This is a genomic window from Galbitalea sp. SE-J8, assembly GCF_030345695.1.
Taxonomy (GTDB): domain Bacteria; phylum Actinomycetota; class Actinomycetes; order Actinomycetales; family Microbacteriaceae; genus JAUASV01.
In genome coordinates, this window is sequence record NZ_JAUASV010000009.1 from 56139 (window position 1) to 113809 (window position 57671).

The following is a 57671-nucleotide window of genomic DNA, read 5'->3' on the forward strand; positions in this document are numbered from 1 at the left end:
GACGGTCTGGTCCCACTCGTCCTGGTTGATCATGCCGATGCCCGAGGTCGAGGGCCAGATCAGCTTGTTGACCTCGTTGGTCTGCCAGAGCTGGTGGCTCGCGCCGAGCTGCGAGCCGTCCTTGACGACGAGGTCCGCGGTCTCCTGCGGGTGGTCCCGGGCGTACAGCCAGCCCTTGATCGAGGCCTTGATGAACTTGACCGTCTGGTCGGCGTAGGCGCTGTCGTTCGCGAGCTTGTCGGCATCCGCCCAGATCGCGTCCTGGAGCATCGCGGTGCCCTCGTCGTTCCAGTCGATGACGTTGAGGTCGTCGGGCGTGTAGAGCTTGCCCGTCGCGGGGTTGATCGACTCGAGCACCTGCGCGTACTCGTTGTACGTCATCGCCTGGGCCGCGTCGATGTCACCGGCCAGGAAGCCGTTCATGTCGAACGCCTGCTGCACGAGCGAGATGTCCTTGTCGGTGTCGATGCCCGCCTTCTGCATGCCGGCGAACAGCTCCCACTGGTTGCCGTAGCCCCAGCTGCCGACCTTCTTGCCCTTGAGGTCCGCGGCGGTCGTGATGTCCTTGTCCTTGAACGAGATCTGCGTCGTGCCGCTGCGCTCGTAGATCTGCGCGACATCCGTCACGTTCGTGCCCTGCTCGATCGACCCGAGCACCTTCGGCACCCACGAGATCGCATAGTCGGCGTTGCCGGCGGCGAGCTCGTCGATCGGCACCGTGTCCGTGCCGGCCTCGTTGATCGTGACGTCGAGTCCCTCGTCCTGGTAGTAGCCGAGGTCACGGGCCGCGTAGTAGCCGGCGAACTGCGCCTGGGCCACCCACTGCAGCTGCAGGGTGACCGGGGTGAGCTCGCCGTCGCCGCCCGCGCTGGGCGACGAGCCGGGGGTCGACCCCGAGCAGCCGGTGAGCGCGAGCGCGGTGGCGATGCCCACCGCCCCCACGCTCGCGGCGATGCGGATGCTGTGTCTCATCAGTGCTTCCTCCTGTTGATGTGCGCTGGTTGGTGGTGCGGGTGGTGCTCGTCGCGCCGCGGGCCGGGGCCCGGGAGCGGACGGTGAGCGCCTACCGACGGCGATGTCGGAGGACTATGAGCTCGATCGCGTAGGTCACGAGGTAGAACGCGAGTCCCGTGACGATGGCGCCGATGACGAAGGCCCAGGCCAGCGGATAGTCGCTCGACGAGACCGCGCTCGTCACGGCCTTGCCGAGTCCGGTGACGGGTCCGCCGAAGTACTCCGCGACGAGCGAGGAGATCACCGCGAGCGAGGAGGCGATGCGCAGGCCCGTGAACAGGAACGGGAGGGCGCCCGGCAGCGTCACGGTGCGCGTGGTCTGCCATCCGGTCGCGGCGTACGCGCGCATGAGGTCGCGGTGCACGGGCAGCGACGTGAGCAGCCCGCGCAGCGTGTTGAAGTAGACCGGCACGAACACCGCGATGGCGGCGACGATGACGCGCGTGGTGTCGGTGCTCGAGTCGAACATCGTGTAGAACACGGGCGCGAGCGACACGATCGGGATGACGGACAGCGCCGTCGCGATCGGCGCGCCGAGCTGCTCGATGGGCCGCACGGCCGCCGCGAGGGCCGCGATCAGGATGCCGACGACCGCTCCGACGACGAGGCCGAGCAGAGCGTTCCACCCGGTCGCGAGCGCCGCCGGGACGATGAACTCGATGCGGTCGGCGAACCGCGCGCCGATCGCGAACGGTGCCGGCAGCACGAACGGCTTGATCGCGAGCACGACCGTCGCGGCCTGCCAGAGCAGCACGATCGCGACGCCGAGCACGAGCGGCGCGACGACGGTGCGCACGCGCCCGCGGGCGGCGCTGCCGGCGAGCGCGCCCTGGGCCTGTCCGAGCGCCTGGCTCATCGGTTGTCGACCCCCAGCGCCGTGGGCGTGCCGCCGTGCAGCGCCTCGCGCACCGCCGAGACCCCCGCGAAGAACGCGGCGTCCTCGCGCAGCCCCTCGGTGCGCTCCTGGGCGCCGCCGAGCGTGATCGGCACGATCTCGCGGATGCGGCCGGGCCGCGGCGACATGACGACGACCCGGTCGGAGAGGAACACCGCCTCGGGGATCGAGTGGGTGACGAAGACGACCGCGGCGCCGGTGTCGGCGCAGATGCGCGCGAGCTCGGTCTGCATCCGCTCCCGCGTCATCTCGTCGAGCGCGCCGAACGGCTCGTCCATGAGCAGCAGCTTCGGGCTCTCCGCGAGCGCGCGGGCGATCGCGACGCGCTGCTGCATGCCGCCGGAGAGCTGGTCCGGGTAGCGATCGCCGAACTCGCCGAGGCCGATGAGCGCGAGCAGCTCGTCGCCGCGGGCGCGCCGAGCGGATGCCGCGACGCGGTGCAGCTGCAACGGCAGCTCGATGTTCTCGCGCACGGTCCGCCACGGCAGCAGTCCCGCCTGCTGGAACGCGATGCCGTAGTCCTGGTCGAGGCGCGCCTGCTTCGCGCTCTTGCCGAACACCTGCACGGTGCCCGAGGTCGGCGCGTCGAGATCGGCGATGAGGCGCAGCAGCGTCGACTTGCCGCATCCGCTCGGTCCGATGAGCGAGACGAACTCGCCGGCCGCGACCTCGAGGTCGACCGCCTCGAGTGCGATCGTGGTCTGCTTCTTCGAGGCGAACGTCTTGTTCACGCCCGTGACGGTGACGGCGGCGCTCACGCCGTCACCTCCGCGCGGCGGTAGCGGCGCAGCACTGTGCCGAGCAGCACGATGACGCCGGCCGCGACGAGCCCGATGAGCACGGCGCCGGCGATGGGCGACCACTGCTTCGCGGGATCCGCGGAGCCGGACTGGCCGAAGACGATGATCATGCGTCCGATGCCGCCGTTGAGGCCGATCGAGACCTCCGCGACGACCGTGCCGACGACGGCGTTCGCGGCGGCGAGGCGCAGCGCCGGCACGAGGTACGGCACGCTCGCCGGCAGCCGGAGCCGCACGAACGAGCGCCACCAGCCGACGCCGTAGGAGCGGAACAGGTCGCGGTGGGCGGCGTCCGGGGCCTCGAATCCGCGCAGCGCGCCGATCGCGACCGGGAAGAACGCGAGATAGCTCGCGATGACGGCGACGCTCATCCAGTCCTCCCAGCGGAACGACTCGGTGTGCAGCGTCGCCCCCCAGCGCTTGACGAGCGGCGCGATGGCGATGAGCGGCACGGTCTGGCTGAGCACGATCCACGGCAGCAGGGCCGACTCCGCGGTGCGGAAGCGCTGCATGAGCATCGCGAGGCCGACGCCGACCACGACCCCGACGAGCAGGCCGACACCCGCGACGCCGAGCGAGAACGCGGCGGCCTGCAGCGTCGCGACGACGAGCAGCGGGGACCCCGCGGCGCCCGAGACCGGCTCGAGCGCGCGGCCGAGCATCGTCCAGAGGTGGGGCATCGCCGCATCGCTCGTGCGCGGCAGCACGGTGAGGCCGCCGATGACGAGGCCGTCCGCCGGCGCCAGGGCCTTGTAGAGCTCCCAGGCCACGGCGAGCAGGATGACTCCCGCGACGCCGAGGACGATGCGGCGCGCGGTCACGACTTCGCCGTCACGTGGTCGGACAGGGCGGGGATGACGTGCTCGCCGTACTGGCGCAGCGTCTCCTCCTTGTTGTCGTGCTGCAGGTAGCCCGCGAACTGGTCCACGCCGAGCTCGCGCAGCGCCTCGAGCTTCGCGATGTGCTCGTCGGCCGTGCCGAGCACGCAGAACCGGTCGACGATCGCGTCGGGCACGAAGTCGACGTGGTCGTTCTCGGCCCGGCCGTGCGAGTTGTAGTCGTAGCCGGTGCGCCCGGCGATGTAGTCGGTGAGCGCCTGCGGCACCGCGCCGCCCGTGCCGTACTTCGACACGATGTCCGCCACGTGGTTGCCGACCATGCCGCCGAACCAGCGCGACTGCTCGCGGGCGTGGGCGAGGCCCGCATCCGTGCCGTCGGTGATGTACATCGGAGCGGCGACGCAGAACGTGACCGCGTACGGGTCGCGGCCGGCGTTCGACGCGGCCGTGCGCACCGTCTCGATCATCCACTTCGCGATGTCGAGGTCGGCGAGCTGCAGGATGAAGCCGTCGCCGACCTCGCCCGTGAGCTTGAGCGCGAGGGGGCCGTAGGCCGCCACCCAGACGTCGAGCTCGGAGCCGTGCGACCACGGGAACCGCAGCGTCGCGCCGTGGTAGTCGACGCTGCGCGAGTTCGCGAGCTCCCGGATGACGTGGATCGCCTCGCGCAGCTCCTTCAGGGTCGTCGGCTTGCCGTTCGTGACGCGCACCGCCGAGTCGCCGCGGCCGATGCCGCAGATCGTGCGGTTGCCGTACATCTCGTTGAGGGTCGCGAAGACGGATGCCGTCACCGTCCAGTCGCGCGTCGCCGGGTTGGTGACGAACGGGCCCACGGTCACGCGCCGGGTCGCCGCGAGGATCGCCGAGTAGATGACGTACGGCTCCTGCCACAGCAGGTGCGAGTCGAAGGTCCAGACGTGGCTGAAGCCGTACTGCTCGGCGAGCGTGGCGAGGTGCACCGTGCGCGACGCCGGCGGGTTGGTCTGGAGGACGGCTCCGAAGTCCATGGTGCTGCTTTCTGTGTCGTCGGGTGGTGGTCTCGAGACGCGGTCAGGAGAGGTACTGGGTGAGTCCCCGCCTGATGTACTGGCCGTGGCCCTTCGTGCCGACGTAGCCGGTCTCGTCGACGACGACCGTGCCGCGCGAGATGACCGTGTCGACGTGCCCGTCGATCTCGTAGCCCTCCCACGCGGAGTAGTCCATGTTCATGTGGTGCGCCGCCCTGCCGGTCGCTTCGCCGCTCGCGTCGAACGGCAGACCGATCGACGTGTGCCCGTTCGGGTCGTAGACGACGATGTCGCCGTCGGCGCCGGGCTGGATGACGCCCTTCCTCCCGTACATGCCGAACATGCGAGCGGGAGTCGTCGAGGTGATCTCCACCCAGCGCGGCAGGGTGATCTGGCCGGTGACGACGCCCTGGTACATCAGGTCCATCCGGTTCTCGACGCTGCCGATGCCGTTAGGGATCTTCGAGAAGTCGCCGAGGCCCATGTCCTTCTGGCCCTTCATGCAGAACGGGCAGTGGTCGGTCGAGACCATCTGCACGTCGTTCGTGCGCAGGCTCTGCCACATGTAGTGCTGGTGGCCCTCGTGCTTCGAGCGCAGCGGCGTCGAGCACACCCACTTCGCGCCCTCGAAGTCGCCCCACTCCTCGCTCGTCGCGCCGAGCTGGTCCTCGAGCGACAGGTACAGGTACTGCGGGCAGGTCTCGGCGAACACGTTGAGGCCGCGGTCGCGGGCGGCGGCGATCTGCTCGACCGCCTGCTTCGCGCTGACGTGCACGATGTAGAGCGGCGTTCCCGTGAGGTCGGCGATCATGATCGCGCGGTGAGTGGCCTCCTCCTCGGCCTGCCAGGGGCGGGAGGTGCCGTGGAAGTACGGGCTGGTCTTGCCCGCGGCGATCGACTGCTTCACGATCTCGTCGATGATGGCGCCGTTCTCGGCGTGCATCATCATCATCGCGCCGTTCTCGGCGCCCTTCTGGAAGGCGCGGAAGATCTGTCCGTCGTCCGACAGGAACACGCCCTTGTAGGCCATGAACAGCTTGAAGCTCGTCACGCCCTCCTCGATGAGCTCGTCCATCGCGGTGAGCGACGAGTCCTGCACGTCGGACAGGATCTGGTGGAAGCCGTAGTCGATCGCGCACTGGCCGGCGGCCTTCTCCTGCCACAGCTGGTACTGGTCGAGGATGTTCTGCTCGGGGTACTGCACGACGAAGTCGACGATCGACGTGGTGCCGCCCCAGGCCGCGGCGCGCGTGCCGGTCTCGAACGTGTCCGAGGCGAACGTGCCGCCGAACGGCATCTCCATGTGCGTGTGCGCGTCGATGCCGCCCGGGATGACGTACTTGCCCGTCGCGTCGACCACGCGGTCGACGGATGCGGCCAGATCGTGTCCGAGCAGCGTCGAGCCCGGCGCGAGCACGGCGGCGATCGTCTCGCCGTCGATGAGCACGTCGGCCTGCGCGGTGCCGGTCGCGTTGACGACCGTGCCGTTGCTGATGAGGGTTGTCGCCATCCGTCTGTCCTTTCGAGCGGGTGTGGTGGTCTCGAGACGCGACGCTCGCTTCGCTCGCGCGCTCCTCGGCCAGCGGGGTGTCAGGGTGCGACGATGTCGCCGTAGGTCTCCGGCCGGCGGTCGCGGTAGAACTGCCAGTCGTCGCGCATCTGCTGCACGAGGTCGAGGTCGAGGTCGCGCACGAGCAGCTCCTCCGCGGTGCCCGAGCCGCGCTCGCCGACGAAGTTGCCGCGCGGGTCGATGATCTGGCTCGTGCCGTAGAAGTCGACGGCGAGGTCGCCGTACTCGTTGTCCTCGAGGCCGACGCGGTTCGGCTGCAGCACGAAGTAGCCGTTGGCGACCGCCGCGGCGGGCCCCTCGATCTCCCAGAGCCGGTTCGACAGCCCGGGCTTCGTGGCGTTCGGGTTGACGACGATGTGCGCGTCGTTCAGGCCGAGCTCGCGCCAGCCCTCGGGGAAGTGCCGGTCGTAGCAGATGTAGGTGCCGACCCGGCCGACCGCGGTCTCGAACACCGGGTAGCCGAGGTTGCCCGGACGGAAGTAGAACTTCTCCCAGAACCGGTCGACGTGCGGGATGTGGTGCTTGCGGTACTTGCCGAGGATGGTGCCGTCGGCGTCGACGACGACGGCCGTGTTGTAGTACACGCCGGTGTGGTCCTCCTCGTAGATCGGCAGCACGCTCACCACGCCGAGCTCCTTGGCGAGGGCGGCGAAGCGCTGCACGATCGGCCCGTCGGCCGGCTCCGCGTAGCGGTAGTACTTCTTCTCCTGCGTGATGCCGAAGTAGGGGCCGTAGAACAGCTCCTGGAACGCGACGAGCTGGGCGCCCTGTGCCGCCGCATCCCGCGCGAAGCCCTCGTGCTTGTCGAGCATCGACTCCTTGTCGCCCGTCCAGGTGGTCTGGGTTATCGCCGCGCGCACGACCGTCATGGCCTTGGCCCCTTCCTCGTTCCGGTTTTGTTATTGTTCGCGCTAAACATTTCTCTGACGTTACCTACTGTGACGCGAACGTTAAACCCGCAGCCCGGGAGAGGAGAAGCGGATGCGCGACATCCGTTCGGCGATCCAGGAGCCGACCCCGCACGGCATCGCCGGCGCCATCTCGCGGCTCATCACGTCCGGCGAGCTCGCGCCGGGCGATCGGCTGCCGACCGTGCGGGAGCTCGCGTCCGCGCTCGGCGTGAGCCCCGCGACGGTGAGCCACGCCTGGCGCACGCTCGCCTCCGCGGGCCTCATCGTGAGCCGCGGCCGCAGCGGCAGCTTCGTGCGCTCCGTGCCGCGCGAGTGGCTGCCACGCCGGTACCGCGGACTCGAGGGCGCCCTCGAGGGCGCGCTCGACCTGTCCCGCGGCTCGCCCGACCCGGCGCTGCTGCCAGACCTGGCGGCCGCGTTCGCCCGCGCCTCGCGCCGGGCCGAGGTGGTCAGCTACCAGGCCAAGCCCGACATCCCGGAGCTGCACGACCTGCTGCGCGAGACCTGGCCGTCAGCCGTCGAGTCGATCACCGTGACGAACGGCGCGCTCGACGCGATCGATCGCGTGCTCGCCGCGCTCGCGCGCTACGGGGACCGGGTCGTCGTCGAGAGCCCGACGTTCCCGCCGTTCATCGACCTCATGGACAGCTACGGCCTGGAGCCGATCCGCGTGCCGCTCGACGAGCATGGCCCGCGCGTCGACGCGTTCGCCGCGGCGCTCGCGCAGGCGCCGTCGTTCCTGCTGCTGCAGCCGCGCGCCCAGAACCCGACGGGCGTCTCGACCACGCCGGCGCGCCTCGCCGAGCTCGCCGGGATGCTCGCGCGCTCCCGCAGCGCGGCCGACGCGATCGTCATCGAGGACGACCACTCCGCCGAGATCAGCGTCGCGCCCGCGGTCACGTTCGCGACGGTGCTGCCCGAGCGCACGCTGCACGTGCGCAGCCTGAGCAAATCGCACGGCCCCGACCTCCGCGTCGGCGCGCTCGGCGGCCCCCGCCCGCTCGTCGACCGCGTCGTCGCCCGCCGCCTGCTCGGTCCCGGCTGGACCTCGCGGATGATCCAGGTGATCGTCTACGAGCTCATGACCGAGCCCCAGCCCGTCGCCGAGGTCGCGCTCGCCCGGGAGACCTACGCCGCCCGGCAGCGCACGATGAGCGCGGCGCTCGCAGTCCGGGGGGTGCGGATGCCGACGGCCGACGGCATCAACCTGTGGCTGCCCGTCGCCGACGAGCGCAGCGCCGCCGTGCAGCTCGCGGCCACGGGCATCCGGGTCGCCCCCGGCGCCCCCTTCCAGCTCGGCGACGACGGACCGCACGTGCGCGTCACGGTCGGCGCGATCTCCGGCGAGCTCGACCCGATCGCCGACGCCCTCGCGGCGGCGACGCGCGCCTGAACCCGGGCCGGGCGAGCGGGTCGGGCCGGCGAGCCGGTCACTCGGCCGGGCGGTCGCGCACGAGGGAGCGCGGGGCGAACGACGCCCGCAGCCGCCGGGCGCGCGTGGCCGACGCCCGGAGCCCGGCGATGACGCCGCGCACGTCGGCGGGCTCGACCGCGGCGCCCGACTCGGCGTAGGCGGCGCGCTCGACGGCGCCCCGCACGCGCACGAGCGCCTCGACGGCCGCCGCGTCGAGCGACGGGGCGATGCGCTCGCCGAACGCGCGCGGCGTCTCCCCCGCGACGCGGTCCACGCCGAGGTCGAACGCCGAGTCGCCGAGCTCGCGCCACGCGCCGAGCGGATCGTCGGGGTGCGCCAGGCGCCGGCCGCGGCGCACGCGGCGGACGCCCCACGGCACGAGCAGCACGAGGATCGCGGCGAGCACGATGCCGAGCACCGCGAGCACCCGGCCGAGCGTGCGCAGCGCCGCCGCGGCGGCATCCGCGTTCGCGCGCTCCTCGGGCGTGCCGTCCGTGGGGCGGCTCGCGGTCGGCCGTGGCGACGCGGTCGACGAGGAGGTCGGCGTGCTCGTCGGCGCGCTCGTCGAACCGGGCGTCGACGCGATCGGGAAGCTCGGCAGCACGCCGCGACCGGGCGTCGGCTCGAAGCGCACCCAGCCCACGCCCGCGAAGTACAGCTCGGGCCAGGCGTGCATGTCGTCCGTGCTCACGGTGTAGGTGTCCGTGCCGCCGCTCGTGCCGGACACCGTGCCCGGCAGGAACCCCACGGCGATGCGGGCCGGGATGCCCAGGGTGCGCGCCATGATCGCCATCGCGGACGCGAAGTGCACGCAGTAACCGGCCTTCTGCGCGAGGAACGCGGCGACGTAGTTCGCCTGCGACCCGTCGTAGCCCCCGGAGCTCGGCGCGTCGATCGAGTAGCGGAACGTTCCGCCGCGGAACCAGGACTGCAGCGCGAGCGCCTTGTCGAAGCGGGTGTCGGCGTCCGCCGTGACCTCGCGCGCCGTGTCGGCGACGACGGCGGGCAGCCCGTCGGGCAGCGCGAGCTGCTCGTCGAACCCGGAGCCCGCCGCGGGGGCGGCCTCGAGCGACTCGCGCGTGGGCCGCGCGATGTCGCTCTTGACGACGTACTTCTGCCCGCTGATGCTCGAGCCGGTCCCCCGCACGCCGAGCGTGTCCGGGTCGAAGCCCCAGGTGCCGGTGAGTCCCTGCACCGACCACGGCGCCCACGGCGAGGGCGCCCAGATGTCCCGGATGGCGCCCATCCGCACCGAGGTGCGCACGCTCGAGACCGCCGCGTCGGCCGGGCGGCCGGGCACGGGCCCGATCCGGCTCAGGTCGCCGTCCAGGTCGGCGCCGTCGTCGATCGCCCACTGCTGCCCGTCCAGGTCGTCGAGCACGGTGAGGGTGAAGTAGAGCGGCCGGTCCGCGTCCGTCGTGTACGTGAACGCGGTCGTCGGATCCGGGCGCCGCAGGTCGGCGCCGAGGTCGACGATCGGGTTCGCGCTGAGGCCGGTCTGCGCGCCAATCGGCGGAGTGTCCGGTGCGACCGGCGGCAGCACGAGCGCGAGCACGAGCGCGGCCACCACGGCGGACGCGCCGACCGCGACCGCGACGGCGCGCGTCCGCCGCCCGCGGCGCGTCACGAGCACGGCGAGGTAGGCCGCCGCGAGCAGGGCGAACAGCACCGGGTCGTCGAGCGAAGGCTGGATGAGGCTCGGCACCGCCGCGACGACGAGCAGCGGGATGCCCGTGAGCGCCGGCACGGCGAGCGCCACGCCGATCAGGTCGACGACGATCGCGACGGCGCCGAGCCCCGCCGCCAGCAGGAAGACGATGCCGGGCGTCGCCTCCGCCGGCGTGCCCTGGGCGCGGATCGACTCCACGCCGTGCTGCCCGAGCACGACGAGCGCGTCGACGCTGCCGAACGTCGGGATGATGCCGAACAGGGCCGGACCGGACGCGAAGAACAGCGTGACCACGAGCACGAGCGCGGCGATCTGGGCCGCCACCGCCCAGCCGGCGCGGCGCACGAGCGCGCCCACGACCGCGCCGACGCTCGCGACGAGAAGCAGCGCGGCGCCCACGACGAACAGCCAGCCGATGCCCTGCAGCAGACCGTGGAACGAGCCCGCGACGACGAGCATCGCCCCGAGCAGGAGGCCGCGGCGCACGAGCGCGTTCACGCGGCGTCCCCCGCGAGCGCGACCGCGGCCCACACCGCGGCGAGGTCGTCGTCGGGGCGGAACAGCACGACCGTGAAGCCCGCGCCGAGCAGGGCGTCGCGCGCCGTCGTCGAGCGCTCCGGCAGGAACACGACGGCCCGCTCGCGCGGCCGGCGCAGCGCGAGCAGCCAGTCGAGCGTCTCGGGCGCCGGGTCAGCGACGACCGCGAACACCGCGCCGCCCGCTTCCGGGGCGCGATCCGGCCGCCGGGCCTCGCCGAGACGGATGGTGGCGAGGCTCGTGAGGAACGGCTCGTCGGCCGCGCCCGCGGCGCCGAGCGGCTCGATCTGCCGGTCCGCGGACTCGAGCACCGAGACGGCGTAGCCGGTCTGGCGCAGGTGCACGCCGATCGACGCCACCATCCGCACGACCCACTCGAACGTCTCGCTCTCGGCCTCGCCCGCGGCGAGCGTGCCGGGCGCGGCATCCGCGTAGCCGTCCCGGCGCGTGTCGACCGCGAGCCGCACCTCGGGCTTGGAGCGCTGCTCCTCCTGCCGCACCATGAGCTCGCCCTGGCGCGCCGAGACGCGCCAGTGCACGCGCCGCATGGCGTCGCCGCGGCGGTACTCGCGCGTCATGAGGTCGTCGCCGCCGGCGAGCACGGCGCGCTGCACGAGGCGCGCCTCTCCCTCGCTCGACGACTCGCCGAGGCCCGCGTCCACGAGGTCGACGAGCTGCGGCGTCACGACGACGGACTGCGCCGCGCCCGCGACGACGGTGTGCCGCACGAGACCGAACGGGTCCTCGAGCTCGACCTCGAGCGGTCCGATCTCGACGACGCCGCGGCGCGGCGGACGGGTCGTGTAGCCGAGGGTCGTCGCGTCGGTGCGCGCGCCGGCGCGCACTCCGCCGCTCGCGAGCGGAGCGAGCGGAGCGTCGGCGGTCGCGCCGGGCGGGAACGACAGCCGGTCGCGCCACAGCGCCGCCCCCGAGCCGCGCGGGGAGCGGTTGCGCGCGGCGATCGTGACCCGCACGGGCGCGCCGGCGGCCGCGAGCGGCGGCACGAGGGTGCGGGCCACGGCGAGCCGCGGCCGGCGCAGCCGCACGGCGATCAGCCCGGCGGCGAGCAGGGCCGCGCCGAGGGCCGCCGCGAGCTGGAACACCGGGTTGCCCGCCGCGTAGGCGAGCACGACGAGCACGACGACGGATGCCGCGAACACCCGCCCGCGGGCGGTGAGCACGAGCCGGTGCGAGCGGCGGCGTGCGGCCACGGCGATCGTCAGCGCCCGGCGCCGAGGGGCACGGGCGTCGCGGCGACGATGCGGGCGAGCACGTCGGGCACGCTCGCGCGCGAGCTCGCGCCGCCCGAGGCCACCCGGCCGGTGGCGATGAGCCGGTGGGCGAGCACGGGCACGGCGAGCGCGTCGACGTCGTCGGGCAGCACGAAGTCGCGGCCGTCGAGCGCCGCGCGGGCGCGCGCCGCTCGGGCGAGCTGCAGCGTCGCGCGCGGGCTCGCGCCGAGCCGCAGGTCGGGGTCGCGACGGGTCGCCTGCACGAGGTCGACGGCGTACTGCTCGACCGCGGGGCTCACGAACACGCCGTGCACGTACGCGATCATCGCCTGCAGTCCGTCGACGCCGACGACCGGCTCGATGTCGTCGAGCGGGCTGCGCTGCTCGCGGTCGCGCAGCATCGCCACCTCGGACGCGGCATCCGGATATCCCATCGAGATGCGCGCCATGAACCGGTCGCGCTGGGCCTCGGGCAGCGTGTAGGTGCCCTCCATCTCGATCGGGTTCTGCGTCGCGATCACGGTGAACGGGCTCGCGAGCCGGTAGGTCGCGCCGTCGACGGTGACCTGGTGCTCCTCCATGCACTCGAGCAGGGCGGACTGCGTCTTCGGGCTCGCGCGGTTGATCTCGTCGCCGACGACGACGTTCGCGAAGATCGGGCCCGGCTTGAACTCGAACTCGCGCGTGGTCTGGTCGTAGATGCTCACGCCGGTGATGTCGGCGGGCAGCAGGTCGGGCGTGAACTGGATGCGGCTGACCGAGCAGTCCAGGCTCTTGGCGAGCGCGCGGGCGAGCTGGGTCTTGCCGACGCCCGGCACGTCCTCGATGAGCAGGTGTCCCTCGGCGAGCAGCACGGTGAGCGCCATCGCGACCGCCTCGGGCTTGCCGTCGATGACGCGCTGCATGGCGTTGAGCACGAGGCCGCTGAGTCGGTAGAACTCCTCGGCGGAGAGAGTGGTCGTGGTGTCCGTCACGCGTTCGAGTCTGCCAGGGGGTTGCTCGATTTTCCCTCGGAATCACCCGTGTCGAGCCAATCGGCGGTGCGCGGCCCGACCCGGCCGGCGATCGCGTCGAGCGCGGCGCGGTCGTCGACGTCGCGACGCAGCCCCGACCCGGGATCGACCTCGAGCGGGGAGTACCCGGCCGCCGCGTGCGCCGCGGCGGAGCCCGCCCCGAACGCCGCCGCGTGCGCGACACCGTCGGCCGCGGTGATGAGGCTCGTGCCGGTCCCGGACGCGTCCGGCACGAACGCGCGATCGTGCTCGCGGGCCGCCGCGAGGGCCGCCGCGAGCTCCCCGGGCCGCAGCGCGGGCAGGTCGCCGAGCAGCACGGCGATGCCGCGCCCGGGCGCGCCCATCGCGGCCGCCGTCTCGACGCCGAGCTCGACGGCGGCACCGAGCCCCGCGGGCTCGTCCTCGACGAGCACGAGCGCGTCGGAGTCGTCGAGCGCCGCCGCACCCTCCGGGCTCGTCACGACGAGCACCGCGACGACGCCCTCCGTGCGGCTCACGGCGTCGAGCGTGTCGAGCGCGACGGCCGCGGCGAGCGCCTCCCGCCGCGCGGGATCGCCGCCGAACCGCGACTTGGCGCCCGTCGTGCCCTTGACCGGCACCACGACGATCCACTCCGTCGTCGGCGCGGGCTCGTGCGCCTCGAGCGCGCGTCCGGTGCGGCGGATGCCGGTGTCCGCGGGCCGCGCCTTGAACCGGGCCACGGCATCCGCCTCGATCCGGCGGCGCGCGGTGGCGCGGTCGACGGGGCGCGGCTCGGGTGCGGGTCGCTCGCCGGGCCCGGCCCGGCCCGGCGCAGCCCCGCCCGGCGCGTCGCGCTCGTCAGCCACGCGACGCCCGCCCCGCCTCGAGTCCCGCGGCGTAGCCCTCCGCCCACCCCGCGGCACGGCCCTGCTCGACACCCTCGGCGAGCGCCTCGTCGGTGCCGAGCCGGAACATGTCCGTCGGGCCCGTGCGCGGCAGGCTGCGCGCGCCGGGCGCCGCGGCGTCGAGCAGCCGGGCGAGGCCCCGCACCACGGCGACCGGCCGCTGCGCGCTCTTGCCCTTCACGAGGTCCGCGGCCGCGGCGATCTCGTCGCCGACCGCGGGCGCGGTCACGTCCAGCGTGCGGCCGGCGGCATCCGTCGTGCCGCGCAGGTCGTCGAGCACGCGCACGCCGCTCGCGCCGATCGCGGCATCCGTCTGCCCCTCGCGCCAGGCCCGGCCGAGCGTGTCCGTGACGATGACGCCGAGACGGATGCCGAACCGCGCCTCGAGCGCGGCCCGCAGCGCCGCGGCGCTCGCGTCCGGATCGACGGGCAGCAGCAGCACGGTGCCCTCGGGCGTGTTGGAGGCGTCGACGCCCGCCGCCGCCGCGACGATGCCGAGCCGGTTCTCGACGATGCGCGTCGCGCCCCGGGTCGCGACCACGCGCACGGTCTCGTCGGTGATGGCCTGCTCCCGGTCGGCGGCGCGGACGACGCGGCCCTCGGCCTTGCTCACGACCTTGCTCGTGACGACGACGATATCGCCGTTCTCGAGGCGGTGCTCGCCGTGCTCGGCGGCGAGGGCGTCGCCGATCACCTCGCCGAGGTCGAACCCCGGCTCGATCTCCGGGAGGCCGTCGGGGGCCCAGACGCTCAGGTCAGCGCGCATCTCGGCCGCCGTCCGCCGCCGGGACGGCGTCCTCCGCCCAGCGCCCGAGCGCGTCGCGCAGCAGGCCGCGCAGCAGCGGCTCGTGCGGGCTGGAGCGCAGCCCGGACCCGTCGGCGCCGTTCCACGACGAGACCACGACCGTGCGCTCGTCGTCCTCCCGCGCGGCGACGGCCCGCACCGAGCGCTCCGCCATCGCGCGCACGCGCAGCGGGTTCCAGTGCCGTGCGCGCTCCCGGTCGTCGTGCCAGCCGAGCAGCACCCCGGGCACGACGGGATCGCCGGCCTGGGCACGCGCGGCGGCCGGGTCGACGTCGCCGAGCGCGGACAGGTCGACGACGCGGATCGAGCGGTCGTCGGGCACGTCGTCGCCCCGGTAGACCCGGTGCCGCCGGTCCCACGCCGTGGGCGGCACGTCGAGCACGGCGTCGGCCCCCGCGACGGCGACGATCTCGTCGGCCCGGACGGTGAGCGGCGATTCGGTCACGGCGATCCACGCGGACTCCAGCGCCGTCCGCAGCGCCGTCACGAGCTCCGCGCCCCCGAGCAGCGCGAGGGTGTCGTCGACGACGAGCGCGCGCCGGCCCCCGGCGCCCGGCGCGACGCTGTCGCGCCACGCGCCCACGTCCGCGGCGATCCGCGCCCGCGTCGTCGCGTCGAGCCCGTCGAGGGCGCTGCGCTGCGCCACCGCCGGCTCGAGCCGGAGCCAGGGCACGACCGGCGCGCCGACCTCGCGCGCGCGCCGCGCCGCGTCGACGTCGAACCCGTCGTCGCCCCACGTGCACGGCACGACGAAGGCGCCCACCGCGAGCTCGTCGACGGCGAGCCGATCGTCCCCGATCGGACCCGGATGCAGCACCCACCAGGTGCGCGCCCGGTCACGGACGGGCACGGCGGACGGGCGCTCCTCGACGGCTCCGATGTCGAGGAGGCCGAGCCCGGACTGCGCGATGAGGGCCGCGAACGCGAGCTCGATCGCACCGCCGGCCAGGGCATCCGTGTCCTCGGGGCCGAGCCGCAGCAGGGCGATCGCGGCGAGGATGGGCCCGCGCACGGCGCACGTGCCGAACGCCGCCCCGGTCTCCTCGATGCGCTGCCAGGCGCCGCTGCGGCGCAGCAGCTCCCGCGCCGCGGCGCGCTCCGCTCGACCGGGCGCCGGGCCGCGCCGGGCCGCGTACACGCCCGCGAGGTCGAGGTCGCCGAGCACCCGCGCGGCCAGGGACTCCGCTCCCCCGCCGAGGAAGGAGCGGAGCCGTTCGACGGCGGCCGGGCCGTCGTGGACGTGCCGGACGACGAGCGGCCGGTCCACGAGACCGGCGTCCCGCGCGAGCGCCGCGAGCGCGAGCCAGCCGCCGCGGTCACGATCGTCGGGGCCGGTGATGGCGAGCTCGGCACCGGCGGCGCGCGCGACGTCGCCGTAGCCGCCCGCGAGCTCGGGCGGCACGCCGTGGACGACGAGGAGCGGCCCGCTCACCCTCGACCCTCGCGCCCGTCCGCCCGGCGGCGGCGGGCGAAGAGCGCGGCCCGGGGGCGCGCGGCATCCCGTTCGCGCACGGCGGCCAGCTGCTCGTTCAGACGGCGGGACTCGTCCTGGGCGATCCGGAGCTCGGTGCGCACCCGGTCGAGCTCGGCGCGATCGCGGGACAGCTCGACCCCCGCCGCGAGCAACTCCGCCCGCAGCCGAGCGACCTCGGCGGAGGTCACATCCACTCCCGCACGTCCTGAGCGTACAGGCGCCGCACGACCGCGGGCACCTGCGCGGCCGTCGGGACGACGCCCGGGCGGCGCACGAGCTCGCGTTTCACGAACGGGTAGTCCGCGAGGAGCATCTCGAGCCAGTACTCGAGGGAGAGGTTCGCCGTCGACGCCGCGCCGAAGCGTGCCGCCGAGAACGCCGAGCCGAGCACGCGGCCGGCGTCCTGCAGCACGCGCGACAGCCCGACCTCGTACCGGCCGATGATCTCGCGCTTGTCGTCGAGGTGCTCGATGCCGCTCCAGAACGCGCGCATCTCGTCGGAGGCGAGCACAGCGCCCCGGAAGCCGAGGAAGAAGCTCTGCAGGTGGTAGCCGTGCTGCGTGCTCGACGTCGCGCCCCAGGCATCCGTCGTCGATCCCTCGAAGTCGGCGATGAGCGGCGCGAGCGAGCCGAACGGCCCGATGTTGCTGTCGTTGACCACGAGCACGCTGTCCGCCGCCGCGATCTCGGGGAACACGTCGAGTGCGACCGCGACGCTCCCGAAGTCGTAGCCGACGTTCGGCTTGCGCACGATCGCGACGCCGGCCGGGAGCCCGTGGTCGCCCCAGTCCAGGTCGCCCGGGTCGTCGCACGCGGAGCTGAGCACGACGCGGTATCCGGCCGCCAGGAGCTCATCGCACAGCGCGACCACGGAGCGCGACAGCCGGCCGGTGGGCGCGTAGTGCGTCACGACGGCGACGCGATCGGCGCCGACCGGCAGCGGATGCGATCCGGGCTCGACCCGGACGCTCCCCCGCGCCAGATCCAGGACCCGCGGTGCCATCGATCCGCCCCTCTCCCGCGCTGTCCGCCAGGTTACCGGCCGCCGCCCGGGACGTGCTCGGCGTGCGGCGGGATCGGGCCGCCGATCGGGGCCGGTCGCCCGAGCGCGAGCGCCGAGAGGCCGACGAGCCCGACGAGCGCACCGAGCGCGCACACCGCGAACGGCAGCGGCCCGTGCCACACGTCCGCCGCGGAGCCCCAGGGCGCGTCGTACCCGGCGGCGTAGCGGTGGTAGTTGACGACGAGCGCGAGCACCGCGGTGGCGACGACGGCTGCCGGCATCCAGATCAGGCCGCGCCGGCCGCGCCGGCCCGCGGACACCCGGTCGGCGTCGAGCGCGAATCCGGCCAGGAGCGGCACGCCGATCAGGAACGGCAGCGTGTAGCGCCCCTGCCAGCCGACGCCGCCCCAGAAGATCCCCTCGAACGCGGACGGCAGGACGACGCTCAGCACGCCGACCGCCACGATCGTCCAGCGGCGGCGCGCCGAGCGGACCTCCCGCACCACGAGCGCCCCGAGCACGACCCACAGCGCGACGAACACGAACGGCGCCCAGGTGATCGGCGTGTCGAGCCAGCCGAGGGATCCGAAGCTCTGCAGGAGCGCGGACGCGGGGAAGTCGAGCAGGATGCCGCGCAGCGTCTGGTAGACGCTCCCGTCCCAGGTGATCGGCACGGTCGCGCCGGTCGCGCCCGGGTGGCTCACGATCCACCACACCGCGTACCCCGCCGACGCCGCGATGACGGCCACGCACACGAGCGGGCGCAGGCCGCGGAAGAAGCGCACCAGGTCCGACCAGCCCCAGCGGGCCGCGAGCAACGACGCGACGACGATGAGCAGTCCCCACAGCGGCGAGAAGATGCGCAGCGGCAGCAGGATGGCGAGCGCCGCGGTCGCGAGGACGAGGTACAGCGCGCGGCCGCCGGGCCGGCCGTCGCGCGCCGAGGCGAACGTGGCCGCGAGCGCCGTCCAGAGCAGCGCCGCCGCCGCGATCTCCGCGTTGTTCGGGTTCACGCCCCCGAGCAGGAAGAGCGTCTGCGGCGCCAGGGTGACCACGAAGCCGATCGTGGCCCACACGGAGCGCGTCGCGTGCCGCGTGACGCTGAACGCGAGCGCGAGCAGCGCGGCGGACACGACGGCGCTCGCGATGCGCACGGCGTACAGCGCGGGGATGCCCTTGAGCAGAACGAGCGGCCAGCCGACGATCGCGTAGTACACCGGGTCGTAGCCCGCGTACATGCTCGTCGTCTCGACCGCGCTCTCGTCGATCCGCTTCGGCAGCCGCTGGCACGACGCCGTGAGGTTGCCGTCGAACGCGAAGCAGGTCTGGGCCGAGGCGTCCGCGAGCCAGCGCGGGATCGTGACGGATGTCGCATCCGCCTGGCCGGTGACCACCGCGTAGCTCTTGACGTAGTGCTGCGGCTCGTCGGGCTGCGCGAACAGCGGCGTCGTCACCGCGAACGCGAGCACGGGCAGCAGCACGCAGACGAACGCCAGCAGGGCGGTGAGCAGGAAGCGCCGCACCGACACGTCCGGCTGCACCGGGTCGTCGAGTCGAGCCGCCGTCGGCGTCATTCGTCGGCCTCGGCGTCGCTCGCGCGGATGGCGATCGAGAACAGGCCGGCGTACATGCTCGCCATGATCGTCTGGACGCCCATCATGAGGGCGAGCGCCGCCGGCACCGCGAGACGGATCGTCTCGCTCGCGTCGAGCGCGCCGAAGTCGTGCCGCGCCCAGTCGGCGACCTGGGCGATGCCGATCCCCACGCCGATCACGAACAGGGCGAGGCCGACGAGCACCCCGCGCTCGACGGTGAACCGCGCGAGCCACGGGCTGAACCGCCGGCTCGGTGGCAGGAACCCCTCGTGCGCCGCGTAGAGCTTCGAGAGGAACGCGAACAGGCCCGCCTGGTAGCCGACGACCGTGAGCCCGGAGAAGTAGACCAGGCTCGACACGTCGAGCGTGACCGCGCCGAGCTCGAGCGGTCCGACCGCGATGAGCAGGGTGCCGAGCAGGCCGATGACGGCGGCGACGAACCCGGGCAGCAGGAACAGCCAGGTCGGGCTGAACATGAGCAGGAAGCGGAGGTGGCGCCATCCGTCGGTCCACGTGCGCAGGTGCGGGGGGCGACTGCGGCCGTCCTTGGCGAGCCGGGTGGGCACCTCGGTCATCGGCTGTCCCGCGAGCGAGAACCGCACGACCATCTCGCTCGCGAACTCCATGCCCGTCGTGACGAGCCCGAGGTCGAGCGCCGCCTGGCGATCGAAGCCGCGCAGCCCGCAGTGGAAGTCGCGCACCGGGATGCGGAAGAACAGCCGACCGATCCACGACAGCACGGGGTTGCCGAGGTATTTGTGCAGGAACGGCATGGCGCCGGGCTCGATCCCGCCCCGGAAGCGGTTGCCCATGACGAGGGTCGAGCCGCTGCGCAGCGCCTCGACGAACGGGTCGAGGTGCAGGAAGTCGTAGCTGTCGTCCGCGTCGCCCATGATGACGAATCGGCCGCGGGCGGCGGCGATGCCGCCGAGGAGCGCGCTTCCATAGCCCTTGCGCGCGACGGGCACGACGCGCGCGCCGAGCGACTCGGCGATCGCCTGCGATCCGTCCGTGCTCCCGTTGTCGGCGACGATGACCTCGCCCGCGATCCCCGACGTCGCGAGGTAGGACTGCGCCTTCTCGATGCAGACCGCGAGCGTCTCGGCCTCGTTGAGACAGGGCATCACGATCGAGAGCTCGAGCGGCTCGCCGTCGCTCGCCGCGCGCTGCGGGATCGTTCCGAGGTCGGTCATTCGAGTCCCTCCGCCCCGGCGTCGAGCTCGTCGGCGATCCAGGTCTGCAGTGCCGCGACGCCGCTGGGCAGGTCCCACCGCGGACGCCAGGTCAGGAGCTCCTCGGTCGCCGTGATGTCGCACGCCGCGTGCCGCACGTCACCGTCGCGGAACGCCCCCGTGATCCGCGGCGCGGGCGCGCCGTGGTACTCGGCGATCGCGCGCGCCACGTCCAGGATGGTGGTCCGCACGCCGGTGCCGATGTCGACCGGGCGAGGCAGGCGCACGCGCTCGGAGACGACCTCGGCGAGGGCGGACACGACGTCGTCGATGTAGACGAAGTCGCGCGTGATCGCCCCGTCCTCGTACACCGGGATGCTGCGGCCGGCCCGGGCGAGCTGGGAGAACAGCGACACGATGCCGGTGTACGGGTTCGTGAGCGACTGTCCCGGCCCGTAGACGTTCTGCAGGCGGAGCACCGAGACGTGCGAGTCGCGCGACCCGGCCCACGCGCCGAGCAGGTGCTCCTGGGCGAGCTTCGTCGCGCCGTAGACGTTGATCGGTGCGGCGGGCGTCGTCGTCGCCGAGTTCGCGAGGTGGACGCTGCCGGGGTGGTCCCACTCGCCGCGCTCCAGCTGCGCGTGGGTGCGCAGCCCGGGCTGGAACTCTCGTCCGTCGGCGTGGCGCCAGACGCCCTCGCCGTACACCGCGCGGCTGCTCGCGAGCACGAACAGGTCGGGCACGTGATCCGCCGCGGTGAGCGCGTCGAGCAGCTGGGTCGTGCCGACGACGTTGACGAGCGCGTGCCGGCTGCTCTCGTCGAGCGACTGGGCGGTGCCCGTCTCGGCGGCGAGGTGCACGATCACCTCGGGGCGCACATCCGCGACGACGGCGTCGAGCGCCGTCCGATCGGTGACGTCCGCCACGACGAGCTCGGCGGCGGGGTGCAGCGCGGCGGGCCGCTCGCCGCCCGTCCCGTGCACCTGCGGGAGCAGCGAGTCGACGACGACCCAGCGCTCGCTGCGCGGCGCGAGCGCGTGCGACAGGGTCGAGCCGATGAAGCCCGCACCGCCGGTGACGAGAACGGTGCCGAGTGAGTCGGGCATGGCGAGGTGGACCCTTCGAGATTTCCGGGGGCGGGAGACGGTGGCTGCTACGGGGTGAGCCCGTACACGTCGCGCGGGCGCATCGACCCCCAGCGCGATTGGACGAGACGGATCTCGTCGGGCGACACCGCCGTCTCGCGCGAGATCGACTCGAAGTGGAACAGGATGACGTTCTGCAGCCACACGAGACGTCGCCCCTGCGAGCGGACCTTCATGCACAGGTCGATGTCATTGTAGTTCAACGGGAAAGCCTCACTGAATCCGCCGGCCTCCTCGAACGTCGCGCGACGGAGCGCCATGCACGCGCCGGTGAGCGCCGACACCTCGCGATTGACCCACAGGTCGCCGAAGGCGCCGGGGTGGTCCATCGCCGTGCGGTAGTAGGCGGGGTAGATCGTGCCGCTGCCGTAGACGATCCCCGCGTGCTGGTGCCGCGTGCTCTCGAACAGCAGCCGCGCGCCGGTCATCCCGACCGACTCCTCCGCGAGCGGGGCGACGAGCTGGCCGAGCGGGTCGTCCGAGATCGCCTCCATGTCGTCGTTGAGGAAGACGACGTAGTCGCCGCGGGACGCCACGAACCCGGCGTTGCACTTCTCGCTGAAGTTGAACCGCTCGGTGAACGGCACGAGGGTGAGCGCTGCGCCGGCGATCGCGCGCAGCTCGTCGAGCACACGCGGCGGCGTGGGCGGGTCGTACACGACGACGTACTCCACGTCGAGTCCGCTCGAGCGCTCGACGAGCGAGCGCACCATCTCGACGACGAAATAGCGCGGGTCGCCGCGCACGAGGCCCCGCGAGCCCATGGTCGGGATGATCACGCTCACGCTCGCACCGTGCGGACTCGGGCGCAGCAGCCGGTAGTAGCCGCGCGACGGGCCCTTGGCGACGACGGCGTCGATCCCGACCCGTTCCAGCGACGCGGTCACGGCGCGGGCACCCGCATCCCAGGCGTACGGCTTCGCGTCGGCGTCCCGTCCGTCGGCCGTCGATCCCGGGACGACCCGCCAGTGGTAGAGCACCTCGGGGAGGTGACGGATGGCGCGGGCGCGCTCGGTGACCCGGAGCACGAGGTCGTGGTCCTGGGCTCCCACCGCGTCCGGGTGGAACCCGCCGACCTCGCGCACGAGGTCGAGGCGCAGCACGGAGAGGTGCGACGTGTACATCTGGTGGCGCAGCCGCTCGGGCGACCAGTCGGGCTTGCGGAACTCGCCGCGGACGATGCCGTCCTCCACGACGGCCTCGTCGCTGTACAGGTAGTCGATGGCCGGATCGGCCGCGAGCGCCGCGGCGACGGCCTCGAGCGCTCCCGGGGTCAGCTCGTCGTCGTGGTCGAGCAGCACCGCGAACTCGCCGGTCGCCTCGTCGAGCGCGTCGTTCGACGCCGCGACGATGCCGCCGTTGCTCGACCGCGTGCGCACGCGGATCCGGGGATCGCGGGCGGCGAGGGCGACGAGCTCCTCCCGCACGGTGCCCACCGGCGACGCGTCGTCGACGAGCACCCACTCCCAGTCCGTGAACGACTGCTCGATGAGCGACGTGGCGGTCTCACGGAACACATCGAGCGGCGGGTCGTAGACCGGCGTGATGACGGAGAAGAGCGGGGACCGTCCTTCGGCCGTCACCGTCGCCCCAGGCGGAGCGGGGCGAGCACGAGACGGCCGACGCGCCACGTGCGGCTCGAGCGCAGCGCGCGCAGCTCGGCGCGGGCGGCGGATGCGGCCCGCCGGGCGTCCTTGACCGCTCCGCGGAGCCGGCGCACCTCGGCCGCGAGCTGGGACGACCGCTGCTCGGCCGCGGCGCGCTCGTTCTGAGCGGTCACGAGCTCGGCCTGCAGCCCGATGACGTGGTCCCGGTGGCGCAGTCGCTCGTGCACCGCGTCCCGCTCGAGCTGCGCGAGCCGGGAGACGAGCCCGGCGAGCGACGGATCGATATCGATCACGCCGGTCTCCCCATCGCTCGTCGTCGCCACGGTCATAACGGTACTTCGCATTCGGGTGTTCATCGGTCCGGCATCGAGAGCGGACGGAACCGAGCGTAATGCACGGTGAACGAATCCCTCACATCCGCGGGAGGCCGACGCGCGCATCGGCCTCCAGGGCCAGGAGCGCGGCCGCGTAGTCGTCGACGGCGAGGCAGTCGCGCTCGAGCACCCGGTGCCCGGCCCGGCCCGCCGCGCGCGCGGCGTCCGGGTCGTCGAGGAGCTCGACGAGCAGTCGCGCGGCGGCGTCGGTGTCGAGGTACGGAACCACGAGGCCGCGGGTGTCCGGGTCGGCCGCGAGGATCTCGGCGACCCCGCTCGCGCCGGCGAAGCACACCACGGGCACGTCGGCGGCGAAGGCGTCGAGCGCGGCGTTCGGCAGCGGGTCGAAGCGCGAGGTCAGCAGCACGGCGGATGCGGCGCGGTAGTACGCGTCGACGTCCGGCACCTCGCCGGCGAGCTCGACGGCGCCCGCGAGCCCGCTCGCGGCGATCTGGTCCCGCAGCGCGAGCTCGAACTCGACCGGGGTCCCCGGGTCGCGCGCGCCGAGCCACACGAAGCGGGCGTCCGCGGCGATGCCGCGCGTCCGCGCGTAGGCGGCGGCCTGCACGAAGAACTCCGGTCCCTTGCGCGCGGTGACCGACCCGACCCCGAGCACGATCGGACCGTCGGGCACCTCCGGCGCCGTCGCCGCCAGCGGCTCGCCGCCGGGACGCTCGGTGGCGCCCTGGCGCAGCAGCGCGGCGCGCGCGAGGATGTCCTCCCCGTAGGCCTCGACGTACCGCGAGCGGACGAGCTCCGCCGAGAACACGATGGCGTCCGCCTCACGCGCGACCCGCCCGACCGCGTCGATGACGGCGCGCGGCGAGTGCGGCGGCGGCGGCGCCTCGTGGAAGCACTGCACGAGCGGGATCCCGGCGTCGAGGATCGCCTCCGCGACGGCGAACACGACCGCCGACATCCCGATCGCCACCGCGGGCTCGTACACCCGCCGGATGCGCTCGACCGCCGCGCGCACCTCGCCCGGCAGGTCGGGCATGCCGTCGGCGAGCACGACGACGTCGGCGGCCAGCTCCCGGAACGCGTCGACGAGCACGCCCCGGCTCATGAGCAGCACGACGACGTCGTGCGTCGCGGACAGCGAGCGCGCGACGTTCCAGGTGAGGATGGGCACGCCCGTGCGCGTCGCCTCGTGGACGACCAGGAGCACGGAGGGCCGGTCCCCGCGGCGATGCGTCGTCGGATAGTCGAGCTGCGTCGCCTGCAGCCGGCCGCGCCGGCCCTCGGCGCGGCCGTACGCGAGGAAGTGCTCGACGGCCTGCGCGTCGTCGGCGACGGGCAGCTCCGGATAGCGCGCGCGGTACTCCGAGGCGATGAAGCGCGAGGGCACGAGCGCCGCGCGCTCCTCGTCCGACAGGCGACCGACCCGGCCCTCCGCCCGGCCCGAGTCGATCCAGTGCAGCGCGAGCCCCGCATCCGACCAGCCGTTGAGGTCGGCGTACCGCAGGCGGTACTCGCCGGGGTCGAAGTCCTCGTCGTACAGCGGTGCACCGATCATCGCTCGTTCCCCTTCTCGGACTCGGACCGATCCGACGATAGCGTCCGACGCCGAGCGCCGACCGCGAGGGAGCCGACGTGCACGAGGAGGCCCGCGACGGGCCCGGCGGCGAGCGCGAGCGCGAGGCGCGCGTCGAGCGCGATCGGCGTGAGCAGCACGGCGACCGTCGTGATCGCCGCGACGACCCAGCCGAGCGCGTATCCAAGGTGCTGCGCCCGCGCGAGCACGACCGAACCGGTCACGACGAGCGCGCCGACGAGCCCGGCCGTCGCGACGAGCGCGAACAGCAGCGGCGCGTCCAGCCGGAACGTCGGCCCGAACACGGTCGTGAGCAGCCAGGGACCGACGAGCGACGCGAGCAGGCCGAGCACGGCGCACAGCGCGATGACGACGGCGCACGCCCCCGCGACCGTGCGGGCGAGCCCGCGCGTGACGCCCCGGAACCGGGTGATGAGCAGACTGTGCACCGCGAGGAACGGCACCACGAGCGGAGCGCGCACGAGCGTGAGCGCGAGCAGGAGCGGCGCGAGCGCGGCGGGAGCAAGCTCCGGCGAGCTCGCGCGCACCAGGAACGGCAGTCCGCTCACGAGCAGGCCCGTCGCCGCCGCGCCGCACACGGCCGCGCCGGCGCCGCGCGCGATGGCCGGGTACGGCGCGTCGAGGAACACACGGCCGGCGAGCGCCCGCCGCACCGGGCGGGCGACGGCGACGAGCACGAGCGGGAACGGCACGACGACCGCCCACGCCCACGTCGCGGCCGGCGCGCCGAGGAGGAGCAGCACGACGACGACCGCGAGGCGCGCGAGACCGTCCGCGGCGATCAGCACCGCGATGAGCCGCCAGCGCTGCGCGCCGTAGAGCGCCCCGCTCACCGTGGCCACGAGCACGTACGCCGTCGCGCCGACCACGACGGGGACGGCGAACGCCCCGGCGCGCTCGCCGAAGAGCGCCGGCGCGCCGATGAGCATCCCGAGCCCGACGACCGCGCCGACCAGGAGCGCCATCGCGATCGCGAACGGCGCGATCGGCCGCGTCCGGGGCGTGGCGGCGCGCACCGCGCTCGCCCGCGTCACCTCCTGCTGCACGCCGCCGAGTCCGCCGACGACCGCGTAGAGCACGGACCAGAACACCGCGAACTGGGCGTACTCGGCGACGCTGAGCACGCGCGCGGCGAGCGCCGTGACGAGATAGCCCGCGCCGCCGGACACGACGGTCGCGACGAGGATGCCCGAGGCAGCGCCGCCCCAGCGCACACCCCGTCCCGAGGTCGAGCCGCCCTCATCCACGGGGAGCCATCGTAGTAGGCTGGGACGGATCGGCGATCGCCGCCGCCGGTCTGACGAGGCAGGACCGCGACACCCGATGACGATCGACATCATGCTCCCGTTCTGGGGCAGGTTCGACCACTTCCGCGAGGCCGTCGAGAGCGTGCGCGCTCAGACCCGCACCGACTGGCGGCTGACGGTCGTCGACGACGTCTACCCCGACCTCGAGCCGGGACGCTGGGTGCAGGGGCTCGGAGACGACCGCATCACCTACCTCCGCAACAGCGAGAACCTCGGCACGAGCCGCAACTACCTCAAGTGCGTCTCGCTGATGTCCGCCGACCGCGCCGTCATCATGGGCTGCGACGACGTCATGCTCCCCGACTACCTCGAGACCGTCGACCGGCTCATCGCCGATCACCCGGACGCGGGCGTCATCCAGCCCGGGGCGCAGGTCATCGACGAGGACGGCGTCGTCTACCTGCCGCCCGCCGACCGGATGAAGCGCCTGCTCATGCCGCGCGGTCACGGCACCCGCTCCTACCGCGGCGAGGGCATCGCGACGAGCCTGCTGCGCGGCAACTGGACCTATTTCCCGTCCCTGGTGTGGCGCGTCGACCTGCTGCGCCGCTACGGCTTCGACCCGGACCTGACGATCGTGCAGGACCTTGGCATGCTCCTCGACATCATCGCGGGGGGCGACGAGTTCGTGCTCGACGACCGCACCGTGTTCCAGTACCGGCGCCACGCGGCGAGCCTCTCGAGCTCGGCCGCCGTCGACGGGTCGCGCTTCCGTCAGGAGCGCGAGCTCTTCGACCGCGAGCGCTCGCGGTTCCGCGCCCTCGGCTGGCGACGCGCGAGCCGTGCGGCCGCGCGGCACGCGAGCTCGCGCCTGCACGCGCTCATGCTCGTGCCACGAGCGCTGCGCGCCGGCGATCGCAACGGCGTCCGCATCCTCACGGCGCACGGCCTCGGCTGACGCGGCCTCAGCGGCGACGCCCGCGCCGCGGTCCGAGCACGAGGGCGTCGTCGAAGGCCTGCAGCGTCTCGTCGGCGACCTTCGCCCAGCTGAACCGCGCGGCCTGCTCGCGGCCGCGGCGGGAGAGCTCGGCCACCCAGGCCGGGTCGCTCACGGCGCGCGTCATGGTCGCGGCCATCGAGCGGTGGTCCGTCGGGTCGAAGTAGCCGACCGCGTCGCCGCCCACCTCGTGGTACACCGGGATGTCGGACATCAGCACGGGCAGCCCCACGAGCATCGCCTCGAGCGCCGGCAGGCAGAATCCGTTGACGAAGCACGCGTCGATGAGCGCGGTCGCGTGCAGGTAGAGCCATTCGAGCTCGTCGTCGTCGACCCAGCTCTTGAGCTCGACCCAGTCGTTCAGCTCGAGCTCGTCGACCACGGGACGGATCGGATCGTCGCCCCGGCTGCCGGTGACGATGAGGCGCGGACGGCTCGACTCGGGGATGAGCGCGAGCGCGCGCACGATTCCCTCGAAGTTCTTGTGGGGCAGCCGGTTTCCGACCGCGAGCAGCAGGCCGGGCTCGCGCGCCGGCGGCTCCGCGGGCGCGCTGAACGGCGGCGTGCCGGCGAGCGGGACGACGCGGATGCGGTCGGCGGGCTGTCCGAGGAACAGCTCGATGTCCTCCTTCGAGGCCACGCTGTCCGTGAGGATGAGGGCGGCGTTCGGCGCCATCCGCTTCTCGAGCCACTGCACGGGCTTCGTGTAGAACGGCACGGCCATGAGGTCCGGGGCACGGAAGTAGAGCATGTCGTGCATCGTGTACACCGCCGGGATCGGCGTACGCCACGGCCCGAGGGTCAGCGGCGAGTGCACGAGATCGGCGCCGTGGCGCTTCGCGCCCCGCGTCACGGCGAACATCTCGCCGAACGCCCACGCCCAGCGGTTCTCCCCGCTGATCCCGGAGTCGTGCACCTCGCCGGGGAACCAGCCGTGGTCCCGCGTCATGAACTCCGTGCTGGCGAAGCCGACGAACTCGTGCCCCGTGTCGCGTGCGCCGACCTCGCGGTAGAGCTCGCGCGTGTAGGTCTCCATGCCCCCCTTCGTGCCGGTGTACGAGAGGAGGTTGACGAGAATGCGCGCCATGATGCGGGTGGACTCCACGGGTCTCGGGGGCCGGCGCCCGTCGGCGCCGACGGGCTGAAGGCGACTCATAACTATACTGGTCGACGGTCTCCGCACCGGGCGGCGAGAACGGAGCGGCAGTGCGCGCGAGCCTCAGCCAGGCCCTCAACGGTCACGACAACGCGCTGGGCATCATCCGGCTGGCCCTCGCTGCGGCGGTCATCTTCGACCACTCCTGGACCCTCGGCGGCTGGGGATACACGCTCTTCAACCAGGAGTTCCAGGGGCAGACCTCGCTCGGCGGTCTCGCGGTCTACGGGTTCTTCGCGATCAGCGGCTACCTGATCACGAAGAGCGGCATCCGGGCGGACATCGTCCAGTTCCTGTGGCGACGCGTGCTGCGGATCTTCCCCGCGTTCCTCCTCGTGCTCACGATCGGCGCCTTCGTGCTCGGCCCGATCGCGTGGCGGCTGCAGGGCCACCACCACCTGAGCAACTACTTCAGCACGAAGGAGGGCGGCCCGGTCGCCTACCTCCTGAACAACTGGACCCTCACCATCCAGCAGTGGGGCGTGTACGACGTGTTCGCCCAGACGCCGTTCGGCGTCACCGGCCACGGCAGCGTCATCAACGGCGCGCTCTGGACGCTCACCCACGAGTGGTTCTGCTACCTGATGATCGGCGCGCTCGTGCTCGCGGGGGCCCTGCGCTGGTCACGCGTCGTCGTGCCCGCCGTCACGCTCGGACTGCTCATCCTCAAGATCGCCGATCAGACCGCACCGGGCGCGGCCGGCGTCATCGTGCCGCTGTTCGGCGACCCCTCGCGGCTCACCTTCGCGCTCGTGTTCTTCGCGGGCGCGTGCGCCGCGGCGTGGGCCGACCGCATCCCCTTCGACGACCGCATCGGCGTCGTCGCGGCTCTCGTGGCCTTCGCGAGCCTCGTCACGGGCGGGTTCACGACGTACGGGTTCTTCCCGTTCGCCTACGTCGTGCTGTACCTGGCGGCGCGGCTCCCGCGTCCGCTGCGCGCGGTCGGCCGGAAGAACGACTACTCCTACGGCCTCTACCTGTGGGGCTGGCCCGTGCAGCAGTGCCTCGCCGCGCTCGGCGTCCACCAGCTCGGCTACTGGCCGTACGCGCTGCTCTGCCTGCTCGGCGCGTTCGGCTGCGCCGTGATCAGCTGGCACGGTCTCGAGCGGTGGGCGATGAGGCTGCACAACGTCGGCCCGGGCCGCGGCGTCGCGTTCTGGCGGCAGCGCGTCGTCCGCGTCATCCGGCGCGAGCCCGCGATCACCTCCGCCCCGGACGCCTGACCCGCGGTCGAGGCCGGGGCCGGGGCCCGCTCAGACGACGGAGCCGACGACCTCGTAGAGCCGGTCGATCGCGCCGGGCACCGGGAAGTGGTGGTTGCCCACGAAGAGCCCGTCCCGGTCGATCCGGTCGGCCGCGGGCAGCGCGTCGGGCACGATCGCGTCGAGGCGGTCCATCACGGGGTTCTTCGTGAAGTTGCCCGCGACGATCGGGCGGCTCTCGATGCCCGCCTCGGTGAGCGCGCGCACGAGCTCGCGGCGACGCCCGGCGAGCGCCCCCTCGAGCACGAACGAGAAGCCGAACCAGCTGCTCTCGCCCGTCTCGCGCTGGATGCGCACCGCGTCGTGGTCGCCGAACCGCTCCACGAAGTAGGCGGCGTTCTCCCGGCGTCCGGCGACGATCGACGGCACCTTCTTGAGCTGCTCGATGCCGAGGGCGCCCGACATCTCCAGCGGGCGCACGTTGTAGCCGGGCAGCACGAACCGGAACAGGTCGTCGAACGGTTCCTCCGACTTGTCGTGCACGGCGTTCCGGGTCGGCAGCTCGCGCGTCCAGCCGTGAGCGCGCAACGAGGTCAGATACTGCGCGGTGCGCTCGTCATCGGTGAGGATGACGCCGCCCTCCATCGTCGAGATGTGGTGCGAGAAGAACGCGCTGAACGTGCCCGCGAGCCCGAAGGTGCCCGTGTACCGGCCCTCGAACCGCGCGCCGAGGGACTCGCAGTTGTCCTCGAGCAGCACGAGTCCGTGCTCGTCGACGAGCCGGCCGAGCCGCGCGTAGTCGATCGGGTTGCCGAGCAGATTGACGGCGAACACGCCCTTGGTGCGCGGCCCGATGGCCGCCTCGACGAGGTCGAGGTCGAGGTTGAGCGTGTCGACGTCGACGTCGACGAACGTGAGGACCAGCCCGTACTGCTGCAGCGGGTAGTACGTCGTCGCCCAGGAGACGGCCGGCACGATGACCTCGTCGCCGGGGTTCAGGTCGATCGCGGGATCGAGCACGGCGGCCGCGACCGCGATGAGGTTCGCGCTCGACCCCGAGTTGACCATGACGCCGTACCGGGCGCCGAAGGCGGCGGCGAACTCCTCCTCGAAGCGCTTGACCCGGGGGCCCATGGTGAAGCGCCCGGACGCGATGACCTCCTGCAGCGCCGCGTACTCCGCCTCGTCCCACGTCGAGGTCGCCAGGGGCAGCCCGTCCTCGATTGCCGTCATGATGCCTCCGTGATCGTGTCCAGGTATCTCGCGTAGGTGACCCGCATGCCCGCCTCGATCGACGTGCGCGGGTGCCAGCCGAGTGCGCGCGCGGCGCTCGAGTCCAGCAGCCGGCGCGGCACGCCGGCGGGCTTGCCCGGGTCGAAGGCGAGCCCCCCCGTGTACCCGACGATCGCGCTCGCGATCTCGTAGTACTCGCGCACCGTCCGGTCGTCGCCGGCGCCGACGTTGAGGCTCGCGGGCCAGTCGTCGAGGTCGCCGAGGCTCGCGACCAGCCAGTCCGCGAGATCACGGGAGAAGGTGAACTCGCGGCGCGCGGTGCCGTCGCCCCAGACCTCGACGGATGCCGCGCCCGCCACATGCGCGGCGTGCACCTTGCGCAGCGCCGAGGCGATGAGGTGCGCGCTGCGCTCGCCGTAGGACTCGCCGGGCCCGTAGAGGTTCGACGGGACGACGGTGCGATAGGCGAGTCCGTGCTCGCGGGACGCGAACGCGGTCAGCCGCGCGCCGAGGAGCTTCGCGAGCCCGTACGGCTCGTTGGCGGGCTCGAGCGGCCCGGTGAGCAGGGCGTCCTCGCCGATCGGCTGGGCGGCGTCCTCGGGATAGCCGGCGGCGCTGCTCACGTAGAGCAGGCGCGGCACCCCCGTCGCGATCGATCCGCCGATGACGGCCGAGTCGATGGCGACGTTGTCGAGCAGGTAGCTCGCGGGATGGTCGAGCTTGTCGGCGATACCGCCGACGCGCGCGGCCGCGTGGATCACGACGTCGGGCCGCTCGGCCTCGAGCAGGGCGCGCACCGCCGCGGGGTCGCGGAGGTCGACGCGGTCGCGGGTCACCGGCACGAGCTCGTGCCCGCCGGCACGCTCCGCCCAGGAGCCGGCGATCGCCGTGCCGAGCATGCCGCCGGCACCCGTGAGGAGGACGCGCACGTCAGTCGGCGCTGACGACCTGGTCGACGAAGTGGCCGTGCTCCACCTTGAGCGCCTCCACGTCCGCGTCGACCATGATCCGGGCGAGCTGCGGCGTGAGCACGCCGGGCCTCCAGCCCAGCACGTCGTGCGCCTTCGCGGGATCGCCGATGAGCGAGTCGACCTCGGTCGGCCGCAGGTAGCGCTCGTCGAAGCGCACGTACTTCTCCCAGTCCAGGCCGGCGTGCTCGAACGAGAAGCGCAGGAAGTCCTTGACGGTGTACGCGGTGTTGGTGGCGAGCACGAAATCGGTCGGCTCGTCGGCCTGCAGCATCCGCCACATCCCCTCGACGTACTCGGGGGCGTAGCCCCAGTCGCGCACGGCGTCGAGATTGCCCATGTACAGCGCGTCCTGCTCGCCCGCCGCGATCCGCGCCACGGCGCGCGTGATCTTGCGCGTGACGAAGGTGCCGCCGCGGCGCGGGCTCTCGTGGTTGAACAGGATGCCGTTGCTCGCGAACATGCCGTAGGCCTCGCGGTAGTTCTTGGTGATCCAGTACGAGTACACCTTCGCGACCCCGTACGGCGACCGCGGGTAGAACGGGGTGTCCTCGTTCTGCGGCGGCGGGCTCGCGCCGAACATCTCCGAGCTGCTGGCCTGGTAGAACCGGCAGGCGACGTTCGCCGAGCGGATCGCCTCGAGCAGGCGCACCGTGCCGAGCCCGGTCGTGTCGCCGGTGTACTCGGGCTCGTCGAAGCTCACCCGCACGTGCGACTGCGCCGCCAGGTTGTAGACCTCGTCGGGCTGGATCTCCGCGAGCAGGGTCACGAGCCGGGAGCTGTCGGTGAGCTCGCCGAAGTGCAGGTGCAGCTTGAGCTCGGGGTCGTGCGAGTCGCGGTAGAGGTGATCGATGCGCATCGTGTTGAAGCTCGACGACCGGCGGATGAGACCGTGCACCTCGTAGCCCTTGGCGAGCAGCAGCTCCGCGAGATAGCTGCCGTCCTGGCCGGTGATGCCGGTGATGAGCGCGCGCTTCGGTGTGGTGTTCATGTCTGTTGGTCTAGCTCCCAGGTCCGTCGGCGTCGACGCGGCGAGGCCGACTCATACTGTATCGGGCGCCGGCCCGGGGACGGGACGGCGCGGATGAGCGGCGGCCACTCGCGCGTGGTTTAGCGTGGTCGAGCGGTCTTCGCGTCCGCCCGCGCACCGCCACCACGAGCCCGGCGGCGCAGAGCGGTCCCGTCCACGAGGAATTCGCACCCGATGAGCAGCGCCGAGAAGACCAGCCGACCGCGCCGTGAGGCACGCACGGGCACGCTGTTCGGCACGCTGTTCGGCACGCGGTCCCGCATCCTGCTCACCGTCAGCGCGATCGCGGGCGCGCTCTATCTGGTCGCGGTGCTCGTCGAGGCGGTGATCCTCGCGGTCGGCAACTCGGTCGACTTCTCGGGCTACGCCGCGGACGGCCCGCTGCAGCTGTACAACCCCCTGCGCCGGATGGCGGCGGGCGAGATCCCCGGAGCGGACTTCCCGTTCTTCCACGGCGTCGGCGTGCTCGAGATCCACTTCCCGCTCTTCGCGCTCTTCGGCGAGAACATCTTCGCGTCCGAGATGTCGCGATGGCTCACGAGCCCCGTCCTGTTCCTGGTCGCGACGCTCACGCTCATGCTGAGCGTGTTCCGCGGCTGGCGGCGGGCCGTCATCGGCACCGCGCTCGCGACCGCGGCCGCGCTCATCCTCGACCGGATGGTCGACCCGAGCAACTCCCTCCTCGGGGTGCGCACGACCATGCCGCTGCTCGTCGCCGCGGCGTTCATCTGGCGCCCGCGCCGCGGGCGCGAGCTGCCCATCGGACGCTGGGACGCCTCGCGCGTCCTCGTGTGGGCGGGCGTCGGGCTCGCCGTGTCCACGGGCACCGAGCAGGGCGTGGCCACGGCGGGTGCCGTGATCGTGTTCCGGCTCGTCACGGAGCTCTGGCGCACCCGGCGGCTGCTCCGCTCGCTGCTCGCGACGGGCGTCGACGCCGCGGCCATCGCCGCGTCGGTGTTCGCCGTGTCGAGCATCCTCACCCTCGGCCACGCTCCCGCGGCGCTGTCGTACGCGCTCATCGACGTGCCGCAGGACCAGGGCTGGGTGTTCGGCGCCGCACCCAACATCTCCCTCACCTGGGACGCGCTGTGGTGGTCGCTGCGCGGCGGGCCCACGTTCACCTGGGGCATCGTCCCGGCCTACTGGACGGCGGGGCTGCTCGGGCTGGCCCTGCTGGCGCTGGCGCTCGTGCTCCGTCGCGTCAGCGCGGCCATCGCGTTCGGCATCGGCATGCTGTTCCTGTACGGGTGCGCCGTGCTCGGCAGCATGGTCGGGTACATCAACCTCGACGATCAGATGGCCCCGCTCGGCCGCGTCGCCGGCGTGGCGATCGCGGTCCTGGTCACCGCCGTCCTCACCGGGCACCGCCCGGCGCCCACGCCCCGCGCGGGCGCGTCCGCCCCGCGCGACGCCGAGCCGGCGCGTCGCCCGCGAACGAGGACGATCGAGCGGCGGGTGCTCGTGCCGGCCGCCGCCCTCGCGGCCATCGCGCTCGTCGCCGTGTCCGTCCCGCCGCGGGCGGAACGCGTCGACGCGATCAAGATCGTGCACTCGTTCCAGGCCGCGGTCGCGGCCCCGGGGGAGACGGACTACGAGATCAGCGGCACCGGCTGGCGCTACGCCATCGACACGCTGAACGCCGTCGTGCCGCCCGGATCGAGCATCTGGTCCACGTACACGAGCCTCTACGAGAGCAGCCGCGGGCTGCTCGGCGCCCCGCCCGGCGGCGAGGACTACATCATCCACGCGGTCGGCGCCGATCGCCGCGCGGCCTACGAGCAGGCGTTCATCGACGACGCCCCCGACTACGTCGTCACGGTCAGCCCGGCGTACTTCTGGTACGAGGAGTGGCTCTGGTCGAAGTGGCCGCGGTTCTACGAGGAGGTCTTCCGCGACTACCAGCCGATCGCCGACGACGGCTCGCACATCATCTGGCAGCGCGACCCTCAGCCCGACTCGGTGTCGGCCGACTCGACCGAGCTGCCGGTCGCTCCGACGGCCGACGGCGCCGACTCGTTCGCCCTGCCTCCGAACGACACGGACCAGGTGAAGGTCTACTTCCTCACCGTCGACTACACCGCGAGCACGCCGGTCCCCGCCCTCGCGCGCGTCCCGCGCTACACGATCGCGTTCACCGGCACCGGCCTGACCTACCCCGTCTCGTTGCCGAACTACGAGAAGCGGGCGAGCTTCCCGGTGGTCCTCATGCCGCACCAGACCGCCCCGGTCGGAGTGGCCGGCGCGAGCGGGGTGATCCCGGGCGCGCGACTGTCGATCGCCGACGCGTCGTATCGCGAGCTCGCGCCGTCCGGCGCGCTGCAGTCGTTCCTGACGGTCAACTACTGCCACGCCCAGGCCCAGTTCGACCACGTGACGTGCCCGGGCTGAACGGGCGCGGATTCGCCGTGGACGTACGGCCCGGAGGCCGCTCATATACTACTGAGCGCCGCCGTGAACCGGGTTCCGCCCCGTCCGAGCCGGTCCAGCGCCCCCTCGGAAAGGCAGTATGAGCGACCCGAATCGACCGAGCGGCTCGCTCGATTCCCCGGCGGTGCCGCGCTCGCCCTTCCGGCCCGAGATCCAGGCTCTCCGCGCGTTCGCCGTCGTCGCCGTCGTGCTCAACCACCTCTGGCCGGAGCGGCTCGGGGGCGGATTCGTGGGCGTCGACGTCTTCTTCGTCATCTCGGGATTCCTCATCTCGAATCACCTCCTCGGCGAGATCGCGCGCACCGGACGGATCCGGCTGGGGGCGTTCTGGGCGCGCCGGGCGCGCCGCCTGCTCCCGGCGGCGCTCCTCGTGCTCCTCGTCTCGGCGCTGACGACGGCGGTCGTCATCCCGGTCACCGAGTGGCAGGCCGTGTTCCCGCAGATCGGCGCGAGCGCGCTCTACCTGCAGAACTGGCAGCTGATCGCCACCGCCACGGACTACTTCACCTCGGCGCAGTCGCCGTCGCCCGTCACGCACTACTGGTCCCTCTCGGTCGAGGAGCAGTTCTACCTCGTCTGGCCGTTCCTGCTCCTGATCGGCGCCGTCGTCTCGGCGCGACGGCGACCCCGCGGCCTCGTGGTGGGAACCGCGATCGTCATCGCGATCGTCGTCGTCGCCTCGTTCGCCTACTCCGTCCGGCTGACCGGGACGACCCCGTCCGCGGCGTACTTCTCGACGCTCACCCGCGCGTGGGAGTTCGGCGCCGGCGCGCTGCTGGCCGCCCTGGCCGCGAAGGCACGGCTCCCCCGCATCCCCGCCGCGGTCATCTCCTGGGCGGGCTGGCTCGGCCTCGCCGCGAGCCTCGTGCTCATCACCGAGCAGACCCCGTTCCCGGGGGCCGCCGCCGCGCTCCCGGTGGTCGCGACCGCGCTCGTGATCCTCGGCGGCTCGCCGCGTGGCGCCCTCGCTCCGACCCGGCTCGCGTCGCTTCGCCCCGTGCAGTTCCTCGGCGACATCTCGTACAGCCTGTACCTGTGGCACTGGCTGCCGATCATCGCGCTCCCCCACGTGCTGCACCACCCGCTCGGCTGGCGCTGGAAGCTCGGAATCCTCGCCGGCGCGATCGTCGTCGCCGCGCTGCAGAAGCGGTTCGTCGAGGATCCGGCCCGGCGCTGGTCGGTGCTCGTGCGCGGACGCTCCTGGCGCACCTACGTCGCGATGGTCGTGGGCATGGCGCTCGTCGTCTCGGCGTGCGCGACGGGATACCGATCCGTGGACGTGCGCCTCGCGGACGTCGAGACGCAGCTCGCCGCCGCCGTCGACGATGCACCGCCGTGCTTCGCCGCCGCCGCCCGCGCCCCGGGCGCGGACTGCGCCGATCGCTACACGCTCCGCTACCCGGATGCCCCGCTGCTGACGGCCGTGAACCAGGGCAATCCCGTGCAGAACGGCAGCACCTGCCAGCAGGAGCCGACCGTGTCCACGGTGCTCACGTGCGACTTCGGCGTGGACGCGGCGGATGCGTCGCTCACCATCGCCCTCACCGGCGACTCGCACGCGGGTCACTACGTCGCCGCCCTCGACCGGCTGGCGATGGCCAATCGCTGGCACGTCGTGATGTACGTCAAGTCGTCCTGTCCGACGCTGCTGAGCGACGACGTCGCCGCCGCCTGGGACTGGACCCTCGGCGCGAGCTGCCGCGCCTGGAACGACGCGATCGTGCCCGAGATCGCCTCGCGCAGCGACATCGACGTCGTGGTCACGTCGAGCATCGCCCGCGAGTACGCCCGGTTCGACGACGCGGGCGGCCTGATCTCCTACGACACCTCGGACGCCTACGCGGCGGCGTGGCGGGAGTGGACGGCCGCCGGGAAGAAGGTGTTCGTGATCGGGGACGTGCCCCACATGCAGCTCGGCGACATTCCGACGTGCATCGCGACGGAGGGCGCCGACGACCCGTGCACGCAGAAGACCTCGATCGCGCTCACGCCCGACCCGATGCTCGTGGCGGCCGCCGCCGCCCACGACCCGGACATCGCGTCGTTCGACCCGAACGAGTTCATCTGCGGGTCGAGACGGTGCCACTCGGTCGTGGGCGGCATCCCGGTGTTCGCCGATCAGAACCACCTCAGCCGGTTCTTCTCCGCGAGCCTCGCGCCGTACCTCGGCCGGGCGATCGACGAGCTGGTGCACCGATGAGCGGCGACCGGCGTGCGCGCGACGCGCATCGACAGGGCCTCGTGCTCGGGCGGTGGGTCTCGATCGTGCTCGTCGTCGCCGCGGTCGTGCCGCTCAGCGCGATCGTCGTCACCCAGCTGCTCGCCCGCCCGATCGGCGACGACTACACCTGGCTCGCCGCGAGCGATGACCGCGGCGTCGCCGGTTTCATCACCTGGTTCCTCACGGGCGTGACCGGCCGGTATTCGAACGGCGCGCTCATGGCCGTGTCGTTGCGGGTGTTCGGCGCGCACGCGGCCCAGGTGCTGCCGGCGCTGCTGCTCGGCGCCCTCGTCGTCGGGCTGGCGCTCTGCGCGGCGCAGGTGCTCGCGCGCGTCGACGCGGTCGCGCTGCCCGCGCGGCTCAAGCAGGGCGCCGCGCTCGCGATCGTGTTCAGCACGGCGCTCGCCGCCGTGCCCAGCGTCTACGACGGACTGGTCTGGTTCAACGCGGTCGCGATCTTCCTCGCCTCGATGGCCGCGACCGCCTGGCTGGTCGCGGCCTATCTCTGGGCGACGGCGCGCACGCGGGTCCGCGTCGTGCCGCTGATCGTGCTCGGGGTGCTCACGATCGTGACCCAGGGCTTCGCCGAGTCCACGGGGATCATCGTGCTCGCCGGCGCGGGGGTCATGTTCCTCATCGGGCTCGTGACGCGCCGCGCCGTCGACGTCGTCGCGAGCCTGACCGTGGGCGTTCTGGGAGCGGCGGGGCTGATCGCGGTCTACCTCATGCCGGGGACGCAGTCGCGGCTCTCGATCCAGGATCAGATCTTCCCCGAGAACAGCGTGAACGCCGTGCTGGCCGGCGCCGGGGACGCGCTGCGCATCCAGCTGACCACCCTCGGCAGCTGGCGCATCCTGCCGGTGCTCGTCATCGTGGTCGCTCTGCACGCGTTCGCCCGGGATGCGCTGCGAGCGCATCCGGTCAGGGCGGTCGTCGCGGGCCTGGGGCTCGCGATCGTGCCGTCCGTGCTGACGTGCGTGACGCTGTACATCACGGTGCAGTCCAGCCCGTACCGCGCGATGACGCTCTCCTACCTGCTGTTCGACATCGGCATCGCCCTCGTCGCGGCGGGCGCGCTCACGGCGCTCGCGGCCCGGATCCCGCTCCTCGTGGCACGTCCGCGGGGCGCGAGCGTGGTCGCGCGGCGAGCGGCGGCCGTCGTCGGTCTCGTCGTCGCCGCATCCGCGGTCCTCCTCGTGGTGCCGCTGTCGAGCGTCGTGCAGGCGACCGCGGAGCGCGCCGGCCTCGTCGACGCCCGGTCGGCGGCACTGCGAGCGCAGGTCGCGGCGCACACCGAGCCCGTGCGCGTGGAGCCCGCCCCCCTGCTGCTCGCGTCGACGGAGGCGTCGGAGATCAACTACCTGCCGGCTGACCAGCAGATCGGCTGGGTGCTCGGCGGACTCGCGGACTACTTCGGCTTCGACCCGGCGCAGGCGGAGCTGGGCACCCAGCAGCCCGCGGGGTACTGCCTCGGGCTGGACCGCTCGGCGTACCCGGACGGCCGCGACCTCGCGGCCTACTTCGGCGCAGTGCGCTGCGATGCGCTGCTCACGCGCTGACGGGCGCGGGCGCCGCTCCGTGTAGCGTGGAGGCTCGTGACCGACCCAGCCGACGCCGCACGCGGCCCCGTCGAGAGCAGCCCGATCGAGCCCAGAGGATCGCGCCTGCGCGGCTTCGTCCGCCAGCTGGTCTCCTATTTCGGCGTCGCCCTCATCGGCCTCGTGGTCGACTTCGGCCTGCTCGTGCTCCTCACGTCGGGACTGCACGTGGACTACCTCATCGGCGCGGCCGTGGGGTTCGTCGCCGGGCTCATCGTGACGTACCTGCTCAGCGAGCGCTACGTGTTCCACTCCCCGCGCATCCGGTCGCCCTGGCTGCGCTTCCTGATCTTCGCCGGCATCGGCCTGGTCGGCCTCGGCCTCGTCGAGGTGCTCATGTGGGTGTTCACCGACCTCGTGGGACTCGTCTACATCGCGTCGAAGGTCATCGCGACCGGGGTCGTCTACGTGTGGAACTTCTTCGCCCGCCGCGCCATGTACGGCACGGGGCCGGCGAACGCCTGAATCCGGAGGGTCCGGCTCACACCGGGTAGGCGTCGCGCACGACGGCCACGGCCTCCGCGACCCGGGCGGCGTTGTCGTCTCCCGGTCGCATCTCGATCGAGACGATGCCGTCGTAGCCGATCTCGCTCAGGGCGCGGGATGCCGCGGCATGATCGACCTCGCCGCGCACGACCGGGCCGAGCATCGGTGCGCTCGCGTGGAAGTGCCGGAGCCACCCGGCGGCATCGACCACCGAGCCGTACGGGTCGTCGCCCGCGAGCGTCATCCCCGCGGCGTCGAGGTGCAGACCGAAGCCCGGATGATCGACCGCGGCGACGAGGTCGATGCCCGCGCGCGCATCGACGACGAAGTTGCAGTCGTATGCCGTCGGGTTGGGCTCGATGCACAGCACCGTTCCCGCGGCGACCGCGAGCTCGCCCCACGCCGTGAACACGTCCACGGCGATGTCCCGGGCCACCGCCGGGGACATCCCGGGCGGGACGATGCGGTTCTTCGGCGAGCCGAACACCAGCCGCCCGACCCCGAGCCTCCCGGCCAGCTCGATGAACCGCGCCATGTGGGCGGTCGTCCGCGCCCGGGTGTCCGCGTCGTCGAACAGGGTGAGGTCCGGGCGCCCGAAGAGCATCGACTGGAACGCGGCGATCGCGATCCCCCGGTCGCCCCAGAACCGGCGGTACGCGTCGAGCTCCGCCTCGGTCACGTCGAGCGGATCGTCGAACGACTTGGTCGGCGCGATCTCGACGCGGTCCACGCCGAGCGCGGCCATGCGGTCGGCGATCGCGGGCTCCTCCTCGCGCGGCCACGCGATGTTCGAGACGGCGAGTCTCACGATCGCTCCCGCGCGACGAAGTCCGCGAGTCTCGCGATCACCGCATCCCGCCCGTACAGGTAGCCGTCGCGGCCGCCGAACACTCCGGCGTGCCTGGTGCGCATGTCGTACAGCCCCGGGACGACGCCGGCCGGCTCGTCGCGGAAGTCGATGCCGAACACCTCGCGAGCGATCTCGCCGGTCGTCACCGGCTCGGTGGCGAGGTTCACGAGGTCGAGTCCCGCATCCGCCGCCTCGCCGATGTGCCGCCAGAGCTCTCGGAGATCGTAGTACTGGAACCGCCCGGCGTGGTGGATGCGCTCGACGTTGTTGTCGTGGAGCAGGTCGAAGACGACGTTCTTCTTGATGCCCGGGCCGAACAGCCCCGGCAGGCGCACGACGAGCACGTCGTCGAACCGGTCGCGCGCGGCGTTCTCCAGCTGCCAGCGGTGCAGACCGTACGGGTGCAGTCCCGGCTCGGGCACCGGGGTGTCCTCGTCCACGCCGACGGGCGAGCCGTACACGTCGACCGTGGAGATGAGCACGAGGCGCTTCGCGCGGAACGAGCCGAGGATGCGCTCCAGCTCACGGATGTGGACGGCGTCCGACTCGGGGTCCTGGTTGATCCGCCACTTCTCCGCCTTCGCGGCGGAGAACACGACCGTGTCGAAGCTCTCCCCGGCGATGTCCGCCGCGTTCGACGAGTTGAATGTGGCGTCGAAGTCGGCCTGCGCCAGCAGGTTCCCGCCGACGAATCCGGTGTGTCCCACGAGGGCTCGGGTCATCGGCGGGCCGCCTTCGGCGATCGGTACGCGCCGCGCGCGGCGGCGAACAGGATGGACAGGACGGCCGCGTTGCCCTTGATCGGGCTGATCTTGGTCGGGGTCTTCCCCTTCTTCGGATACGCGCGGGTCACCGGCGTCTCGGTCGTGCGGAACCGGTCGGAACGGCCCGCCTCGATCGCGAGGTGGTAGTGCAGCTCGTACGTCTGGAACACGTCGCGGAAGACGTCGACCTCCGGGTCGCCGAGCAGTCGCGCGCTGTAGCCGCGGAAGCCGTTCGTCGTGTCGGTCTGCCGGGTGCGCGACGCGATGCTGATCAGGGGGGCGTGCAGCAGCAGGAGCCCCCAGTGCCGCAGGAACGGGGTGTTGATGCCCCGTCCGCCCGGGATGTAGCGCGAGCCCTGGATGTGGTCGTACCCCTCGTGCAGCAGCCGGGCGAAGTCGGGGATCGCCTCGATGCCGTCCTTGCCGTTGCCGTCGATGACGATCACGCCCGAGTAGCCCTGGTCGAGGGCGTAGTCGAACGCCATCCGCATCTGCGCGCTCAGCTTGCCCGGGCCGGTCTTGGTGAGCAGCGCGCGCACGTCCGCCTCGCCGAGGAAGTCCCGGTCGAGCGAGCCGTCGGTGCTGCCGCCGTCGGCCACGATCACGTCGAGCCCGAGCCCAGCGTCCCGCATCCGGCGCAGCTGCGACCGCACGCGCTCGCCCTCGTTGATCACGAACACGACGACGCACAGGTCGCTGGCCCGGGGACGGATCTCGTCGACGCGGTAGGCCGGCACCTGGCGCTGCGACGCGCTAGCCATTGCTGACATTCCGCCGCTCCACGTCCGCGATGATGACGTCGCTCTCGAGCTCTTCCAGGATGAAGTAGTCCGGCTCGCGCCGGCTCTCACTGAGGATTCTTCCGGTGTATTCGGTCATCACGGCGAGGATAACGAAGATGAAGAAGAACATCACCGACATCTGGAGCGACGTGCTCGTCCACCCCGCCTCGACGTCGCCCTGCACGAGGCGGATGACGACGACGTAGAGCGCGTAGAGCAGGTTGAGGCAGCCGGCGAAGAAGCCCACGACCGTGACGATCCGCAGCGGGTGCGTCGAATAGCTGCTGATCATGCGCACCGCGTCGGTGACGCCCGTGCGCAGGTTGCGGGCGCGTCGGCCCTGCACGTGGGGCGTGTAGCTCGCGTTCTCGGTGTGCAGCCCGATGTGCCGCACGAGGTGACGCAGGTAGCGCTGGCTGCGCCGGCTGCTCGTCAGGGCGTTGACGGCGCGGCGGGTCAGCGCCGTGAGGTACGTCGCCGAGGTCGGGATGTCCACGTCGAGGAACCGGCGGTTGTACCAGTAGAACAGGCGGCGCCCGACCCGCGACAGCAGGGAGCCGCCGAACGGCACCGTGCTGATGCCCTGCACGACATCCGTGCTCCCGTCGGATGCGATGTCGACGAACCGCGGGATCTCGGCGAGCTCGTCGGTCGCGAAGTCGATGACGCACACGAAGTCGGCGATCGCCGCCTCGAGACCGGCGAACACCGCGGCGTCGAAATCGGTGCGAGCGGGCATCCGGATGACGCGCACGCACGGCACGGTGTGGAGCGTGTCGCGCAGCTCGCGCAGCGGAGCGGCCGAGAGCCCGCGATCGACGAGGATGATCTCGTAGTCGGTGTAGCGGGCCGCGAGCATCCGCTGCACGGCGCGCAGGGACCCGACCACGTCGGTCGTGCTGTCGTCGACGATGCTCACGACGGCGACGAACGTGTCGCGCGCGACGACCCCGGCGGCCCGATCGGGCTCGATGGGTCGATCCGGGATGGTCGCTCGATCAGGAATAGTCACGGTCCAACTCTCTGAAGACGTCGTAGATGTTGTCCAATTTGCCGCCCAGCACGCACGAGTAGCCGTCCAGGCCGAGGTCGGAGCGGTACAGGATCGGGCGGCTGTCGTTCTCGTCGCTCCGGACCGGCACCGTCTTCACCTCGAAGACGGAGTCCGCGCGCTGCAGCTCGGACAGCACGGGCAGGAACCTGGCCACATCCGCGCGCATGCGGGTGAACGTGCTGGTCTCGGGCGCGGGCGGGCGGGTGTCGCTCGCGCGGACCCCCTCGGCGCCGTCGCTCGCCAGCTCGCGCCACCGGCGGTGGGGCGTGTAGCGGACGTGCGAGAGCGTGTGCAGCCCGCGCGTCGGGTAGGGCATGATGCTGAAGAACGGGCCGTCCATGACCGTGAAGGCGGTCGAGCGCAGCGGCTCGGGCATCCGGACGAGCGCCATCTCGGTCGTCTCGTGCTGCAGGTCGAACAGCGGGAGCCCCGATAGGGCGTTGACCCGGTTGATCCCGGCGTAGGTCGCGTTGACGACGCGTCGCGCGCGATACGTGTCCGCCGTGGTGTCCACCCGGATGCCGCCCTCGTCGGCCGAGACCCGCGTCGCCTCGACGCCCGTCACGACGTCCACGCCGCCGACGTCATCCAGCCGCTGCACGAGGAGCTCGCGCAGCCGGCTCGCGTCGAAGCCGTACTCGCGCACCGCGTAGACGCCGTCGATCATGTCGGGACGGAAGAGATCGGTCACGCGCTCGGACGCCTGCTCGTGCTCCGCGCCGATCCTCGCGCAGAACAGCTCGAACTGCTTCGCGGTGACCTTCGACAGCCGAGACGCGATCGCGTAATAGTGCTCGAAGTCATCGACCACGGCATCACGGTACTCCGCGAGGAACCGGGGGAAGTTCACGCGCGATCGGAACGCGGTCAGGATGCTGCGCGGGTAGTGGTAGCCGTTGTGCACGCGGGCCTGATTGACCAGGGACGCCCGCGCCATGAGCGCCGTCTCGCGCTCGAGGATCGTCACGTGCGGCGCGCCGAACTCCTCGCGCAGGTGGAGCGCGATGCGCAGCCCGTAGAAACCTCCACCGACCACAACGACGTCAGTGGAGATCATGCGGCAATTCTCTGCGGCGCCGCGGAAGCGGCTCGGGCGATGAACGCCCTCATCCTACCGTCCGAGCACAGAGGATTGCTCCGAGCCGCGCCGCGGCCCCATGCCGTGCCGCGGATCGCGCGCGGGTCAGGACGGACGCAGGTAGTCCGCGACGGCGCGCGGCACGTACGGCGCCACATCCCCGCCGAGCGCCGCGACCTGCCGCACGAGCGAGCTCGAGACGTGCGCGTGCGCGGGGTCGGGCAGCAGGAAGATCGTCTCCACGCCGCCCAGGTTGCGGTTCACGATCGCCATCGGGGTCTCGTAGGCCACGTCGATCTGGGAGCGGATGCCCTTGACGATGACGGATGCGCCGACATCCGTCACGTAGTCCACGAGCAGCCCGACGCTCCAGCTCGTCACGACGATGTCGCCCGCGATGCCCGCGTCGGCGATGGACTGCTCGATGAGCTGCACCCGCTTCGGCGTCGGGAACAGCGCCGTCTTCGCGGGGTTGTGCACGACGAGCACGTGCACCTGGTCGAAGATGCCGGCCGCGCGCTCGATGACGTCGAGGTGACCCAGCGTGACGGGGTCGAACGACCCCGGGACGACGGCGATCCTGGTCATGGCGCGAGCCTAGCGAATACCCCCGGACGGGTCAGCCCTTCGCGAGGAACGCGGCGGACTCCTCGTCGAGGCGGCGGTCGAGCGCGGCGCGCAACGACGGATGCCGGGCCAGCGCCGGGTCGTCGCCGAGCACGTGCGCCGCGTGCTCGCGCGCGAGCGCGATGACGTCGCCGTCGGACGCGACGCGCAGCAGGCGCAGGCTCGAGCGTCCGCCGGACTGCGACAGGCCGAGCACGTCGCCCTCTCGGCGCAGCTCGAGGTCCTTCTGCGCGAGCTCGAAGCCGTCGAGGGTCGCCGCGACCGCGTCCACCCGCTCGCGCGCGAGCGCGTCGGCGGGCGCGCTCGTCACGAGCAGCGCGAGGCCGGGCACGCTCCCCCGGCCGACCCGGCCGCGCAGCTGGTGCAGTTGCGAGACGCCGAACCGGTCGGCGTCGAGCACGACCATCGTCGAGGCGTTCGGCACGTCGACGCCGACCTCGATGACCGTCGTCGCGACGAGCACGTCGATGTCGCCGGCCGCGAACGCGCGCATCGTGGCGTCCTTCTCGTCGGCGCTCATCCGGCCGTGCAGCGGCTCGATCCGCCGGCCCGCGAACAGCTCCATCGCCCGCAGCCGCTCGAGGGTCTCGGTGACGTTCGCCGGACGCGCCGCCGCGGCATCCGCGGCCTCGGCCTCGCCCTGCGCCGCGACCTCCTCCGCGCTCTCCTCCGCGCCCTCCTCCCGGGCCCTCGGGTCGATCGCCGGGCAGACCACGAACGCCTGCCGGCCCTGCGCGAGCTCCTCCGCGGTGCGCCGCCAGATGCGCGCCTCCCAGCCGGGCTTGTCGGCGAGCGGCACGACGAAGCTCTCGATCGGCGAGCGGCCGGCGGGCAGCTCGGCGATCGTCGACACCTCGAGGTCGCCGAACACGGTCATCGCGACCGTGCGCGGGATGGGCGTGGCGGTGAGCACGAGCACGTGCGGCGCGAGCGCGCCCTTCGCCCGCAGCGCCTCGCGCTGCTCGACGCCGAACCGGTGCTGCTCGTCGACCACGACGAGTCCGAGGTCGAAGAACTCGACGGCGTCGCCGAGCAGCGCGTGCGTGCCGACGACGATCTGCGCGCTGCCCGAGACCGCGGCGAGGGTCGCCCGGCGCCGGTCGGCCGCGGCCAGCTGCCCGGTGATGAGGGTCGGCCGCAGCCGCGCCGCGAGATCGGGCCCGAGCGTGCGGACGATCGAGCGCAGGTGCTGGGCGGCGAGCACCTCGGTCGGCGCGAGCAGCGCCGACTGGCCGCCCGACTGCGCGACCGCGAGCATCGCGCGCAGCGCGACGAGCGTCTTGCCCGAGCCGACCTCGCCCTGCACGAGCCGGTTCATCGGGTGCTCGTTCGCCAGGTCGGCGGAGATCTCCTCGCCGACGCGCGCCTGATCCCCGGTGAGCGCGAACGGCAGCGCGGCGTCGAAGCCCGCGAGCAGGGGCCCGGCCGAGCGCGGCGCCGCGGGCCGCTCGAGCGTCCGGGCGCGCCGCTCGAGCAGCGCGCTCTGCAGCACGAACGCCTCCTGGAACTTCAGCGCGTCGCGCCCGGCCCACCAGACGTTGTCGTGCTGGGGCCGGTGCACGCGCTCGAGCGCCTCCCGGAACGGCAGCAGTCCGAGCTCGGTGCGCACCGCATCCGGCACCGGGTCGTCGAGCTGCGGCACGGAGTCGAGCGCGAGCGCCATCGCCTCCTGCACCTGCCACGACGCGATCGTGCTCGTCGCGGGATAGATCGGCACGGGCTGCTCGGCCCAGCGCTTGGTCTCCTCCGGCGTCTGCGGCAGGTCGAGCTCGTCGAACAGCTTGTACTCGGGGTGCGCGAGCTGCCGGTACCCCTTGTACTCACCGACCTTGCCCGCGAAGATGCCGCGCACGCCGGGCCTGAGATCCTTCTCGCGCCAGGGCTGGTTGAAGAAGGTCAGGGTGAGGGTGCCCGTGCCGTCGGTGATCCTCGCCTCGAGGATGGAGCCCTTGCGCTGGCGCATCTGCCGCGTGACGACCTGGAGCACCTCGGCGACGATCGTGACGTTCTCGTCGAGCGGCAGCTCGGCGAGCGCCGTCAGCTCGCCGCGCTTGGCGTAGCGCCGCGGATAGTGCGCGAGCAGGTCGCCGACCGTGCGGTGCCCGAACGCGCGCTCGAAAGCGGATGCCGTGCGCCCGCCGATCGCCGCGCCGAGCTTCGCGTCGAGAGCGTCGGGCATGGTCCGAGGCTAGCCCGAGCCCGGGACACGGGCAGCACTGCCCGCCGCGGCGGGCCACTCGGATCGCGGGGCGCGCGGGCGATGCGACAGGATGGTGGGATGGCCGTGTCGGACCGATCAGCCCCCTCAGACCAGTCGGAACCGTCAGCGTGGACCGCGGAGAGGACGAGCGTGGTGCCGTCGAGCAGCGTCGATCTCTCCCTCGTGCTCAACGCGCACCGCGAGGGCGCCCTCGCCCACCCCACGCTCCGATCGGTGGGACTCGCCGTCCGGCGTGCGCAGCGCGACGGCCTCTCGGTCGAGGTCGTCGCCGTGCTGGACCGTCCGGACGACGCCACCCGCGCCGTCATCCGCGAGGCGATCGGTCCCGGCGGCGTGCTCGAGCGCGCCGACGGCGTTCGGCTCATCGAGGTCGACAACGGGGACCTGGGCCTGTCGCGCAACGACGGGATCGCCGCGTCGGTCGGCGCGTGCGTCGGCGTCATCGACTGCGACAACATCGTCGACGAGAACTGGCTGGTCGCGGCTCTGGCCACGGTCCGCGCCCACGACCACGACGTCGTCGTGCACCCGTCGTACATCGTGACCTTCGAGGGCCGCCAGACGATCTGGACGCTCGTCGCCTCGACCAGCGACGCGTTCCGTGTCGAGCTGCTCTACGAGTACAACTTCTGGGACGCGTTCTGCGTCGCGCCGCGCACGGTGTTCGAGGCGGTGCCCTACGCCGCGTCGGGCCCGGCGCTCGGGATCGGCCCGGAGGACTGGCACTGGAACGCCAACACTCTCCAGCGCGGCTACGAGCACGTGCTCGCGCCCGAGACCGCCCTGTTCTACCGCGTGAAGCGCTCGGGCTCGCTCATGAGCCAGCACGATCGCGGCGGCAGCCTGCTGCCATGGTCCGACTTCTTCACGTCGCCGGAGGTCGCCGCGATCGCCGCGGCCCGTCCCGAGCCCCGGATCGACGAGGAGCCGGGCCGCGAGTGGTGGTCGGAGACGACCGACGCCGACCTGCGTCGTCTGGCGCGCAGCATCGCGAAGGGCGGGCGCGCCACGACGGCTGCCCTCACCGCCGTGCGCGGCCGCGTCGACACCGCGCCGGCCTCGCTCGGCCAGGCGGTGCGCGCCGCTGCGCGACTGGTGACCTCGACGTCGCGCATCCCGCCGCTCGCCGACGTGCGGCTGCGACGACCCGACCTGCGCGACGTCCCGGATGCCGACCTGCGCCGCCGCCTGCGCCGCGCGGGCGCCTCGGACCGCATTCCGGCGCTGAGCGGGACGGAGCGCAACGCCCTCTCGGCCGACCTGTTCGACCCCGACCACTACCGGCTGCTCAACCCCGACCTTCGCGGCTTCAACCGGCAGGAGGCGATCGCGCACTACCTGCGTCACGGCCGCGACGAGCGCCGCCCGTGCCTGCTCACGCCCGAGCAGCTCGACGCCCTCGCGCCGGGCCGATTCGACCTGGCCGACTACCGGGCGCTCAACCACGATCTCGCAGCGCTCGACGACCGCGAGCTCGTCGTGCACTACCTGCGCTCGGGCCGCGTGGAGGGTCGTCCGAGCCGTCGCAGCGCGCTCGAGCGGATGACGGAGCGCGGCCGCCGGGTCCCCGAGTGGCTGGCGCGCGCGTGGCGCGCCGCCCACACCATCGACCCGCTCGTCGTCGCGCCGTCGGCTCGCAACATCGCCGGCTACGGCTGGTGGGGCGATGACTGGCAGCGTCGAACCCACCCCGCGAGCAGCGTGTTCTGGGCCCTCGTCCGGGCTCTGCCCGACGGCGTCGACGCGGTCTACGTCGCCCCCTGGATCCGCCTCGGCGGCGGCGACCTCGTGCTCGAGCGCTACATCTCGGTGCTCCACCGCGCCGACCCGGCGCAGCGGATCGCCGTGCTGCTGCTCGAGCCGGGCGTGACGAGCGACACCGGCCGGCTGCCGGAGGGCGTCACGGTCGTCGAGCTCGGGAACCTCGCCGCCGAGGCGGGGGTCGCGCGCGACGCTCTCGTCCGCCTGGTGGGGACGGCGATCGTGCAGCTCTCGCCGCGCATGATCCACGTGTTCAACTCGGGAACCGGATTCGACGTCGTCGAGTCGTACCACCGCGCCGTGGCGCGCGACTCGCGCATCTTCGCCTCGACGTTCGTGATCGACCGTGGTCCGGACGACGAGGTGCTCTCCTGGCTCGTCGGACGCTCGGCCGACTTCCTCGACGACGTCGAGGCGGTGCTCGTCGATCATGCCGCCGTGGCCGACCAGTTCTGGGAGCTCTACCGCTTCCCGCGCAGCAAGTTCCTCGTGCACCACCAGCCCGTGGACGAGCGCGCCGTCGAGGCCGCGAGCCCCGTCGCGAACGAACCGGTGCGACTGCTCTGGGCGGGGCGCTTCGACCGGCAGAAGCGGCTCGACGTGCTCGCCGGCGTGATCGAATCCGCCGCGCAGCGGAACCTCGACGTCGAGGTGCACGTGTACGGCGCCGCGGTCGTCGACGACGACACCGCATCCGCACTGCTCGACCGGCTCCGCGCGGCGGGCGCCGTGCTCCACGGACCGTACACGCGGGGCTTCTCGGCGCTCCCGCTCGCGAGCTTCTCCGCCCTGCTCATGACGTCGGAGTGGGAGGGCATCCCCAACATCATGCTCGAGGCGATGTCGGCGGGTCTGCCCGTCATCGCGCCGACCGTCGGCGGGATCGCCGAGGTGCTCACGCCCGGCACGGGCTACCCGGTCGGAGCGTTCGACGCCGTCGACGAGTACGTCGACGCGATCGCCGATCTGCGGGACCACCCCGACGCGGCGATCGCACGCGTCGAGGCGGCGCGCGCCCTCATGCTCGAGGAGTTCACCTGGGAGCGGTTCGGCGCGAGCGTGCGCGAGACGCCGGGCTACGTCGACGAGCCGGATGCCGTCCCGGCCGACGAGGCCGAGTCCGGGGAGGACGCCGACGACACGGCGGACGTCGTGGAGTTCTTCGCGTCGTCCGCCACCGCCGAGCTGCTCCGGGACCCCGGGGCCCGGGTCGTGCACCTGGCGAACGGGGGGTTCGGATACTCGAACTTCGGCGACGTGCTCCAGCTGAAGGCCATGATCGCCCGCTGGCGGGCGCGATCGGACCGCGAGCCCGTGCTGCTGTTCACGATCGGCGCCCTCACGACGTGGCGCACGCCGGACGAGCTGCGCCGCATCTACGGCTGCGAGCACATCGTCTTCGCGCGGGACGTGGAGGAGGAGGCGCCCGCCGAGCTCGTTCCCGTCGAGCCGTCGCCGAACGACGCGGTCGCCCACATGGTGGGGGGCGGCTACCTCAACGCGCGCTGGGGCGCGTCATCCCTGCGCATCTTCGACGCGTACTTCGAGACCGTCGGCGTCACGCGACTCGTGATCTCCGGAATGCAGCTCGACGAGGAGGTCGTGCCCGACCTGACGCCGTTCTGCGAGCGCTGGGCGCCCGTCCTCCTCGGCGCCCGCGACGAGCGCTCGCTGCGCATCGCATCCGCCGTGGTCGGCGACCGCGCGCGCATGTCGTTCGACGATCTCAGCGAGGTGTTCGACGAGTGGGTCGCCGTCGACGAGCCGTCGGGGTCGAGCGGGTCCGGACGGCGCATCGGCGTCCACCTCAACACCTCCGACTACGTGGGCGAGTCGCGAACCGCGCAGCTCACGCTGGATGCGGTCGCCCGGCTCCGCGCCGGCGACCCGGAACTCGGCATCACCCTCGTGCACTCCTACGACGATGCCCGGCCGGAGGTGCGCGACACGCTGGGGTCGTGGCAGGCCTTCGGCGAGCGGATCGGCGCGGTGCGGCTGGAGACGGTCGACCTGGCCGTCGCCTCGCTGCGGTGGCAACCCGGTTCCGGCGCCCCCCGGGACGTCGTCGACGCACTGCGCCGCCTCGACCTCGCGATGTCGTCGTCGTACCACACGGCGATGATCCTCAACCGGCTGGGCGTGCCGGCCTACCTGGTGGTCGCGGACCCCTACTTCGCCCAGAAGGCCGAGATCTTCCGCCAGAAGCCGACCCTCGAGGAGTTCATCGCCGACCCCGGCGTCCCCGTGGATTTCGCTCCCGAGCGCGCGGCCCGCGCGCGCTGGCTCGTCGAGTTCGACCGGTTCGTCGCGGGCCCGTGACGCGCATCATCGCGGGCTTCGCGGGCTCCCTCGCCCTCCGCGTGCCGTCGTCGGGCACCCGCCCGACGAGCGACCGGGTGCGGGAGGCGCTGTTCAGCGCGCTCGAGGCCCGGGACGTCCTGCGCGGCGCGCGCGTCGTCGACCTGTACGCCGGCTCGGGCGCGCTCGGCCTCGAGGCGGCATCGCGCGGGGCGGCATCCGTCGTGCTCGTCGAGCGGGCGAGCGCCGCCGCCGCGGACTGCCGGCGCAACGCCGCCGCCGTGCTGCGCAACGCGCCGCGGGACGCGCCGCCGCGCGTCGAGGTCGCGGCGCAGGCGGTCGGCGCCTACCTCGCCACGGCGGCGGCGACGTGGGACCTCGCTCTCGTGGATCCGCCCTACGACCTCGGCGCGGCCGAGCTCACGGCCGCCCTCGGCCTGCTCGCGCCGCGTCTCGCGGATGACGCGCTCGTCGTGGTGGAGCGGCGCACGAGGGACGGCGAGCCGGGCTGGCCCGACCACCTCGAGCCCGAGCGGTCGCGGGCGTACGGCGACACGACGCTGTGGTACGCGACCCGGGTGGCTCAGCCGGCGCGGCCCGACCAGCCCGCGTAGGGGTCCCAGCCGGCGTCGTCGTGCGCGACGCCGCCCACGAGCACGCCCGCGCCCGCCACGACCCGCCCGATCGCGCGGAACGGATGCGGCAGCTCCGACCCCGCGGGGAACGTCGCGAGCAGCGCGTGGTCCTCACCGCCGGCGAGGGCGGTCGCCGGGTCGGGACCGAGCTCCGCCGGGTCGAGGTCGAGCGCCACCCCGCTCGCGCGGGCGATGCGGGCGGCGTCCTTCGCGAGGCCGTCGCTCACGTCGAGCATCGCGGTCGCTCCGGCCCGCGCCGCCGCGCGGCCGGCCGCGATCGGCGGCGACGGGCGCAGCTGCGGGAGGGCGCGCGCGCGGAGGTCGTCGCTCGGCGCGACGGCGTCGCCCGCGGCATCCGTCGCCCCGGTGAAGAGGGCGCGCAGGGCCGCGAGCGCCTCGCCCGCCGCTCCCGCGAGCGCGACGACGTCGCCCGTCCGCGCGCCGCCGCGCAGCACCGGGGGCCGGCCCTCCAGGTCGCCGAACGCCGTCACCGCGATCGTGAGCGTCGCCGACACCGACAGGTCGCCGCCGACCACGCCGCAGCCCGGGGCGAGCGCGGCGCAGCCCTCGCGCAGGCCGTCGGCGAGTCCCTCGAGGAAGGCCACGGGCGTCGACTCCGGAGCCGCGAGGGCGACCACGAGCGCGCTCGGCACGGCGCCCATCGCCGCGACGTCGGAGAGGTTGCTCGCCGCAGCCTTCCAGCCCAGGTCGTAGGGCGTCGACCAGGCCAGGCGGAAGTCGGGCCCGTGCACCATGAGATCGGTCGTGACGACGAACCGGCCGTCGGGCGCCGCGATCACGGCAGCGTCGTCACCGGGACCGACGAGAGCGGATGCCGCCGGCGGCAGCCGCGGGAAGATGCGGGCGAGCGCCGCGTTCTCCCCGGCCGCGCCGAGGGTGTCGCGCGCATCCGTCACCCGCCCAGGCTATCGGCGAGCCCGCCGGCGGTCGCGGGCTCACCGGCGGGCGCTCCACGGCGAGTCCCACGTCGCCGCGAGCTCACTCACCTCGGGCGCGGGGATGACACGGGGGGAACGGCCCTCCGTGAGCAGCACGGTCCGCGACGCCTCCTCCACTTCGATCGCACCGTCGATCGCCGCCGACATCGTCGCGCCGCTCACGATCTGGCCGTGGTTGGCCAGCAACGCTGCCCGGAACGGAAAGCGCAGCTCCGCCACGAGGTCGGCGAGCTCCGCCGAGCCGGGTACGCGAAAGGGAATCAGGGGCGTCTGCCCCACGCGCATCACGAAATAGGGCGTGAGCGGCGGTATCGCGCTGTATTCGCTCCACGGTTCGAGGCAAGAGACGGCGACCGCGTTCGGCGAATGCAGGTGGACGACAGCTCGGTGAGCCGGGTTTCTTCGGTAGAAGGCACGGTGCAGCGCCCACTCCTTCGAGGGCCGCGGACCGCGCAGGTGCGCTCCGTCGACGTCCAGGACGGCGACATCGGCCGGCGTCAGCGTCCCCAGGCTCGATCCACTGGCCGTGATGTGGATGCGATCGCCGTCACGGACCGAGATGTTCCCGCTCGACCCGGTGTTGACCCCCGTCGCGGTGATCTGCGCTCCAGCGACGATCAGCTCGTCGATGGGCGCCGGGTGCTCGTTCACGCGAGCGCCTCCCACGCGGTCGTGAACATGTCGTCCCCTCCGAAGTTGCCCGACTTCAGCGCCAGCAGCACGTCGGTGTGCTCCGAGGTGGCGGATACGGACCAGCACACCCCTGGCGCGATCTGGGGACCGATCAGCAGACGCCGGCAGCCCAGGGCGGTCGCAACCGCGCCGGACGTCTCTCCCCCGGCGACGATGACCTGTCGGAATCCGAGGGACTCGACCGCCGTCGAGGCGATCGCCGCGACGACGCGTTCGATGTGCTCGGCGGGGCCCCTCCCGCCGGCGTTGTCGCGAACGTCGTCGGGTCGGCCGACCGAGTGGACAACCGGAAGGGAGTCGGGGGGAAGGTCGGCCAGCAGGCCGGTGACGCTTCGCACGACGTCGAGCGGATCGGCGAGGAGACGGTCGATGTCGAGCTTGATCATCGTGGCGCCGGCGTCGCGCGCCGATGAGATCTGGGCCCGTGTCGTGGCGGACGCGCTCCCGCACAGCACGAGGCGCCGCCCGGCGGGAACCGGGAACTCCGCGGACGATGGATCGTGCGGCCCGGACACGCCGTACGCCAGCCCCGCGCTGCCCGAGATCACGGGCCAGTCGGCGACCGCGGCGGACACGGTCGCGAGGTCGGCCTCCGTCGTGGTGTCGACGACGATGTAGGTCGAGTCCGCGGCCTCGAGCGCCGCGCGCAGCGCGTCCGCGCCGCGCGAGACCTCGCCGATGGACACCTCGCCGACCGAGTGACGGGTCTGGGGTCGGAGGATGGCCGCGACCCGCGACTCCGTCATGGGAGTCAGGGGGTGGTCGCGCATCGGCGACTCGGCGAGCAGTTCGTCACCCACGAAGAGGTGCCCCCGGTACACGGTCCGCCCGTTCGCGGGGAATGCGGGCGCGACGATGGTGCGGCTCGCGCCGAGTTCGGTCAGCACCGCGTCCAGCACCGGCCCGATGTTCCCGTCCTTCGTCGAGTCGAAGGTCGAGCAGTACTTCACGTAGATCTGCCGCGGGCCGAGCGGGGTGAGGTGCCGCAGGGCTTCGAGGGACATCTCGACGGCGCGATCGGCCGCGATGGTTCGCGTCTTCACGGCGACGACCACTGCATCGAGCTCGAGATCCTCGGCCTCCGCGGGCGGGGGGACGGCATCAGCGCCCAGGGCGACGATCACGCGCAGGCCGCGCTCGCGAAGGGCGGTGGCCACGTCGGTCGCCCCGGTGAAGTCATCGGCGATCACGCCAAGGTGGATCACGTCTAGCTCTCTTTCGGACGTTGCGCCGGTGGCGGCCGGACCTCATCCGGCCGCCACCGCCATCTAGATGAACAGGTCGAGCACGAGGACACCGCCGAGGGCGACGACGGAGATGAGGCAGTCCATCACCGTCCACGCTTTGAAGGTGTCCTTGATGTCGGTGCCGAGGTACTCCTTGACCAGCCAGAAGCCGGCGTCGTTGACGTGCGATCCGAACCGCGAGCCGGCACCGATCGCGAGCACGAGGAGCGTCGCCTCGGCGGTCGTCTGCTGCGCGGCCAGCGGCGCGAGCAGACCGACAGCCGTGACGATGGCTACCGTGCCCGACCCGACCGCCATCCGCACGATCGCCGTGATCAGCCAGCCGAGCAGGAGAATCGGGATGCCGATGGCATCGGCGAGGTTCCCGACCGCGGTGCCGACGCCCGAGGCGACGAGAACCCCCTTGAAGCCGCCGCCCGCGGCAACGATCACGATCACGCTGGCGACCGCGGGAAGCCCGCGTCCCATGCTCGCGCCGATGGACGCCAGGGACATCCCACTGCCGAGGCCGAGGGTGAACATCGCGACGAGCACCCCGAGCAGCAGCGCCACGACCGGCTCGCCGATCACCGAGGTCGCGTCCGCGAACGCACTCTCAGGGCTCACGATCTCAGCCACCGCATGGATCAGCATGAGAACCACCGGAAGGAGCATCGTCGCGATCGTCAGGCCGAGCGACGGTTTGCGACCGCTCGCTTCCGCGCTGCTCTCGGGCACCAGGGATTCCGGCGGGTGCGCGATCACGCGGGGCGCGATGAACCTCGCGAACACCGGGCCGCCGATGACGATGGTCGGAATCGCGACGACGATGCCCAGCACGAGCGCCAGCCCGAGGCTGGCGTCGAGCCCCGACACCGCGGCGAGCGGACCAGGATGCGGCACCATGAATCCGTTCAACAGTGACAGTGCCGCCAGCGAGGGCAGCGCGAAGAGGATCGGTGACACGCCGCGCTTCTTCGCCGCGAGGAGCGCGATCGGCACGATGAGCACGACGCCCACTTCGAAGAACAGCGGCAGCCCCAGGAGGAACGACACACCGGCCATGGCCCACGGGACGACCGCGAGCGACACCTTGCCGATGACCGTGTCGACGATTCTCTCGGCGCCGCCGCTCTCGGCGAGCAGCTTGCCGAGCATCGCGCCGAGGGCGATCAGGATCCCGACGTCGGCGAACGTTCCGCCGAACGACTCCCCGAACGCGTCGAGCGATCCCTCGGGTCCCAGTCCCGCGATCAGGCCGACAGCGGCGGAGCCCACGATGAGGGCGATGAACGGGTGGACCTTCGCTGCGGTGATCAGGGCGATGATGAGCGCGATGCCCACGCCCGCGGCGGTGAACAGCACCCAGTCGGGCGCGATGGGTCCGACACCTTCGGCGGCGAGCGACATGTCAGCGACCGTCCGGGTTCCCGGCGTCCCGCGGCAGAGCGGCGACGACCGCATCGCCGACGCTCTGCGTCGACGACGTTCCGCCGATGTCCCGGGTCACCTCGCCCGCGGCGGTCACGGCCGCCACAGCGGCGTCGATGCGGCGGGCGCCGTCGCGCGCGGCCTCGTCGTCGTGCCGGGCACCGAGCCACTCGAGCATCATCTTGGCCGAGAGGATCGTCGCGAGCGGGTTGGCGACGCCCTTGCCAGCGATGTCCGGTGCCGACCCGTGCGAGGGCTGGAACATCGCGTGGTCGTCCCCGATGTCGCCGGAGGGTGCCATGCCGAGGCCCCCGTTCAGCGCAGCGGCGAGGTCCGACAGGATGTCGCCGAACATGTTCTCCATGACGAGCACGTCGTAGTCCGCCGGTCGCTGCACGATGGCCAGCGAGAGCGCGTCGATGAGTGCGTACCCATAGCCGATCTGCGGGAATTCGCGTTCGGCGACCTCGGTGAACACCCGGCGGAAGAAGGCGAGTGAGCGGAAGATGTTGGCCTTGTCGACGCAGGTCACGAGCGATCTGCCGTCGCTGGGCCGGCCCTGGCGCTGGCCCGCGAGTTCGAACGCGTAGCGCGACACCCGCTCCGTCCCGCTCCGGCTGATCAGCATCGTGTCGCCGACGACCTGGTCGGTGATCTCGGTGCCGCCCTCGAACGAGGCGAACAGTCCCTCGGTGCTCTCCCGCACGATCACGAGGTCGACGGCCTCGCCCCGGTCGACCACCGGCCTGATTCCGGGGTACAGCTTGATCGGACGCACTCCCGCGTACAGGTCCAGACCCTTGCGAAGGCGGATGATGATGCGTCCCTGCACCTCCGTGCCGTCGGGCATGCGCACCTCGGGCAGGCCCATCGCGCCGAGGAGGATCGCGTCGGCGGCGCCCACGGACTGGAAGGTCGCGTCCGGAAGCGCGTCTCCCGTGCGCGAGTAGAGACCGACGCCGGCCTCGTGGTCGGTGAGATTCAGATCCAGTCCCGGCACGATCCGACGGACCTCGTCGAGGACCTTGACGGCCTCGTCGGTGATCTCCGGTCCGATCCCGTCGCCGCGAAGGATGGCAATTTCATAGCTCAATGCGGTGCCTTTCGCACGTGCGAACGCGGAGCGAGCGACGCCGCCACTCCATCGTGCGCAGGGTTGTGAAGATGTGGGATGAGCGTATCAGCTCTTCACACTACTTCCCAAATCTGATCGTTGAATCAGAGCGTCACGCTAGGTCGTCGCGGTTCGGGCGACCTCGGCGAGCTGCACCACGGGCCCTCGCTCACGGATGCGGTCGGCCGCCGCCGCGCTCAGTCCCGAGTCGGTCACAATCGTGCCGAGTTCGGCTATGCCGAAGATCCGGTACCGAGCGAACGAGCCGAACTTGGACGAGCCCGCGACGAGCACCGCCTCGTTGGACGACGCGAGAGCGGTCTTCTTGAGCTCGACCTTCGATTCGGTGGGAGTCGTGACGCCGTGATCGATGTCCCACGAGCTCGACGAGATGAACGCGATGTCCACGGACAGCTCTCGAAGGGTCAGCGCCGCCAACCGTCCGACCGCGGACTGGTTGTCCTTCTCGATTCGTCCGCCGACCGCGATCAGCTCGGCGGCGGGATGGTCCAGGAACGCGCTCAAGACGGCCAGGTCGTTCGACACCACGGTCAGGTCGGCGAGGTCGGCGAGGTGCGGCCTCATCGCCTGCATCGTGGTGCCGGCGTCGAGGAAGATGGTCATGCCCTCGGTGACCAATCCCGCAGCGGTCCGCGCCATCGCATCCTTCTCCCGGATGTCGATGGTCGATTTCTCGGTGCGCGACGGCTCCGCGACCAGACGCGAGGCGATCTTCGCACCGCCGGGTGTCGGAATCGCCCGGCCCTCCGCCTCGAGCGCGGTGATATCCCGCCTGATGGTCATGTGACTCACGCCGAGCAGTGACGTGAGCTGGTGATAGCTGAGCACCTGCTCGCGACGCAGGTACTTGACGATCAGCTCGCGTCGTTGCTCCGGGATCAGCGGCGCGTCTTCGGTGTCGGGCATGGTCCACCTTCCTGCCGTTCACCCTAGAGCCGACCGACCGCCGGACGCTCTCGGGACGCGTCAGACGACGGACAGCATCACGCCCAGGCCGGGATGCCCAGCGATAGGCGGGAAGCGCCTCATGACCTCCGGATCGTGCCCGGCCACGACACGCGTGCCGGCATTGGCCGCGAGCGAGCGGATCATCTC

At 72.6% G+C, this 57671-nt stretch carries 49 protein-coding genes (2 of these 49 cut by a window edge); 9 read left to right on the forward strand and 40 right to left on the reverse strand.

Going from position 1 to position 57671, the window contains the following annotated elements; all coding sequences use genetic code 11:
• The 7 genes from QT381_RS07935 to QT381_RS07965 form a co-directional block, all read right to left on the reverse strand.
• On the reverse strand, positions 1 to 972 hold the 5' portion of the coding sequence (locus QT381_RS07935) for an ABC transporter substrate-binding protein (RefSeq protein ID WP_289248343.1). The gene continues 183 nt to the left of window position 1, outside the view; the window shows 972 of its 1155 coding nt (coding positions 1-972); the start codon lies at positions 970 to 972; the stop codon falls past the left edge of the window.
• A gap of 91 nt (positions 973 to 1063) precedes the next feature.
• Positions 1064 to 1870 (reverse strand): ABC transporter permease, encoded by an 807-nt coding sequence (locus tag QT381_RS07940; RefSeq protein WP_289248344.1) that lies wholly within the window; start codon positions 1868 to 1870, stop codon positions 1064 to 1066.
• Positions 1867 to 2667, reverse strand: coding sequence for an ABC transporter ATP-binding protein (locus tag QT381_RS07945; RefSeq protein ID WP_289248345.1), 801 nt, complete (start codon positions 2665 to 2667; stop codon positions 1867 to 1869). The genes QT381_RS07940 and QT381_RS07945 overlap by 4 nt, the downstream gene beginning before the upstream one ends.
• The gene (locus QT381_RS07950) at positions 2664 to 3530 is read right to left on the reverse strand and encodes an ABC transporter permease (protein ID WP_289248346.1); all 867 of its coding nucleotides are present in this window, start codon (positions 3528 to 3530) and stop codon (positions 2664 to 2666) included. Before QT381_RS07950 ends, QT381_RS07945 begins: the two co-directional genes overlap by 4 nt.
• On the reverse strand, positions 3527 to 4555 hold the full coding sequence (locus tag QT381_RS07955) for a TIGR03842 family LLM class F420-dependent oxidoreductase (protein WP_289248347.1): 1029 nt from the start codon (positions 4553 to 4555) through the stop codon (positions 3527 to 3529). Before QT381_RS07955 ends, QT381_RS07950 begins: the two co-directional genes overlap by 4 nt.
• Before the next feature lie 43 nt (positions 4556 to 4598).
• A complete protein-coding gene (gene hydA, locus QT381_RS07960; protein WP_289248348.1) occupies positions 4599 to 6065 on the reverse strand; it encodes a dihydropyrimidinase in 1467 nt (488 codons plus the stop codon).
• Between the two features lie 80 nt (positions 6066 to 6145).
• Positions 6146 to 6994 carry a nitrilase-related carbon-nitrogen hydrolase gene (locus QT381_RS07965; protein WP_289248349.1) on the reverse strand — a complete coding sequence of 283 codons (849 nt, stop codon included), beginning with the start codon at positions 6992 to 6994 and terminating at the stop codon, positions 6146 to 6148.
• 112 nt (positions 6995 to 7106) lie between these two features.
• Between QT381_RS07965 and QT381_RS07970 the strand changes: the two genes are divergently transcribed.
• The gene (locus QT381_RS07970) at positions 7107 to 8429 is read left to right on the forward strand and encodes an aminotransferase class I/II-fold pyridoxal phosphate-dependent enzyme (protein WP_289248351.1); all 1323 of its coding nucleotides are present in this window, start codon (positions 7107 to 7109) and stop codon (positions 8427 to 8429) included.
• A 37-nt stretch (positions 8430 to 8466) separates the two neighbouring features.
• Here QT381_RS07970 and QT381_RS07975 read toward each other — a convergent pair whose 3' ends face one another.
• The 15 genes from QT381_RS07975 to QT381_RS08045 all read right to left on the reverse strand — a co-directional run bounded on the left by QT381_RS07975 (position 8467) and on the right by QT381_RS08045 (position 25744).
• Positions 8467 to 10617: a transglutaminase TgpA family protein gene (locus QT381_RS07975; protein WP_289248352.1), complete on the reverse strand. Its 2151-nt coding sequence runs from the start codon at positions 10615 to 10617 to the stop codon at positions 8467 to 8469.
• The gene (locus QT381_RS07980) at positions 10614 to 11867 is read right to left on the reverse strand and encodes a DUF58 domain-containing protein (protein WP_289248353.1); all 1254 of its coding nucleotides are present in this window, start codon (positions 11865 to 11867) and stop codon (positions 10614 to 10616) included. The genes QT381_RS07975 and QT381_RS07980 overlap by 4 nt, the downstream gene beginning before the upstream one ends.
• Before the next feature lie 8 nt (positions 11868 to 11875).
• Complete coding sequence (locus tag QT381_RS07985) at positions 11876 to 12793, reverse strand: AAA family ATPase (protein WP_289248401.1); 918 nt, start codon at positions 12791 to 12793, stop codon at positions 11876 to 11878.
• Positions 12794 to 12858: 65 nt separating this feature from the next.
• A complete protein-coding gene (gene cofC / locus QT381_RS07990) occupies positions 12859 to 13728 on the reverse strand; it encodes a 2-phospho-L-lactate guanylyltransferase (protein WP_289248354.1) in 870 nt (289 codons plus the stop codon).
• Positions 13721 to 14533 carry a coenzyme F420-0:L-glutamate ligase gene (locus tag QT381_RS07995; protein ID WP_289248355.1) on the reverse strand — a complete coding sequence of 271 codons (813 nt, stop codon included), beginning with the start codon at positions 14531 to 14533 and terminating at the stop codon, positions 13721 to 13723. The genes cofC and QT381_RS07995 overlap by 8 nt, the downstream gene beginning before the upstream one ends.
• On the reverse strand, positions 14523 to 16004 hold the full coding sequence (locus QT381_RS08000; RefSeq protein ID WP_289248356.1) for a hypothetical protein: 1482 nt from the start codon (positions 16002 to 16004) through the stop codon (positions 14523 to 14525). Before QT381_RS08000 ends, QT381_RS07995 begins: the two co-directional genes overlap by 11 nt.
• A complete protein-coding gene (locus tag QT381_RS08005; protein WP_289248357.1) occupies positions 16001 to 16240 on the reverse strand; it encodes a hypothetical protein in 240 nt (79 codons plus the stop codon). Before QT381_RS08005 ends, QT381_RS08000 begins: the two co-directional genes overlap by 4 nt.
• Positions 16231 to 17049 (reverse strand): rhamnan synthesis F family protein, encoded by an 819-nt coding sequence (locus tag QT381_RS08010; RefSeq protein ID WP_289248358.1) that lies wholly within the window; start codon positions 17047 to 17049, stop codon positions 16231 to 16233. Before QT381_RS08010 ends, QT381_RS08005 begins: the two co-directional genes overlap by 10 nt.
• 32 nt (positions 17050 to 17081) lie before the next feature.
• Positions 17082 to 18623, reverse strand: coding sequence for a DUF2142 domain-containing protein (locus tag QT381_RS08015; protein WP_289248359.1), 1542 nt, complete (start codon positions 18621 to 18623; stop codon positions 17082 to 17084).
• Entirely contained in the window at positions 18620 to 19837 is a 1218-nt protein-coding gene (locus tag QT381_RS08020) for a glycosyltransferase family 2 protein (RefSeq protein ID WP_289248360.1), read from the reverse strand. Before QT381_RS08020 ends, QT381_RS08015 begins: the two co-directional genes overlap by 4 nt.
• Positions 19834 to 20922, reverse strand: a complete 1089-nt coding sequence (locus tag QT381_RS08025; protein ID WP_289248361.1) for an NAD-dependent epimerase/dehydratase family protein — start codon at positions 20920 to 20922, stop codon at positions 19834 to 19836. Before QT381_RS08025 ends, QT381_RS08020 begins: the two co-directional genes overlap by 4 nt.
• Before the next feature lie 47 nt (positions 20923 to 20969).
• On the reverse strand, positions 20970 to 22544 hold the full coding sequence (locus QT381_RS08030; RefSeq protein WP_289248362.1) for a glycosyltransferase family 2 protein: 1575 nt from the start codon (positions 22542 to 22544) through the stop codon (positions 20970 to 20972).
• Positions 22541 to 22891, reverse strand: a complete 351-nt coding sequence (locus tag QT381_RS08035) for a hypothetical protein (protein WP_289248364.1) — start codon at positions 22889 to 22891, stop codon at positions 22541 to 22543. The genes QT381_RS08030 and QT381_RS08035 overlap by 4 nt, the downstream gene beginning before the upstream one ends.
• A gap of 88 nt (positions 22892 to 22979) precedes the next feature.
• Positions 22980 to 24458 carry a glycosyltransferase gene (locus tag QT381_RS08040; RefSeq protein WP_289248365.1) on the reverse strand — a complete coding sequence of 493 codons (1479 nt, stop codon included), beginning with the start codon at positions 24456 to 24458 and terminating at the stop codon, positions 22980 to 22982.
• Positions 24455 to 25744 carry a hypothetical protein gene (locus QT381_RS08045; protein ID WP_289248366.1) on the reverse strand — a complete coding sequence of 430 codons (1290 nt, stop codon included), beginning with the start codon at positions 25742 to 25744 and terminating at the stop codon, positions 24455 to 24457. The genes QT381_RS08040 and QT381_RS08045 overlap by 4 nt, the downstream gene beginning before the upstream one ends.
• Before the next feature lie 76 nt (positions 25745 to 25820).
• Between QT381_RS08045 and QT381_RS08050 the strand changes: the two genes are divergently transcribed.
• Positions 25821 to 26702 (forward strand): glycosyltransferase family 2 protein, encoded by an 882-nt coding sequence (locus QT381_RS08050; RefSeq protein ID WP_289248367.1) that lies wholly within the window; start codon positions 25821 to 25823, stop codon positions 26700 to 26702.
• 7 nt (positions 26703 to 26709) lie between these two features.
• On the opposite strand, the gene QT381_RS08055 is transcribed toward QT381_RS08050, so the two are convergent.
• Positions 26710 to 27828 carry a glycosyltransferase family 4 protein gene (locus QT381_RS08055; RefSeq protein ID WP_289248368.1) on the reverse strand — a complete coding sequence of 373 codons (1119 nt, stop codon included), beginning with the start codon at positions 27826 to 27828 and terminating at the stop codon, positions 26710 to 26712.
• Positions 27829 to 27947: 119 nt separating this feature from the next.
• Here QT381_RS08055 and QT381_RS08060 point away from each other — a divergent pair, with 119 nt between their 5' ends.
• Positions 27948 to 29120, forward strand: coding sequence for an acyltransferase family protein (locus tag QT381_RS08060; protein WP_289248369.1), 1173 nt, complete (start codon positions 27948 to 27950; stop codon positions 29118 to 29120).
• A 30-nt stretch (positions 29121 to 29150) separates the two neighbouring features.
• Here QT381_RS08060 and QT381_RS08065 read toward each other — a convergent pair whose 3' ends face one another.
• The 3 genes from QT381_RS08065 to gmd are packed head-to-tail and all read right to left on the reverse strand — an operon-like array spanning position 29151 to position 32291.
• A complete protein-coding gene (locus QT381_RS08065) occupies positions 29151 to 30332 on the reverse strand; it encodes a DegT/DnrJ/EryC1/StrS family aminotransferase (protein WP_289248370.1) in 1182 nt (393 codons plus the stop codon).
• Positions 30329 to 31261, reverse strand: a complete 933-nt coding sequence (locus tag QT381_RS08070; RefSeq protein WP_289248371.1) for an NAD-dependent epimerase/dehydratase family protein — start codon at positions 31259 to 31261, stop codon at positions 30329 to 30331. The genes QT381_RS08065 and QT381_RS08070 overlap by 4 nt, the downstream gene beginning before the upstream one ends.
• A gap of 1 nt (position 31262) precedes the next feature.
• Positions 31263 to 32291 carry a GDP-mannose 4,6-dehydratase gene (gene gmd, locus QT381_RS08075; protein WP_289248372.1) on the reverse strand — a complete coding sequence of 343 codons (1029 nt, stop codon included), beginning with the start codon at positions 32289 to 32291 and terminating at the stop codon, positions 31263 to 31265.
• Between the two features lie 213 nt (positions 32292 to 32504).
• On the opposite strand from gmd, the gene QT381_RS08080 reads away from it, so the two are divergent.
• From QT381_RS08080 to QT381_RS08095, 4 genes are all read left to right on the forward strand, one after another.
• Positions 32505 to 34718 (forward strand): hypothetical protein, encoded by a 2214-nt coding sequence (locus tag QT381_RS08080; protein WP_289248373.1) that lies wholly within the window; start codon positions 32505 to 32507, stop codon positions 34716 to 34718.
• 118 nt (positions 34719 to 34836) lie between these two features.
• Positions 34837 to 36957, forward strand: coding sequence for an acyltransferase family protein (locus QT381_RS08085; RefSeq protein WP_289248374.1), 2121 nt, complete (start codon positions 34837 to 34839; stop codon positions 36955 to 36957).
• Positions 36954 to 38537 carry a hypothetical protein gene (locus tag QT381_RS08090; RefSeq protein ID WP_289248375.1) on the forward strand — a complete coding sequence of 528 codons (1584 nt, stop codon included), beginning with the start codon at positions 36954 to 36956 and terminating at the stop codon, positions 38535 to 38537. The genes QT381_RS08085 and QT381_RS08090 overlap by 4 nt, the downstream gene beginning before the upstream one ends.
• A gap of 36 nt (positions 38538 to 38573) precedes the next feature.
• Positions 38574 to 39041: a GtrA family protein gene (locus tag QT381_RS08095; RefSeq protein ID WP_289248376.1), complete on the forward strand. Its 468-nt coding sequence runs from the start codon at positions 38574 to 38576 to the stop codon at positions 39039 to 39041.
• A gap of 16 nt (positions 39042 to 39057) precedes the next feature.
• On the opposite strand, the gene QT381_RS08100 is transcribed toward QT381_RS08095, so the two are convergent.
• The 7 genes from QT381_RS08100 to QT381_RS08130 all read right to left on the reverse strand — a co-directional run bounded on the left by QT381_RS08100 (position 39058) and on the right by QT381_RS08130 (position 46396).
• A complete protein-coding gene (locus QT381_RS08100; protein ID WP_289248377.1) occupies positions 39058 to 39870 on the reverse strand; it encodes a sugar phosphate isomerase/epimerase family protein in 813 nt (270 codons plus the stop codon).
• Positions 39867 to 40634 carry an NAD-dependent epimerase/dehydratase family protein gene (locus tag QT381_RS08105; protein ID WP_289248378.1) on the reverse strand — a complete coding sequence of 256 codons (768 nt, stop codon included), beginning with the start codon at positions 40632 to 40634 and terminating at the stop codon, positions 39867 to 39869. Before QT381_RS08105 ends, QT381_RS08100 begins: the two co-directional genes overlap by 4 nt.
• On the reverse strand, positions 40631 to 41437 hold the full coding sequence (locus QT381_RS08110) for a glycosyltransferase family 2 protein (RefSeq protein ID WP_289248379.1): 807 nt from the start codon (positions 41435 to 41437) through the stop codon (positions 40631 to 40633). Before QT381_RS08110 ends, QT381_RS08105 begins: the two co-directional genes overlap by 4 nt.
• Positions 41430 to 42470 carry a glycosyltransferase gene (locus QT381_RS08115; protein ID WP_289248380.1) on the reverse strand — a complete coding sequence of 347 codons (1041 nt, stop codon included), beginning with the start codon at positions 42468 to 42470 and terminating at the stop codon, positions 41430 to 41432. Before QT381_RS08115 ends, QT381_RS08110 begins: the two co-directional genes overlap by 8 nt.
• A complete protein-coding gene (locus QT381_RS08120; RefSeq protein ID WP_289248381.1) occupies positions 42457 to 43569 on the reverse strand; it encodes an FAD-dependent oxidoreductase in 1113 nt (370 codons plus the stop codon). The genes QT381_RS08115 and QT381_RS08120 overlap by 14 nt, the downstream gene beginning before the upstream one ends.
• Before the next feature lie 126 nt (positions 43570 to 43695).
• Positions 43696 to 44178: a pantetheine-phosphate adenylyltransferase gene (gene coaD / locus QT381_RS08125; protein WP_289248382.1), complete on the reverse strand. Its 483-nt coding sequence runs from the start codon at positions 44176 to 44178 to the stop codon at positions 43696 to 43698.
• 31 nt (positions 44179 to 44209) lie between these two features.
• Positions 44210 to 46396 carry an ATP-dependent DNA helicase RecG gene (locus QT381_RS08130; RefSeq protein ID WP_289248383.1) on the reverse strand — a complete coding sequence of 729 codons (2187 nt, stop codon included), beginning with the start codon at positions 46394 to 46396 and terminating at the stop codon, positions 44210 to 44212.
• Between the two features lie 171 nt (positions 46397 to 46567).
• On the opposite strand from QT381_RS08130, the gene QT381_RS08135 reads away from it, so the two are divergent.
• On the forward strand, positions 46568 to 50518 hold the full coding sequence (locus tag QT381_RS08135; protein ID WP_289248385.1) for a glycosyltransferase: 3951 nt from the start codon (positions 46568 to 46570) through the stop codon (positions 50516 to 50518).
• Positions 50515 to 51111: an RsmD family RNA methyltransferase gene (locus tag QT381_RS08140; RefSeq protein ID WP_289248386.1), complete on the forward strand. Its 597-nt coding sequence runs from the start codon at positions 50515 to 50517 to the stop codon at positions 51109 to 51111. The genes QT381_RS08135 and QT381_RS08140 overlap by 4 nt, the downstream gene beginning before the upstream one ends.
• Here QT381_RS08140 and thiL read toward each other — a convergent pair.
• The 7 genes from thiL to QT381_RS08175 form a co-directional block, all read right to left on the reverse strand.
• A complete protein-coding gene (thiL, locus tag QT381_RS08145) occupies positions 51081 to 52049 on the reverse strand; it encodes a thiamine-phosphate kinase (RefSeq protein ID WP_289248387.1) in 969 nt (322 codons plus the stop codon). The genes QT381_RS08140 and thiL overlap by 31 nt on opposite strands.
• A gap of 39 nt (positions 52050 to 52088) precedes the next feature.
• On the reverse strand, positions 52089 to 52742 hold the full coding sequence (locus tag QT381_RS08150; RefSeq protein ID WP_289248389.1) for a class II aldolase/adducin family protein: 654 nt from the start codon (positions 52740 to 52742) through the stop codon (positions 52089 to 52091).
• Positions 52739 to 53989 (reverse strand): 3-oxo-tetronate kinase, encoded by a 1251-nt coding sequence (otnK, locus tag QT381_RS08155; protein ID WP_289248391.1) that lies wholly within the window; start codon positions 53987 to 53989, stop codon positions 52739 to 52741. Before otnK ends, QT381_RS08150 begins: the two co-directional genes overlap by 4 nt.
• Before the next feature lie 63 nt (positions 53990 to 54052).
• The gene (locus QT381_RS08160; protein ID WP_289248392.1) at positions 54053 to 55420 is read right to left on the reverse strand and encodes a GntP family permease; all 1368 of its coding nucleotides are present in this window, start codon (positions 55418 to 55420) and stop codon (positions 54053 to 54055) included.
• Position 55421: 1 nt separating this feature from the next.
• Positions 55422 to 56534 carry an isocitrate/isopropylmalate dehydrogenase family protein gene (locus QT381_RS08165; RefSeq protein WP_289248393.1) on the reverse strand — a complete coding sequence of 371 codons (1113 nt, stop codon included), beginning with the start codon at positions 56532 to 56534 and terminating at the stop codon, positions 55422 to 55424.
• Between the two features lie 138 nt (positions 56535 to 56672).
• On the reverse strand, positions 56673 to 57482 hold the full coding sequence (locus QT381_RS08170; protein WP_289248394.1) for a DeoR/GlpR family DNA-binding transcription regulator: 810 nt from the start codon (positions 57480 to 57482) through the stop codon (positions 56673 to 56675).
• A gap of 60 nt (positions 57483 to 57542) precedes the next feature.
• On the reverse strand, positions 57543 to 57671 hold the end of the coding sequence (locus QT381_RS08175) for an N-acyl homoserine lactonase family protein (RefSeq protein WP_289248395.1). 786 nt of this gene lie beyond the right edge of the window; only the last 129 of its 915 coding nucleotides appear in the window; the start codon falls outside the window, past its right edge — the gene reads right to left on this strand; the stop codon is at positions 57543 to 57545.

Bases quoted from the DNA above. Each gene is read 5' to 3' on its own strand.
- QT381_RS08025 (WP_289248361.1), bottom strand. From the start codon at position 20,922: ATGCCCGACTCACTCGGCACCGTTCTCGTCACCGGCGGTGCGGGCTTC.
- QT381_RS07965 (WP_289248349.1), bottom strand. From the start codon at position 6,994: ATGACGGTCGTGCGCGCGGCGATAACCCAGACCACCTGGACGGGCGAC.
- QT381_RS08110 (WP_289248379.1), bottom strand. From the start codon at position 41,437: ATGGCTAGCGCGTCGCAGCGCCAGGTGCCGGCCTACCGCGTCGACGAG.
- coaD (WP_289248382.1), bottom strand. From the start codon at position 44,178: ATGACCAGGATCGCCGTCGTCCCGGGGTCGTTCGACCCCGTCACGCTG.
- QT381_RS08160 (WP_289248392.1), bottom strand. From the start codon at position 55,420: ATGTCGCTCGCCGCCGAAGGTGTCGGACCCATCGCGCCCGACTGGGTG.
- QT381_RS08065 (WP_289248370.1), bottom strand. From the start codon at position 30,332: ATGACGGCAATCGAGGACGGGCTGCCCCTGGCGACCTCGACGTGGGAC.
- QT381_RS08120 (WP_289248381.1), bottom strand. From the start codon at position 43,569: ATGATCTCCACTGACGTCGTTGTGGTCGGTGGAGGTTTCTACGGGCTG.
- QT381_RS08085 (WP_289248374.1), top strand. From the start codon at position 34,837: ATGAGCGACCCGAATCGACCGAGCGGCTCGCTCGATTCCCCGGCGGTG.
- QT381_RS07955 (WP_289248347.1), bottom strand. From the start codon at position 4,555: ATGGACTTCGGAGCCGTCCTCCAGACCAACCCGCCGGCGTCGCGCACG.
- QT381_RS08105 (WP_289248378.1), bottom strand. From the start codon at position 40,634: ATGACCCGAGCCCTCGTGGGACACACCGGATTCGTCGGCGGGAACCTG.
- QT381_RS08015 (WP_289248359.1), bottom strand. From the start codon at position 18,623: ATGACGCCGACGGCGGCTCGACTCGACGACCCGGTGCAGCCGGACGTG.
- QT381_RS07970 (WP_289248351.1), top strand. From the start codon at position 7,107: ATGCGCGACATCCGTTCGGCGATCCAGGAGCCGACCCCGCACGGCATC.
- QT381_RS08090 (WP_289248375.1), top strand. From the start codon at position 36,954: ATGAGCGGCGACCGGCGTGCGCGCGACGCGCATCGACAGGGCCTCGTG.
- gmd (WP_289248372.1), bottom strand. From the start codon at position 32,291: ATGAACACCACACCGAAGCGCGCGCTCATCACCGGCATCACCGGCCAG.
- QT381_RS08040 (WP_289248365.1), bottom strand. From the start codon at position 24,458: ATGATCGGTGCACCGCTGTACGACGAGGACTTCGACCCCGGCGAGTAC.
- QT381_RS08055 (WP_289248368.1), bottom strand. From the start codon at position 27,828: ATGGCGCGCATTCTCGTCAACCTCCTCTCGTACACCGGCACGAAGGGG.
- hydA (WP_289248348.1), bottom strand. From the start codon at position 6,065: ATGGCGACAACCCTCATCAGCAACGGCACGGTCGTCAACGCGACCGGC.
- QT381_RS08170 (WP_289248394.1), bottom strand. From the start codon at position 57,482: ATGCCCGACACCGAAGACGCGCCGCTGATCCCGGAGCAACGACGCGAG.
- QT381_RS08020 (WP_289248360.1), bottom strand. From the start codon at position 19,837: ATGACCGACCTCGGAACGATCCCGCAGCGCGCGGCGAGCGACGGCGAG.
- QT381_RS07995 (WP_289248355.1), bottom strand. From the start codon at position 14,533: ATGCGCGCTGACCTGAGCGTCTGGGCCCCCGACGGCCTCCCGGAGATC.
- QT381_RS08080 (WP_289248373.1), top strand. From the start codon at position 32,505: ATGAGCAGCGCCGAGAAGACCAGCCGACCGCGCCGTGAGGCACGCACG.
- QT381_RS07985 (WP_289248401.1), bottom strand. From the start codon at position 12,793: ATGCAGCGCGTCATCGACGGCAAGCCCGAGGCGGTCGCGATGGCGCTC.
- QT381_RS08010 (WP_289248358.1), bottom strand. From the start codon at position 17,049: ATGGCACCGCGGGTCCTGGATCTGGCGCGGGGGAGCGTCCGGGTCGAG.
- QT381_RS07940 (WP_289248344.1), bottom strand. From the start codon at position 1,870: ATGAGCCAGGCGCTCGGACAGGCCCAGGGCGCGCTCGCCGGCAGCGCC.
- QT381_RS08050 (WP_289248367.1), top strand. From the start codon at position 25,821: ATGACGATCGACATCATGCTCCCGTTCTGGGGCAGGTTCGACCACTTC.
- QT381_RS08130 (WP_289248383.1), bottom strand. From the start codon at position 46,396: ATGCCCGACGCTCTCGACGCGAAGCTCGGCGCGGCGATCGGCGGGCGC.